The 57433-nt window shown below is 64.8% G+C and carries 50 protein-coding genes, 1 pseudogene and 1 riboswitch (2 of these 52 running past the window's edge); of the genes and pseudogenes, 25 read left to right on the top strand and 26 right to left on the bottom strand.

Annotation, left to right across the window (positions count from 1 at the left end):
* Positions 1 to 58: riboswitch (glycine riboswitch) on the bottom strand; it reaches 40 nt to the left of the window's first position.
* Between the two features lie 144 nt (positions 59 to 202).
* Complete coding sequence (locus BLS42_RS10180) at positions 203 to 334, bottom strand: hypothetical protein (protein WP_371129551.1); 132 nt, start codon at positions 332 to 334, stop codon at positions 203 to 205.
* Between the two features lie 122 nt (positions 335 to 456).
* Between BLS42_RS10180 and BLS42_RS10175 the strand changes: the two genes are divergently transcribed.
* Positions 457 to 1548 (top strand): type I restriction endonuclease, encoded by a 1092-nt coding sequence (locus BLS42_RS10175; protein ID WP_090580356.1) that lies wholly within the window; start codon positions 457 to 459, stop codon positions 1546 to 1548.
* 221 nt (positions 1549 to 1769) lie between these two features.
* Here the strand turns inward: BLS42_RS10175 and BLS42_RS10170 are convergent, their stop codons facing one another.
* From BLS42_RS10170 to BLS42_RS10135, 8 genes are all read right to left on the bottom strand, one after another.
* Entirely contained in the window at positions 1770 to 2690 is a 921-nt protein-coding gene (locus tag BLS42_RS10170; protein WP_218122093.1) for a hypothetical protein, read from the bottom strand.
* A gap of 138 nt (positions 2691 to 2828) precedes the next feature.
* Positions 2829 to 3419: a P-loop nucleotide/nucleoside kinase family protein gene (locus BLS42_RS10165; RefSeq protein WP_176803340.1), complete on the bottom strand. Its 591-nt coding sequence runs from the start codon at positions 3417 to 3419 to the stop codon at positions 2829 to 2831.
* Between the two features lie 55 nt (positions 3420 to 3474).
* Positions 3475 to 4248, bottom strand: coding sequence for an SDR family oxidoreductase (locus tag BLS42_RS10160; protein WP_090580350.1), 774 nt, complete (start codon positions 4246 to 4248; stop codon positions 3475 to 3477).
* Positions 4245 to 5744, bottom strand: coding sequence for a mannitol dehydrogenase family protein (locus tag BLS42_RS10155; protein ID WP_090580348.1), 1500 nt, complete (start codon positions 5742 to 5744; stop codon positions 4245 to 4247). The genes BLS42_RS10160 and BLS42_RS10155 overlap by 4 nt, the downstream gene beginning before the upstream one ends.
* 83 nt (positions 5745 to 5827) lie before the next feature.
* Complete coding sequence (locus tag BLS42_RS10150) at positions 5828 to 6808, bottom strand: ABC transporter substrate-binding protein (RefSeq protein WP_090580345.1); 981 nt, start codon at positions 6806 to 6808, stop codon at positions 5828 to 5830.
* 42 nt (positions 6809 to 6850) lie between these two features.
* Positions 6851 to 7936: an ABC transporter permease gene (locus BLS42_RS10145; RefSeq protein ID WP_090580341.1), complete on the bottom strand. Its 1086-nt coding sequence runs from the start codon at positions 7934 to 7936 to the stop codon at positions 6851 to 6853.
* Positions 7933 to 8697: an ATP-binding cassette domain-containing protein gene (locus BLS42_RS10140; RefSeq protein WP_090580338.1), complete on the bottom strand. Its 765-nt coding sequence runs from the start codon at positions 8695 to 8697 to the stop codon at positions 7933 to 7935. Before BLS42_RS10140 ends, BLS42_RS10145 begins: the two co-directional genes overlap by 4 nt.
* Positions 8698 to 8795: 98 nt before the next feature.
* Positions 8796 to 9497, bottom strand: coding sequence for a nucleoside/nucleotide kinase family protein (locus BLS42_RS10135; RefSeq protein WP_090580335.1), 702 nt, complete (start codon positions 9495 to 9497; stop codon positions 8796 to 8798).
* 359 nt (positions 9498 to 9856) lie between these two features.
* Between BLS42_RS10135 and BLS42_RS10130 the strand changes: the two genes are divergently transcribed.
* Positions 9857 to 10882 (top strand): LacI family DNA-binding transcriptional regulator, encoded by a 1026-nt coding sequence (locus BLS42_RS10130; protein WP_256336393.1) that lies wholly within the window; start codon positions 9857 to 9859, stop codon positions 10880 to 10882.
* Between the two features lie 73 nt (positions 10883 to 10955).
* Here the strand turns inward: BLS42_RS10130 and BLS42_RS10125 are convergent, their stop codons facing one another.
* From BLS42_RS10125 to BLS42_RS10110, 4 genes and pseudogenes are all read right to left on the bottom strand, one after another.
* Positions 10956 to 11702, bottom strand: a complete 747-nt coding sequence (locus BLS42_RS10125) for a GOLPH3/VPS74 family protein (protein ID WP_090580331.1) — start codon at positions 11700 to 11702, stop codon at positions 10956 to 10958.
* Positions 11703 to 11766: 64 nt separating this feature from the next.
* On the bottom strand, positions 11767 to 12810 hold the full coding sequence (locus BLS42_RS10120; protein ID WP_090580328.1) for an agmatine deiminase family protein: 1044 nt from the start codon (positions 12808 to 12810) through the stop codon (positions 11767 to 11769).
* Positions 12807 to 13292 (bottom strand): annotated as a pseudogene (locus tag BLS42_RS10115) (nitrilase-related carbon-nitrogen hydrolase); the annotation flags it as partial. The pseudogene BLS42_RS10115 and the gene BLS42_RS10120, both read right to left, overlap by 4 nt.
* A gap of 110 nt (positions 13293 to 13402) precedes the next feature.
* Positions 13403 to 17260, bottom strand: a complete 3858-nt coding sequence (locus BLS42_RS10110) for an NPCBM/NEW2 domain-containing protein (protein ID WP_090580324.1) — start codon at positions 17258 to 17260, stop codon at positions 13403 to 13405.
* A gap of 605 nt (positions 17261 to 17865) precedes the next feature.
* Here BLS42_RS10110 and BLS42_RS10100 point away from each other — a divergent pair.
* The 5 genes from BLS42_RS10100 (at position 17866) to BLS42_RS10080 (ending at position 23471) form a co-directional block, all read left to right on the top strand.
* Positions 17866 to 18870 (top strand): LacI family DNA-binding transcriptional regulator, encoded by a 1005-nt coding sequence (locus tag BLS42_RS10100; protein ID WP_090580318.1) that lies wholly within the window; start codon positions 17866 to 17868, stop codon positions 18868 to 18870.
* 240 nt (positions 18871 to 19110) lie between these two features.
* Positions 19111 to 20427, top strand: a complete 1317-nt coding sequence (locus BLS42_RS10095; RefSeq protein ID WP_176803338.1) for an ABC transporter substrate-binding protein — start codon at positions 19111 to 19113, stop codon at positions 20425 to 20427.
* Positions 20424 to 21380 carry a carbohydrate ABC transporter permease gene (locus BLS42_RS10090; RefSeq protein WP_090580311.1) on the top strand — a complete coding sequence of 319 codons (957 nt, stop codon included), beginning with the start codon at positions 20424 to 20426 and terminating at the stop codon, positions 21378 to 21380. The genes BLS42_RS10095 and BLS42_RS10090 overlap by 4 nt, the downstream gene beginning before the upstream one ends.
* On the top strand, positions 21373 to 22221 hold the full coding sequence (locus BLS42_RS10085) for a carbohydrate ABC transporter permease (RefSeq protein ID WP_090580308.1): 849 nt from the start codon (positions 21373 to 21375) through the stop codon (positions 22219 to 22221). The genes BLS42_RS10090 and BLS42_RS10085 overlap by 8 nt, the downstream gene beginning before the upstream one ends.
* A gap of 68 nt (positions 22222 to 22289) precedes the next feature.
* Positions 22290 to 23471 carry a Gfo/Idh/MocA family protein gene (locus BLS42_RS10080; RefSeq protein ID WP_090580305.1) on the top strand — a complete coding sequence of 394 codons (1182 nt, stop codon included), beginning with the start codon at positions 22290 to 22292 and terminating at the stop codon, positions 23469 to 23471.
* On the opposite strand, the gene nagA is transcribed toward BLS42_RS10080, so the two are convergent.
* The 5 genes from nagA to BLS42_RS10055 all read right to left on the bottom strand — a co-directional run bounded on the left by nagA (position 23412) and on the right by BLS42_RS10055 (position 28727).
* Positions 23412 to 24644, bottom strand: a complete 1233-nt coding sequence (nagA, locus tag BLS42_RS10075) for an N-acetylglucosamine-6-phosphate deacetylase (RefSeq protein WP_090580303.1) — start codon at positions 24642 to 24644, stop codon at positions 23412 to 23414. The two genes, BLS42_RS10080 and nagA, sit on opposite strands and share 60 nt — an antisense overlap.
* Before the next feature lie 65 nt (positions 24645 to 24709).
* Positions 24710 to 25432 (bottom strand): glucosamine-6-phosphate deaminase, encoded by a 723-nt coding sequence (locus BLS42_RS10070; RefSeq protein ID WP_090580300.1) that lies wholly within the window; start codon positions 25430 to 25432, stop codon positions 24710 to 24712.
* Positions 25433 to 25511: 79 nt separating this feature from the next.
* Positions 25512 to 26438: a carbohydrate ABC transporter permease gene (locus BLS42_RS10065; protein WP_256336378.1), complete on the bottom strand. Its 927-nt coding sequence runs from the start codon at positions 26436 to 26438 to the stop codon at positions 25512 to 25514.
* Positions 26438 to 27397 carry a carbohydrate ABC transporter permease gene (locus BLS42_RS10060; protein WP_090580299.1) on the bottom strand — a complete coding sequence of 320 codons (960 nt, stop codon included), beginning with the start codon at positions 27395 to 27397 and terminating at the stop codon, positions 26438 to 26440. The genes BLS42_RS10065 and BLS42_RS10060 overlap by 1 nt, the downstream gene beginning before the upstream one ends.
* An 88-nt stretch (positions 27398 to 27485) precedes the next feature.
* A complete protein-coding gene (locus BLS42_RS10055) occupies positions 27486 to 28727 on the bottom strand; it encodes an extracellular solute-binding protein (RefSeq protein WP_090580296.1) in 1242 nt (413 codons plus the stop codon).
* A 441-nt stretch (positions 28728 to 29168) separates the two neighbouring features.
* On the opposite strand from BLS42_RS10055, the gene BLS42_RS10050 reads away from it, so the two are divergent.
* From BLS42_RS10050 to BLS42_RS10030, 5 genes are read left to right on the top strand one after another with little or no spacing between them, the layout of a single operon-like run.
* Positions 29169 to 30086, top strand: coding sequence for an SIS domain-containing protein (locus BLS42_RS10050; RefSeq protein WP_090580291.1), 918 nt, complete (start codon positions 29169 to 29171; stop codon positions 30084 to 30086).
* A gap of 3 nt (positions 30087 to 30089) precedes the next feature.
* Positions 30090 to 31052, top strand: a complete 963-nt coding sequence (locus BLS42_RS10045) for an ROK family protein (protein WP_090580288.1) — start codon at positions 30090 to 30092, stop codon at positions 31050 to 31052.
* Positions 31049 to 32047 (top strand): 1-phosphofructokinase family hexose kinase, encoded by a 999-nt coding sequence (locus tag BLS42_RS10040; protein WP_090580285.1) that lies wholly within the window; start codon positions 31049 to 31051, stop codon positions 32045 to 32047. Before BLS42_RS10045 ends, BLS42_RS10040 begins: the two co-directional genes overlap by 4 nt.
* Positions 32044 to 32892: a class II fructose-bisphosphate aldolase gene (locus BLS42_RS10035; protein WP_090580282.1), complete on the top strand. Its 849-nt coding sequence runs from the start codon at positions 32044 to 32046 to the stop codon at positions 32890 to 32892. The genes BLS42_RS10040 and BLS42_RS10035 overlap by 4 nt, the downstream gene beginning before the upstream one ends.
* Positions 32889 to 33674: a DeoR/GlpR family DNA-binding transcription regulator gene (locus BLS42_RS10030; protein ID WP_090580279.1), complete on the top strand. Its 786-nt coding sequence runs from the start codon at positions 32889 to 32891 to the stop codon at positions 33672 to 33674. Before BLS42_RS10035 ends, BLS42_RS10030 begins: the two co-directional genes overlap by 4 nt.
* Positions 33675 to 34152: 478 nt before the next feature.
* On the opposite strand, the gene BLS42_RS10025 is transcribed toward BLS42_RS10030, so the two are convergent.
* Positions 34153 to 34425 (bottom strand): Rossmann-fold NAD(P)-binding domain-containing protein, encoded by a 273-nt coding sequence (locus BLS42_RS10025; protein ID WP_371129548.1) that lies wholly within the window; start codon positions 34423 to 34425, stop codon positions 34153 to 34155.
* Between the two features lie 196 nt (positions 34426 to 34621).
* Between BLS42_RS10025 and BLS42_RS10020 the strand changes: the two genes are divergently transcribed.
* Entirely contained in the window at positions 34622 to 35440 is an 819-nt protein-coding gene (locus BLS42_RS10020; protein WP_090580277.1) for a hypothetical protein, read from the top strand.
* 78 nt (positions 35441 to 35518) lie between these two features.
* Here BLS42_RS10020 and BLS42_RS10015 read toward each other — a convergent pair whose 3' ends face one another.
* The 4 genes from BLS42_RS10015 to BLS42_RS10005 all read right to left on the bottom strand — a co-directional run bounded on the left by BLS42_RS10015 (position 35519) and on the right by BLS42_RS10005 (position 37766).
* On the bottom strand, positions 35519 to 35824 hold the full coding sequence (locus BLS42_RS10015) for a hypothetical protein (protein ID WP_090580274.1): 306 nt from the start codon (positions 35822 to 35824) through the stop codon (positions 35519 to 35521).
* A 183-nt stretch (positions 35825 to 36007) separates the two neighbouring features.
* Positions 36008 to 36151 carry a hypothetical protein gene (locus BLS42_RS20215; RefSeq protein ID WP_176803337.1) on the bottom strand — a complete coding sequence of 48 codons (144 nt, stop codon included), beginning with the start codon at positions 36149 to 36151 and terminating at the stop codon, positions 36008 to 36010.
* Between the two features lie 43 nt (positions 36152 to 36194).
* Positions 36195 to 36632, bottom strand: coding sequence for a hypothetical protein (locus BLS42_RS10010; protein WP_143019173.1), 438 nt, complete (start codon positions 36630 to 36632; stop codon positions 36195 to 36197).
* Between the two features lie 354 nt (positions 36633 to 36986).
* Entirely contained in the window at positions 36987 to 37766 is a 780-nt protein-coding gene (locus BLS42_RS10005; RefSeq protein ID WP_090580453.1) for an SDR family NAD(P)-dependent oxidoreductase, read from the bottom strand.
* Between the two features lie 83 nt (positions 37767 to 37849).
* Here BLS42_RS10005 and BLS42_RS20730 point away from each other — a divergent pair, with 83 nt between their 5' ends.
* From BLS42_RS20730 to BLS42_RS09985, 4 genes are all read left to right on the top strand, one after another.
* Positions 37850 to 38452: a TetR family transcriptional regulator gene (locus BLS42_RS20730; protein WP_090580266.1), complete on the top strand. Its 603-nt coding sequence runs from the start codon at positions 37850 to 37852 to the stop codon at positions 38450 to 38452.
* A gap of 413 nt (positions 38453 to 38865) precedes the next feature.
* Positions 38866 to 40116, top strand: coding sequence for an SIR2 family protein (locus BLS42_RS09995; RefSeq protein WP_143019172.1), 1251 nt, complete (start codon positions 38866 to 38868; stop codon positions 40114 to 40116).
* 62 nt (positions 40117 to 40178) lie between these two features.
* On the top strand, positions 40179 to 41957 hold the full coding sequence (locus BLS42_RS09990; protein WP_176803335.1) for an ATP-binding protein: 1779 nt from the start codon (positions 40179 to 40181) through the stop codon (positions 41955 to 41957).
* A 570-nt stretch (positions 41958 to 42527) separates the two neighbouring features.
* Entirely contained in the window at positions 42528 to 43448 is a 921-nt protein-coding gene (locus tag BLS42_RS09985; RefSeq protein WP_176803333.1) for an Abi family protein, read from the top strand.
* Positions 43449 to 43614: 166 nt separating this feature from the next.
* Here BLS42_RS09985 and BLS42_RS09980 read toward each other — a convergent pair whose 3' ends face one another.
* Together BLS42_RS09980 and BLS42_RS09975 are read right to left on the bottom strand one after the other, a co-directional pair.
* Positions 43615 to 45654, bottom strand: a complete 2040-nt coding sequence (locus tag BLS42_RS09980; protein WP_090580255.1) for an ABC transporter ATP-binding protein — start codon at positions 45652 to 45654, stop codon at positions 43615 to 43617.
* Entirely contained in the window at positions 45651 to 47393 is a 1743-nt protein-coding gene (locus tag BLS42_RS09975) for an ABC transporter ATP-binding protein (RefSeq protein WP_090580252.1), read from the bottom strand. The genes BLS42_RS09980 and BLS42_RS09975 overlap by 4 nt, the downstream gene beginning before the upstream one ends.
* Positions 47394 to 47554: 161 nt before the next feature.
* On the opposite strand from BLS42_RS09975, the gene BLS42_RS09970 reads away from it, so the two are divergent.
* Positions 47555 to 48736 carry an MFS transporter gene (locus BLS42_RS09970; protein ID WP_256336376.1) on the top strand — a complete coding sequence of 394 codons (1182 nt, stop codon included), beginning with the start codon at positions 47555 to 47557 and terminating at the stop codon, positions 48734 to 48736.
* A gap of 64 nt (positions 48737 to 48800) precedes the next feature.
* Positions 48801 to 49181: a VOC family protein gene (locus BLS42_RS09965; RefSeq protein ID WP_090580249.1), complete on the top strand. Its 381-nt coding sequence runs from the start codon at positions 48801 to 48803 to the stop codon at positions 49179 to 49181.
* Between the two features lie 50 nt (positions 49182 to 49231).
* Here the strand turns inward: BLS42_RS09965 and BLS42_RS09960 are convergent, their stop codons facing one another.
* Positions 49232 to 50152 carry a 2-hydroxyacid dehydrogenase gene (locus BLS42_RS09960; RefSeq protein ID WP_090580246.1) on the bottom strand — a complete coding sequence of 307 codons (921 nt, stop codon included), beginning with the start codon at positions 50150 to 50152 and terminating at the stop codon, positions 49232 to 49234.
* A 135-nt stretch (positions 50153 to 50287) separates the two neighbouring features.
* Here BLS42_RS09960 and BLS42_RS09955 point away from each other — a divergent pair, with 135 nt between their 5' ends.
* The 6 genes from BLS42_RS09955 to BLS42_RS09930 form a co-directional block, all read left to right on the top strand.
* Positions 50288 to 51205 carry a serine hydrolase gene (locus BLS42_RS09955; protein ID WP_090580243.1) on the top strand — a complete coding sequence of 306 codons (918 nt, stop codon included), beginning with the start codon at positions 50288 to 50290 and terminating at the stop codon, positions 51203 to 51205.
* A 486-nt stretch (positions 51206 to 51691) separates the two neighbouring features.
* Positions 51692 to 52357, top strand: coding sequence for a response regulator transcription factor (locus tag BLS42_RS09950; RefSeq protein ID WP_090580238.1), 666 nt, complete (start codon positions 51692 to 51694; stop codon positions 52355 to 52357).
* Between the two features lie 54 nt (positions 52358 to 52411).
* On the top strand, positions 52412 to 53953 hold the full coding sequence (locus BLS42_RS09945) for a sensor histidine kinase (RefSeq protein WP_090580235.1): 1542 nt from the start codon (positions 52412 to 52414) through the stop codon (positions 53951 to 53953).
* A 220-nt stretch (positions 53954 to 54173) separates the two neighbouring features.
* Positions 54174 to 55436: a glycosyltransferase family protein gene (locus BLS42_RS09940; RefSeq protein ID WP_090580230.1), complete on the top strand. Its 1263-nt coding sequence runs from the start codon at positions 54174 to 54176 to the stop codon at positions 55434 to 55436.
* Complete coding sequence (locus tag BLS42_RS09935) at positions 55423 to 56643, top strand: glycosyltransferase (RefSeq protein ID WP_090580227.1); 1221 nt, start codon at positions 55423 to 55425, stop codon at positions 56641 to 56643. The genes BLS42_RS09940 and BLS42_RS09935 overlap by 14 nt, the downstream gene beginning before the upstream one ends.
* Positions 56640 to 57433: the 5' portion of a glycosyltransferase family 4 protein gene (locus BLS42_RS09930; protein WP_090580224.1), read on the top strand. 382 nt of this gene lie beyond the right edge of the window; 794 of the gene's 1176 nt are visible here — the first part of the coding sequence; its start codon is at positions 56640 to 56642; the stop codon falls past the right edge of the window. Before BLS42_RS09935 ends, BLS42_RS09930 begins: the two co-directional genes overlap by 4 nt.

Below are 57433 nucleotides of genomic sequence, written 5' to 3'. Positions count from 1 at the left end.
GGATTTGCTCCTACGGCGCCTGCTGAACGTACCGGCAGGACTCTCCCGCCGCAGATCATAAGCTGTGCCACTGGTGGGTGACACAGCTCACAATTTATCTGGTTCCCGGGCAGGATGCAAAATTTATTTCAATTGAGTCGCTGTTCCCGCGGACGACGGCGGGACTCCCCGCCGTCGTCCGCTGGCGTTTAGTGCCGCTCCCCTACAGTGCGGACCAGCCGCCGTCGGAGGCGAGGATGGCGCCGTTGACCTTGGTTCCGTCGTCGCTGAGCAGGAAGGTGATGGAGGCGGCGAGCTGCGCCGCGGCGGCGGGCGTGGGGACGGTGGCCTGCATCAGCGGGCCGAGGCGTTCGGCCGCGAGCTGGGATCCCAGCCCTCACCCTCTAGGGCTACTTTCATCAAATTGGCACAGGGCTGCGCTACGGTTGGCAGCACCATCAATTCTCAGGGGGACAAATGGAGTTTGTAGAAAAACTTTCAGCTTTGGCAGCAAAGGTGCGCCAACAGCGAGGTGTGATCCAAACGGAGGAGGCCACGAAGAATGCCTTTGTCATGCCCTTCATTTCCACAATTCTTGGCTATGACGTCTTTAACCCCATGGAAGTCGTTCCGGAGTTCATCGCGGATGTAGGGCTCAAGAAGGGCGAGAAGATCGACTACGCGATCGTCAAAGACGGCGAGGTCCAGATCCTGATCGAGTGCAAGAAGTCCACGGAACCAGTGAAAATCGAGCACGCATCCCAGCTTTTCCGGTACTTTGCCGTGACCAACGCCAGGATCGCCATCCTGACCAACGGCGAGGTGTACCAATTCTTCACGGACCTCGATGCACCGAACCGCATGGACGCCAAGCCGTTCCTCGTGCTGGATTTGAACGACATCGATGAATCCCTCATTCCGGAGCTGCAAAAACTGTCCAAAGACGTGTTTGATCTCGATTCGATCATCAGTGCGGCCGGCGAACTGAAATACATCGGTGAACTCAAGAGGACACTGGCGGCACAATTCAAGGAGCCGGAGGACGAGTGGATCAAGTTCCTGACGGGTCGTGTCTATCCGAGTCCCTATACCCAGAAGGTGCGTGAGCAGTTCACCGCGTTGGTAACCAAAGCGTCCAAGCAGTTCCTGAATGACCAGGTGAACGAGCGGCTGAAGAAGGCCCTCGGCGCCCCGGCCTTCCCCCAAAATGACGACGCGACAGTGGCGGCCAGTGTCACGAGCGCACCTGTGGCCGAAGCCGATCTGGCCGAGGCTGACGGCCTGGAAACAACGCTGGAGGAAATCGAGGGATACCAGATAGTGCGCGCCATCGTCTGCAGCGAAGTCAAGCCCGCTCGCGTAGTGCAGAGGGACGCCAAGTCCTATTTCGCGGTGCTGCTGGACGACAACAACCGCAAACCGATCGCGCGCCTGCACTTCAACCGCACCCAGAAGTACATCGGCATCTTCGACGACAACAAGGAAGAGACGCGGGTGCCCATTGGCTCACTGGAAGAGATCTACGAGCACACGGAAGCACTCCGCGCGAGCGTAAAGAGCTACCTGTGAGTGCGCGTGCAACTGACCTCGACCTGCTTCTGGTTGCCATCACGGCCATCCCGACGCCAAGCAGCTCGGCGTAAGGAACAAAACCTCGACCACTCCACTTGGAGCTACGCCAGCGCTACTGTCCGGAAGGGCATGCTGGTAATACCCTGAGCCGCCGTGCAGGTGGTGCGGACGACGGCGGAACTTCCCGCCGTCGTCCGCTTGCGTTTGGTTCCGCTCCCCTAGGGCGCTGACCAGCCGCCGTTGGAAGCCACAAGCGTGCCGTCGACGACGGCTTCGAGCTCTTGCAGACGCGGGAGGGCCCGTGTCGTCAGCAGGTGCTCGCGGGTTTCGGCCGAGACAGCCATGCTGTCCTTCCACAGCGAGCGGCCCGCCATGGCTCCGCCGGCGCCATTGGCCACGGCTGTCTCGACCTGCTTGATGAATGTCTCGTGGTCAACTCCAGCGGACAGGACAGCCCACGGCACGCCAGCGGACGCCTCGGTTACAGCGGCACTGGCCTCGGCAGACCCCGGGTACTGCAGCTTGAGCACCTTAGCGCCGCACTCGACGGAGAGCCGTGCAGACTCGGCAACGAGGCCGGGGAACGCTGCGGCGTAAGCCTCCTCGCTTTCGCCGTCGAGGCGGTAGACCAGGATCTCGACGATGAGAAGGAGGCCCTCGTCGGTGCATGCCTTGACGAGTTCACGGATCTCGTCCGCGACGCGCGAGCCGTCGTCCTGAAGGTCTGGGCGCATGTACCAGAGCATCTTCGCCACGTCACCGCCGAGTTCGCGTACCCTGCGCGGCGACATCCCCGGGACGAACTTCGTGTAGCGCAGGCCATCGACCGTCTCGAAACCGGAAGCGTCCAGGCCCACCACCAGGGCGGTGTCGCGGGAGAGGACGCCTTCATCCGCGACGCGGGGCAGGGCAACTTCGGGATCGAGCAGGATCGCAGGCGCGGCGTTTCCCAGGTAGCGGACCAGGTCCGCCTTTGCGTCGGAGAGCTGCTGGGCGGTGATGGAGTTCGGCCCGTCGGGTGCGTCGTTCATCACGGCTTTCATGCCGTTGCGCTGGTCGGCGGCGACGATGAGCATCTTGCCGCCGGGGGTCGAGATCGCTGCCATGCCGCGGCGTTCGAGCGTCGTGAGTGTATTCACTGGGTTCTCCTAATTGGGTGGTTTTTGGTCTTGTGGGGTCTGGAATCGGGCACGACGAATCGCGCCCCGTACGGGGTGCCGCCCTGGGAGGTTTAGCCCCTCGGCGGAAGGTTGGCGTGGAAACCGCTTAGCGGCGGCTCAGCGCAGGGCCTCCCGCGCTGCGAAGTCCGCCAGGAAGTGATCGATCTGCTCATACGGCGCCAGCAGGCCGTCAATGCGGATATGCGCGACGCCGGGTGGCTGGGTGACGTCGGGCGAGAGGAAACGCTCCGGTTCCTTGATCTTGTCGAGGTCGCGAGCGGCCCCGCGGAGCTGCATGCGCCTCACCACCTCGCCCGTCGGGGTGTCCATCCAGGCGAGGTGCACCCGCGAGCCGGGAATGGCGAGCCGCTCAACAAGCCGTTCCCATGCGGCCGGGAACGTGCGTTCGGAGGTGAACGGGGCAACAACCACCACGCTGTTGCCGAGTGCGAGGTTCTCCCGGGTGGTGTCGAAGAGGCAGGTGTAGCGGATATCGTTCACGCTCGCCCGCGCCGCTGGTTGTGCGTTGGGGACGTCGACCAGGAACTCGCCGCCCATGTGTTCGAACAACGGGTTGGTGACGGTGTCCAGGTCAAGGATGGTCCAGTGGAGCTGGCGGGCCAGGTCCTGGGCAAACGTTGTTTTGCCACTCGCCGGAACTCCGGAGACGATGATCGCCTCGGATGCGCGTTCTTCGGTCATGTTCATGTCATCCATTTCAAAGTTGAGGTCAGTTCGCGGCGCCCCTGCGCCGGGAAGACGGTCAGCGGCTGGTGAAGCCGCCGTCGATCGGGAGGGACGCGCCGGTGATCATCGCGGCGGCGTCGCTGAGCAGGAAGACGATGGGGCCGGCGACGTCGTCGACCGTGGCCCACCGTCCGAGCGGCATCTGCTCCAGGAAGGGCCCGCCGATTTCCGGCCGTCCCCAGTAGAAGTTGGACATGTCCGTCATGACCACCGTGGGGTTGACGCTGTTGACGCGGATGTTGTGCCTGCCAAGTTCCAGGGCGGATACCCGGGTGATGTTGTCCAGTGCCGCTTTGGAGGATCCGTAGGAGATGTGGCCGTGCAGCGCCACCATGCTGGCTTGGCTGGAGACGTTGACGATGGCGCCGCCGTGACCCTGGCGGATCATGGCGGGCACCGCATATTTGATGACCAGGAGGGCGCCGCGGGCGTTGATGCTGATGACCTTGTCGAAGACGTCGATGTTGGTGTCCTGCGGGGTCGCGATTTCGCCGCCGAAGCCGCCGCAGTTCACCACCCCCCAGAGGGCAAGGCCCTCGAGGGCGTCCCGGATGCTGTCCTCGGAGGTCAGGTCGAAGGCCAAGGGCTGCGCGCCGGTCTCATCGCAGAGCTCTGCCAGCGACTCGAGAGTGCGCGCGCTGGCGATGACTTTTGCCCCGGCGGCAACAAGCTGCCTGACGGTGGCGGCCCCGATTCCGCCGCTCGCGCCGGTGACAAGGATGGTGCGGCCGCTGAAGCCGGCGGCTGCTGGGTTTTCGACGGCGGTGCTGCTTGTGGGGGAATCGGTCATGAGGTGCTCCTGGTGGGTATAGAAGGTTCTGTGAGGTCCTGGACGGCAGTTCGCGCCCCGGACCGTTGCAGGGCTTCCCGGGCTTCCCGGTATGCGGCGGCGAAGCGGGCGTTCCGGCCCAGGTCGCCGAAGACGTTGGTCAGATTGAGGAAGGCGCCAGGTTCCGCGTGGTCCGCCCGGAGGGCGGCGCGCAGGTCGCCAAGGCGCTGGTCGGTGAGGTCGATGGGTTCGAGGTCTTCATCAGTGCCTTCGAGAAAGCGCGCCCAGGCTGCGATCACCAGGGCCGCCCGGTCAATGGGGCCTCCGAGGCGGAGCTGTTCACGGACGACAGGGAGCACGAATTTGGGGATCCGTACGGAGGCGTCGACCATTTGGCGGGCGAGGGTGTCCCTGACGGCGGGGTTGGAGAAGCGGTGGATGAGTTCGTTCCGGTAGGCGTGCAGATCAATGCCGGGCACGGGACGAAGCGTGGGTGTCGCCTCTTGTTCCATGTAGCCGGCGATGAAGTCGGCGAACAGCGGATCCGCGCAGACCTCATGGACATACCGGTGACCCGCGAGGTAGCCGAGATAGCTCATCACCTGGTGGCTCGCGTTCAGGAGCCGGAGTTTCATCAGCTCATAGGGCTCCACGTCGTCCACCATCTGCACGCCGGCGTCTTCCAGGGGCGGCCGGCCGGCAGGGAAATTGTCCTCGAGGACCCATTGTTCAAAGGGCTCGGCAATCACCGGCCACGCATCCGAGAAGCCGTAGGCCGCGGCTACCGCAGCCCGGTCGGCGTCAGTGGTGACGGGCGTGATGCGGTCCACCATGGAGTTCGGAAAGGCTACGGTTTCGCTGATCCAGCCGGCCAGCCCCGGATCTTTGAGCCGTGCGAAGGACACGAGCGCCTTGCGGGCGACGTCGCCGTTCCCCTGAATGTTGTCGCATGACATGACGGTGAACGGGGCCGTGCCCTGCTCACGCCGCTTCGCCAGCGCTGCGGTGATCAGGCCGAACGCGGAGCCGGGAACGGTGTTCGGCCCCAGGTCATGGAGGATGTCCGGCGTACGGGCATCGAATTCCCCGGTGCTGCCGTTGATGCTGTAGCCGCCCTCGGTAATGGACAGGGAGACTATACGGGTGGCCGGATCCGCGAGTTTGCGGATGACCGCTGCCGGGTCGTGGGGCGCGAAGAGGTATTCGGTGATGGAACCGATGATTCTGGCGTCTTCGGTGCCTTCGAAGCCCTTCAACACCAGGGTGTACAGGCCGTCCTGGCTGGCGAGGACACCGTGCATGCTGGCGTCCGAGGGCAGGACGCCGACGCCGCAGATTCCCCAGTCCTGCGAGCTCCCCAGGTTCAGCAGGCGGTCGATGAACATGGCTTCGTGCGAGCGGTGGAACCCGCCGACGCCGAAGTGGACAATGCCTGTCCGGACGGCGCGCCGGTCATACGAGGGGATGGGGAGCCGGCCTTCCAATTCCGGGAGGGCCACTTCATTCAGGGACGTCATGTCATTCTTCTCTTCGGTCGGGAGAGGTGGGGGCGGTGCCGTTGCCCGCTGGTGAGGTGCGGGCAACGGCGCCGGCAGGCCGGTTAGCAGGAGGACTTGTAGACGTATTGGGCGCCGTCACCGCTGATGTTGTCTGCGGTGATCTGCTTGAATCCGGTCTGGATCTCCTTCTGGGTGGACTCGCCCTTGATGGCCTTGATGGCCTGGGCCACGCCCTGCGTGCCGATGGATGCAGGTTCCTGGGCGATCAGGGCCTGGACGACGCCGTCCTTGAGCTGCTTGACCTGGGCGGGCCCGGCGTCGAAGCCGACGATCTTGACCTGGTCCTGCTTGCCGGCCTGGCGGATGCCTGTTGCCGTGCCCTCTGCCGCGAAGGTGTTGGCTGCGAACACACCGACGATGTCCGGGTCCTTGGCCAGGGCGGCGGAGACGAGCTTGGCCGCTTCAGCCGGGTCGTTGTGGCTGTACTGCACACCCAAGTACTCGAAGGACGAGTCAGCCTTAGCGCCCTCTTCGAATCCCGCGACACGGGCATCGGCCGTCGAGACGCCGGGGTCGGTGGAAATTACCAGGACTTTGCCCCCGCCGGGGCTGAGGTTCTTGATGGCTTTGAAGGCCTCCAGGCCGCCGCCCTTGTTGTCCGAGGCGATCGCCGACGCGGCGAACGAGGGGTCCCCCACGGTGGTGTCAACGAGGACCACCTTGATGCCAGCGGCCGCAGCCGCCTTCAACGGCGCCTGCATCGCGGCCACATCGGTGGGTGCGATGAGGATGGCGTCCGGTCGGGATGCCACAACGGAATCGACGATGGGCTTTTGCAGCGTCGGGTCGAACTTGGCCGGCCCCTGCGTGTTGACCGTGGCGCCGGCCGCCTTGGCGGCCGCGTCGATGCCACACTGCATGCTGACGTAAAACTCGTCCCCGGCGACGCCCTGGATGAACGTGAGCTTGGGCTGCGTTCCGGCCGCGCTCCCTGCCGAGGCGGTGCCGCCAGCACAGGCGCTGAGGGATGTTGCGGCGAGGACACCTGCGGCGAGCAGGGTGATTTTAGGGGTTAACTTCATTGTCGCGCTCCTGTGTGTTTGATGGGGGTAATTCGGGAAAAATCAGCTGGATCGTAGGCCAAAGACCTTCTTCTTGCCGTCGGCCTTGGCGGCATGCCCCCTGGCGGCCGCGGCCCGGCGTCGTTGGTCGACGTAGACGGCTAGGACCAGGACGGCACCGACTGCTACCTGCTGCCAGAACGGCTGGATGCCGACGATGACGAAGCCGTTCTGCAGCACTGCGGGGATGAAGAGTCCGACGACGGTTCCAAAGATGGTGCCGACGCCGCCGAAGAGTGAGGTTCCGCCGATCACCACTGCGGCGATGACGTTGAGGTTAGTCGCCGACTGGCCGGCGATGGCCGTGGTGCCGTACTGCGACAGTGACAGGATGCCTGCCACGCCGGCGAGGCCGCCGGAGAGGACGTAGATGGAGATCAGCTGGCGGTCGACCTTCACGCCGACCCGTCGGGCGGATTCCTCGTTGGAGCCGACGGCGAAGGTGTAGAGGCCGAAGCGTGTCCGATGGAGCACGGTGCCGAAGATCAGGATGAGGACCATGGCGATGAGGGAGATCGTCGGCAGGGTCGTTCCCGGGACGTTGCCGTAGCCGATGGAGTCCTGGAGCACTGCCGGGACTTCCCGGATGTCCACGCCGCCGGTGATGACCTGCGCCAGTCCCAGGGCGCCGCCGAGTGTTCCGAGGGTGACGATCAGGGGCGGCACCTTGGCCTTCGCGATGAGGACCCCGTTGAGCAGGCCCCAGCCGACCCCGCATCCGACGGCGACGAGGATCCCCACGATGGCCGTCCCCCACCCGGAACCGTCCATGGCCTGCATGACCTTGGCTGCCACTACCCCGGAGAAGACAAGGTTGGATCCGATAGACAGGTCGATGCCCGAGGTGACGATGACAAAGGTCATGCCGATGCCCAGGACCCCGAGGATGGAGACGTTCTGGATGATCTGGCGGACATTGCCCCACGTCGGGAACACTTCCGGCGCCAAGGCGGAGAAGGCCAGGAAGATGACCAGCAGAACTAGCAGGATCTGGAACGACTGAACCTGGAGCACCTGCTTGAGCGTGTGTGCGCGTGAGATTTCCGGTGCGGTGCCGGCGGTGCGGGGTACGGCTTCGGTGGTGGTCATGAGTGTGCTCCATCAAGTGCGCCGGTCATTGCGCCGACTAGTTCTTCCACAGATGTTTTCTTTGCCTCGTAGGTGGCCACCCGGCGTCCGAGCCGGAGGACCTGGACGCGGTCGGCGACGTCGATGACGTGGGGCATCGAGTGGCTAATGAACACGACGCCGACGCCCTTGTCTCGGACCCGGCGGATGGTCTCGAGCACGTTTCTGGTCTGCACCACGCCAAGGGCGGCTGTCGGTTCGTCCAGGAAGATGACGCCCTTGGCCCAGGCAACGGCCCGGGCAATGGCGATTGCCTGCTTCTGGCCGCCCGACATGCTGCCGACGGGGTCGGAGAGGCTCCGGACCGTGGCGCCAAGTTCGTCGAAGGCTTCCTGTGACTTGGCGCGCATCGCCTTGTTGTCCATGAAGCCGAGGCGGCCTTGAAAGCCGGGCTTGGAGATTTCGCGGCCCAGGAACATGTTTTGGGCCGCGTTGAGATGGGGCGCCAGGGCCAGGTCCTGGTACACGGTTTCGATGCCCAGGCGGCTGGCCTCGCTCGGGGAACCAAGTTCCACCTCACCGCCGGCGAACAGGATCTTGCCGGAGTCCAAGGCCAGGTTTCCCGACAGCGCCTTCACCAGGGTCGATTTTCCGGCGCCGTTGTCGCCGATGAGCGCAACCACCTCGCCGGCGTTGACGTCGAAGTCGACGCCGTCCAGGGCGCGTACGTTGCCGAAGCTGCGGGTCAGGCCGCGGGCTTCCAGAACCGGGATTGTTGTCATGGTGTAACACCTGTCAGCTGGTACGGGACGATTGCGGAGGCTCCGGCCGAACAGCCGGAGACACTTCGTTGTGTTGTCACTTCTGTCTTCCTCTTCGTTCAGGCCTGGGCCGCGGTCTCGCCGGGGGCATGCCTCAGGTCGATGATCAGATCGGCCCGCTCCCGGGTGGAGGCAACAACATCGGCATTGCGCTGGTCGCTGCCCAGCGCCCATGCCTCAGCTTCTTCGGGCAATTTGCCGAAAGCTTCGTGCCGCCTCAGCAACCGGAGCTGCCGTTCGCCGTCGCCGATGTCCAGGAACCAGACCTCGTCGATCTGCTCCCTGCTTTCCCGCCAGCCTTCGGCGTCGAGCAGGAGGTAATTTCCCTCGGTGATGACCAGCGGGACGTCGTGGGCCACCGGAACTGCGCTGCCGATGGATTCCTCCAGGCTGCGATCGAAGACCGGGGCATAGACCACCGGTTCATTGTTCGTCTTGAGCCGGCGCAGCAGGTTGGCATATCCCCACGGATCAAAGGTGTCTGGAGCGCCTTTGCGGTCCCGGGAGCCGTGGGCCGCAAGGACCGAGTTGGCCAGGTGGAAGGCGTCCATGCCCACCCGGGCAGCCTGGCCACCCAAGGCATCGGCGATGGCCTGCGCCACGGTTGACTTTCCGGCACCTGGCGCACCGGCTATTCCGAGGATGCGCCGGCTTCCAGCGACAGCAAGGGCGCCGGCCCGTGCCACCAGCTCGTCCAGTGAGCAAGTCAGCCGTTCAGCTCCCCCGGCTGGTGCCGGGGCCCGGTCTTCAGCGGTGTTCATCACTGTCTCCTCCGTTGGTCATGCCACGGTGAAGAAGCTCTGCTGCTACACCCTTGAAGCGCTGCCTGAAACGAACCGGTAGGTCCTGATCGCGGGGCTCGAACTTGTGTTTCGAGGATTCGCCGTGACCTGCCTGACAAAAAATCTAAGGGCCCCATGTCATCGATGTCAAGGAAATTTCAGAAACTCATGTCATCGATGACATGAGTTTCTTGAAGTTGCCGTGATCATGGGGCAGGATGGGGTGGGCGGCCGATTGTCACCGATGACATGCTCAGCGCTGGTGTCGTCCCCGCTTTTGAACAGCACCGCTGTAGGGTGTGCCCAGCGAACAACGAAGGAGCCGAACCGTGACGACCATGCAGGATGTGGCCACGCGTGCCGGGGTGAGCGCCAAGACAGTGTCCCGGGTCTTCAATGATGACCCGCACGTCACGGAAGACACGCGGGAGCGCGTTCAGTCGGCCATGCGCGAGCTCAAGTACGTGCCGAACATGCTCGCGCGGACGTTCCGTGAGGGCAAGTCAGCCGTCATCGGCATCGCCGTGCCCGACGTCGCGGATCCCTTCTTCGCGGCCGTCACGAAGGGGATCGAGCTGGCGGCGCGTGAACACGACATGGCCATCGTCGTCACCAGCCTCGGAGACAACCCGGCCCTGGAGCAGAGCATCATTGAAACGACGGTCCGCCGCCAGATCGGCGGCCTCATCATCGCCCCGATCGCCGCCGACCAGTCCTACCTGGCGCGCTGGCAGGACAGCTTCCCCATCGTGTTCATTGACCGCATCCCCACCAAGCTTCACGCGGACTACTTCGTCGAGGACGACTTCGGCGGAGCATTTGAAGCGACGAAGCACCTCATCGCCCACGGGCACCGCCGCATCGCCATCGTCGGAGACTCAACTGAGGTCCCCACCACGAAGCTTCGGTTGGAGGGGTATCTCGCCGCCCTTGCCGACGCCGGCTTGAAAAGCGAACACGAGCTGATTGCGCTCGGTTCGCGCGACGCGGATGCTGCCGCCCATGTCTGCAAGACCCTACTGGCACTGCCTGATGCGCCCACCGCCATCTTTTCGTCCAACGCGCGGTTCTCAACCGGCGTTTTCCCGGCACTGCAGGCCTTGAACAGAACCGACATTGCGCTGATCAGCTTCGGCGACTTCCCCATGGCAGATGTCCTCCAGCCCTCGGTCTCGGTCATCGATCAGAACCCGCGTCATGTTGGACGAGTGGCTGCCGAACGCATCCTCGCCCGAATTGCAGCACCCACCAAGAAATTCAGGCGGAAGAACGTCATTCCCGTCAAGCTGATCGAACGCCAATCGTGCCAGGGCGCTGCCGTCAGTCCCTCACAGAGCTCGACGACGCCGAGAAGCTCGCGCTGAAGCGCTGGGCCGGCGGCGGGCCCTGGAGTCCACGCAGACCGTCGACTTCCGTGCCTAGCGATTTCAGGCAGCCTCATATGCCTGGTTCTTCTTCCTCCGCCAGTCTGATCATGCGCAGTTCGTCCTCCACCGCGCGGGAGGGCCAGTAGTCCTTCGCCAGCTCACGTGCCCGGATTTTGTCTGCTGCCGGTACCAGCTTGCCGAGCAGCCCGGCCGCCTGAAGCAGGGCGATCAGCGCCGTGGTTCTGGCATCGGGTGCCGTGGCATCAGGCTTCGCGGGAGCGGGGGTCCCCGCATCGCGTGCCCCGACATCGGTTGGCGTGGCATCAGACGCCGTAGCATCCGAAGCCCCGGCATCGGACGGCGCACCGCTGAGTGCGGCCTGGATCTTTTTCAGGAGCGCCGCCTCCGGAGCGTGGTCCTTCTCCGGGTACAGCACGGTCCGGAACACACCCAGATGTTTTTCGCCGACATGTTCCACGATGCCCAGTGCCGCCATCCCCTCGTAGACACGCTGCACTTCGGCGCGGCCCTCCAGCATGGCGACCCACCGCTTGGGAGTGTGGGGCCGGGACTTGCCACGGATGAGCTCCAGCTCGTGCTGGAAATCCGTTTGCGGGGCGGTGCCGGTAGCCCTCACGTGCTTCCCCTGCAGCCCGATCGCACCGATCAGCTCCAGCTCGGCCAGTATTGCCCCTGCCAAAGTGGTCCTGAGTGCGTACACCGGCACCTCAGGTGTGCCGTCTTGGTCGTTCGTCGCCAGAAGGAGGAAGGCCTGGGGCAGGTTCAGCTCCGCCACCTTCGGCGTTTGAGCGTTCATACGAACATCGTGGCGCAGTCGGGCAGCCGCCACAATGAGGATTTACAAGCGTCCACGTCGGCGTCTACATTGCCCTGCCGCCGGCCGCCCGCTTCCAAACACGTCGCCTTTCTTCAAACAGCCCGCCATGTCTGCGGCCGAAGATGGGGCGGGCATCGACCATCACTACTTCGCGGCCCGGATACGCCTGCTCCAGGATCCGGCGGGCTCCCGTGTCCGCGGGGTCGTCGAAACTGCAGGCGATGACGCCGCCGTTCACCACCAGGTGGTTGATGTAGCTGTAGTCGACCCAGTCGAGCTCGTCGCGCAGCGTGTCCGGGGCCGGTACCTCCACGATGTCCCAGGCGCGGCCCTGCGCGTCCCGGGTCCCGGCGAGCATCGCGATGATATCGGCGGTGATCTGGAAGTCCGGGTGCAGTGGGTTGCGCTGGGAGTGGACCAGCAGCACTCCCGGCGACGGGATAGCGGCCACGATGTCCACGTGTCCGCGGGTTCCGAGTTCCTGCGAATCACGGGTCAGCCCACACGGCAGCCAGATGACATGCGTGGCGCCGATGGTGCGGGCCAGCTCGGCTTCGACGTCAGCCTTGCTCAGGTGCGGGTTCCGGAACTTATCCAGCTGCACCGTCTCGGTGACCAGCACGGTGCCCAGACCGTCCACCTGGATCCCGCCGCCTTCATTGACCAGCGGGCTGTCCAGCAGCTCCGCCCCGGCCAGCCTCACCACCTCCGCACCGACCCCGGAATCCTTGCCCCAAGTGGCCCAGTCCTGCTGCCCCCAGCCGTTGAAGACCCAATCCACCCCGCCCAGCCGGCCGTCTTCGCCGGTCACGAAGGTGGGCCCGATGTCCCGCATCCAGGCATCGTCGAGGGGCGCTTCCACCAGCTCCATGCCAGCCGAAAGATAGGTCCGCGCGGTAGCGATGTCCGGCGGGTCCACGACCATGGTGACCGGCTCGAATGCCGCCACAGCATGCGCCACGGCTGCCCACGCAGTGCGGGCCTCATGGGTTTCCTCGGCGGTGTGCCCTATCGAGGAACGCTCCGGCGGAAATGCCATCCAGACCTTTTCCTGGCGGGCCGTCTCGCTCGGCATCATCCAGCTCATGGCTGGGCCGCGGTCTGCTGCGCGGATACCGCACCGTACGGGCGGCCGAAATCGACGTCCCGGGTGAGCTCGGCGTACGTGTCGGGGCGGCGTGTGGTCAGGAACGGGAAGAGGTCCAGCCAGTCCTTGCGCTGGTCCAGGTCGAGGTCGGCTACCAGGACGGCTTCCCGGTCCCGCGGCGCCTGGGCCAGGACTCGGCCGTAGGGATCGGAAATGAACGAGGAACCGTAGAAGATGATGTCGCCTTCGTCGCCCGTCCGGTTGGGGACCACCATGAACGTGCCGTTCGTGATGCCGTGGCCGGTGATCACGTGCTGCCACAGCGGCTGGTGGTCGAACTCCGGGAAGGTCGGCTCCGAGCCGATGGCCGTGGGGTAGACCAGAATTTCCGCGCCCGCCAGCGAATACAGCCGGGCGACCTCCGGGAACCATTCGTCCCAGCAGGTGGGGAGCCCGACGGCGGCCCCGTCCAGTTCCGCGGGGCGGGCGTCGACGGCAACCCAGGGGTCGGCTGGATTGTGCCCTCCGGACGCCGGCGGCCGCCAGCCTCCCGTGCGGAAGGCTGGCGGCCGCCGTCGTACTTCTGCTCAGGCTACGGTGCGCACGTGAACTTGGCATCACCCCAGACGCCGTGTGCGCCGTTGATGGAACCGGACGGATCCACCACCAGCTCGACGTATGCCGCACCCGTCAGATCCACGGACACCGCCTCGGGCGCGAAGCCGGGGGTGTACGTGCGGGACTGGTATTTGTTCACGCCGTCGGCATTGACCTTGAAGATGATGTTGCCGCCGAAGCCGCTCTCAAGGCCCACTTGGGAGGTGAACGAGCTGCACTTGCCGCCCAGGTAATACGTGATCTTGGACGCCGCGTGAACGCCCAGGCCCTTGGCAAACGTGGGCTGCTGCCCCGTGGCCGGATCGGTGTAGTTGATGGCCAACGGCCTGTCCGGTGAGGAGGCGGCGTCCTTGTTGGCCACGTTCTTGCCGATCACGCCGTGGCCGTTTAGAGCTTGGACCCACGGAGTCTCGGACGCGTAGACCGTGCCGTGCGGTACGTCCGGAAGCGCCTGCGAGGTCACCTTCCAGTCGAAGAACTTCACCCGGGTATCAGTCGGCAACGTGACCGAGGCGAGTTCCTTGGTGGGGTTGAGCCGCACCGTGTTGGAGAACGCTTGGTACTTGTACTGCGTGTACTCGGGGGACGGGCCGTTGGCGTTGTTGCGGCCCTGTTCAGACACCGCCACAACCGCACCGTTCAGCACCGGCGGCTGCAGCCAGTTGGGGAAGAAGATGGACTGCTTCTCCGAGGTTCCGTCGGCGTAGCTGAGTGTCAGCGTTGGGCTGGTTCCGTTGCCCACAGCGGCCGATCCAAGGACGGCCAAGTGCGTTCCCTGGCCCTTGACGGCGATCGTCTGCGCGGAGAGTGCTACCGAGTTCGGAACATCGGGCCCCCCGGCCGGCCAAGTGTAGTCCACCTGCTTCGGCGTGCCGGCGTCGACCGTCACCGTGCTGCCGGGCCGGACACCGCCTGCCGGAATTGCAGCGGCAGCCAACTGCTCGGCCGAGAAGGTGGCCCCTCCGCCGTCGAAGTTTCCAAGCGCCTTGCCCGCCACGGTGGTGACCGAGACGGTGTTGTAAGCGGCAGCCAATGATCCGTAGGCGACGTAGATCTGGCTCGCGCCAGTCACCGACAGCTCGCTCGAGTCGGAGCCAGCGTACGACGCCGAGACTCGCACGGTCTGTTGGCCCGCCTTCGCGCTGGAGCCGGGTGAGACGACGAACGTGGCGGTGGCCGTCTGGCCTCCCTCGACCTTCGCCGCGGTGGTGCCGGAGGAGCTGCGGACGGTCCAGCCTTCCGGAAGGACCGGCGTCAGGACTACGTTGGTCTTGGCCTTGGTTCCGGTGTTGACGAATGCTGCCGTGACGGTGGTTTCCTGGTCCTGGAAAACCTGCTGTCCCGTGGTGACCCGCACTTCAGCAGCCGTGTCTTCCTGGCTCTTGCCGCCCAGCGGACCGGCTTGCTGAAGCTGCACGGTGGCCGACTGGTTGGAAGCAATGGATCCCGTCTTCACCAAGATGCTGCCGTTGATGGCCTCATCGAAGTACCATCCGGTTGTTGCTGCATCGTAGGCGGCCTTGGTGTTGTGCTGGGCCAACTTTGTGCCTCCGATCTTGACGTCCTTGGGCGCGGCGCCGGCGTGGACCTTGAGCTGATACGGACGCGCTGCGGCTTTGCCGGTGTACTCACCCTTCCGCTCGTTGATGGTCACCTTGACGCTGCTGTTGCCCTTGCCCGGAGCGTCAACTTCGAAGAGCTGGGTGGAGGACTTGCCGTCCTTGTACTCGCGGGTGACTTTGTCGTCCTCGTAGAGCGTGAAGCTGTTCTTGCCCTGCGCGTAGACGTCCAAGGTGATCAAGGAATCTTCCGGGACCAAGGAGGCGTTGCGGGCCACGATGCCTTGCGGGATTACGGCTCCGGCGCGGACGAACACCGGCAGCTTGTCCAGCGGCGCGTTGTAACCGTTCAGGATCTGGCCGCCCTGGTAGAGCTTCCCCGTCCAGTAATCCACCCATTGCTGGCCTGCCGGGAGGAAGATGCCGTTGCGGACGTCCGTCTGGGTGAAGACCGGGGCCACCAGGAAATCGGAGCCAAGCATGAACTGGTTGTTGGCCTCCGCGCCGTAGGACCATTGCTGATCCGGGAATTCGACGGCCATGGAGCGCATCATGGATACACCCGTGGCGGAGGAATCCTGGGCCAGTGTGTAGATGAAGGGCATGAGCTGTTGACGGAGCTGCAGATACTGGCGGTTGATCGCCGTGGCCTCGTCACCGTAGAGCCAAGGACGCTTGTCCGTCCCAGCCCAGCCGGACATCGAGTAGAGCGCCGGTGCGAAGGCTTTCCACTGCAGGTCGCGCACGTAGGACTCCGGCGATCCGCCGAAGATGCCGTCGACGTCGCCGGTACTGAAGGCAAAACCTGAGTTTCCGGCTCCGCTGAGGGCCGAGACCTGCCAGCGGACGGCGTCGAGGTTTCCCGAATGGTCGCCGGTCCACTGCATCCCGCAGCGCTGGGCGCCGGCCCAACCTTCAACCATCAGCGAGGTGCCACGGGCGTTCGAATACTGTTCAATGCCGTCGTGGGCTGCCTGGCATCCGGTGAGCGCTTGACGGTAGCCCTGGCCCACCCAGGCGACGTCGAGCTTGCGCAGGCGGACGCCAGCGTCGCCAACCTCGTAAGCCTGGTTGGTGAGGGAACGCTGCGTCCACAGGCCAACCTTGAGGCCCGTTTCGTCTTCGATGTTGCTGACGGTCGCCGGGAGCTGCTGGTATTCGCAGCCGTAGCCGTCATTGACGAGCATCCAGCCGGCGGGCATATCGTTCTCAACGAACTTCCGCGCCGTCTTGATGGCGTCGGGGGTGCGCTGCTTGGCGCCGTCGGGATCGCCAAAGCCGGACGACGAATAGCCGGGGTTGGAGCGGTTGTAGCAATCGGCGTCGCCGTATTCCAAGGCGTAGACCGGCGGCATGATGGGCTTGCCCGTCAGCGTCGTATAGGCGTTGAGGGACTGCTTGTAGTCGCCAACGAAGTAGTAGGCGTCGAAGCGCTTTTCCTCGTGCGTGGTAGTGGGCTGCCCGCCGAAATTGTAGGAACCCCGGGCAAAGGTGTCCCTCAGGACGCCGTAGCCCTTGGAGGACATGTAGTACGGCACGGCGTTGGGGTAGCCGTCGTCGTCCCAGTCGAAGTTCCGGGCGATGTTGATGAGGGCGCCGGTGTGGACGGAACGGCCGTTCTGCATGCCGCCGCCGATGAACTGCTCGCCATCCTGCTGCGCAAGGTGCTGCGTGGCCGAATTCTCGCCGAACGTGATGGGCGCCGAGTCAGCGAAGACCAGCGATCCGTCAGCCCGGAGCACGCGGAGCTGCGTGGTGGACTTGTTGATCTGGAGGCTGACCTTGGCCGTGGCGAGGACGAGCCAGTCGCCGTCGGTGACTGTTGGCGTGGTGCCGGGGAACTTGTCCTTGCCCACCACGATGTTTGCCGTCCGGGCCGGGTCTCCTTGGTCGGTGTTGGCCGGATCTGTGAACGTGCCGCTCGGGTCGGCTTCGAGGCGGAAGTTGACATCGTCCAGGAAGGTCACGCGGATGGCGCCGTTTTCCGCGTGGAGGTCGACGACGTTGCCGGACTGGGTGAATCCGGTGACGGCGCCCAGGGGTACTCCGGTGGAGTCGACGGGGACTTCCGGCGTGACGGTCTTGATGGTGACCGGGTCGCCGGGCGCCGCGCTGGCAGCCGTGAACGCCAGTGCGGGGATGGTTCCAGCGAGGAGGAGCGAGGCCAGGCCGAGGGTTGCGGCTTTCCTGGCGAGTGTTCTCGTTGTGCTGTTCCGGGCTCTGCCGGCGCTGTTTCGGGCAGCGCCGGAGAAGCCCTGGGAGGGTGCTGTCATGTGGGGCTCACTTTCGAAGAGTGACAATTCATGATCTAACTCATAGTGAAACGTGCACTAATCGTCACTGCCTCTCGACGAAAGGTCAAGCGATTCACAAAAATGGATCAGGATAGTTTCGCCGCACATGCCCGGCGCTTGCCAGCGCCCATCCGACTCGCAGTTGTTGTCGTTTTGGAGGAGTGACGCCAGGCCGAGGATTGCGGCCTTCCCGGTGAGGGTTCTCGCTGTGCTGCTCCGGGCTCTGCCGGCGCTGTTTCGGGCAGCGTCGGAGAAGCCCTGGGAGGATGCGGCCATGGGAAGGGCTCACTCAAAGAGTGACGATTCGTGATCTAACTTATGGTAAAACGTGCACTAATCGTCGCTGCTTCTCGGCGAAGGGTGAATCGATTCATCGAAATGGATCAGGATAGTTTCGCCGCACATGCCCCGCCCTTGCCAGCACCCACCTGACTCGCGGGCGGGATGCGGACGGCACGCGGGGACAACACGAACCGCCGGATGGGGGACTGGTTCTCCCTGGACAACTCCGCAGGCGGCAGCGGGTGCGGACCGACGGTATGATGCGGGTGTTGCACCCGCCCCTCCCCACGGAAAGCCGACCCATGACGGAACGCGTCCCTCGACGTCCCACGATCAAGTCCGTCGCGCAGGCTGCGGGTGTCTCCACGGCCACGGTGTCCTACGTGCTCTCCGGCCGCAACGGCAACGCCGGCGGCCCTGGGGTGTCCGCTGCAACGGCACTGCGGGTGCAGGAAGCCGCCCGGGCGCTGGGATACCGGCCCAACCAGGCGGCCCGGGCCATCCGCACTGGCAAAACCGACCTGATGATGCTCTCCCTGACCATGATTTCCGATCCCTGGTCGCTGGATGTGAGCCGGGCGGTGGGATCGGCCGCCGCAGCGAAGGGCATTACGCCAATGATCCTGGCAGACACTGACTGGCGCGTGGCCCTGAGGCGGCAAAACGCGGACGTGACGTTCATTGACGCTGCGGACCGCGAGGGCGACGCCGAGCTGCTGGCCCTGGCGGCGCAGCGTCAACGCCTGGTGGTTTTCAGTGAAACGCTGGAGCCGGTCGGGTTCGACGTCGTCCGTTCCCTGGCCGGCGATTCCTGCCAGCAGGCCGTGGACCACCTGTGCGCCAAGCACAGCAGGGTGGCCGCGCTGACCTCGAGCGAGCATTCGCCCACCACGAGGTCCATCCGATTCGATGCCTACACCGCAGGGCTGGAGCGCGCCGGGCTGCCCTTCCGGGCGGACTACGTGGCGACCTACCGGAAGGACTCGCTCAGTGCAGTGGAGGCGGCCACCGCACTGCTGCTGAATCCGGAGCGCCCCACCGCCATCTACGCCACCACGGACTATGCCGCCATCGGGGCCATCCACGCCGCCCAGCGGCTGCAGCTGCGCGTCCCCGAGGACGTCGAGGTGGTGGGCATCGGCAACACGACTGAGGGTGAAAACATGACGCCGTCGCTGACCACCGTGGGTCCGCTGGGCTTTTTTGATGGGCTCGCCGCGTTCCTGGTGACGAGGGCGGCAAGCCCCGCAGCACCGGCCACCGTGCTGGAGTTTCCCTGGCAGCTGATTGTGCGCCAATCCGCCTGACCTCGGCTTTTCGGGCGCGTTGCCCTGCATCGCCGGGTCCTTCCAAGCGCCCTGGCTGCGCGCGCCGCGGCGCGGAACAGGAACGGGTCAATACGGAATATTTTTCAAGAAGGATCAGCCCCAACCTTGTACTTAATCGATTAACATGATGTGATCTCCTTCACCGCAAACAGCTGAATGGGCGCCGCTTGGCTTCACCGGCACCCCCAGCGGCCCGAGAAACTCCATGGAGGATTCCCCATGACCCACCTGACTCGACGTTCGATACTTTCACTGGCTGCCCTGGGCGCCGCAACGGCAACGCTGGCAGCATGCAGCGGTGGCGCAGCAACCGGCGGCGCGGCCGCTGCCGCCTACACAGCCCCGGCCAAGGACATCAGCGCCACGTTGACCTACGCCATCTGGGACGCTGCGCAGAAGCCGGCCATGCAGAAGATCGTTGACCTGTTCAACGTCCAGTACCCCAATATCAAGGTCAACATCGACGTGACCCCCTCCAAGGGCTCGGCCTACTGGACCAAGATCCAGACCCTGGCCTCCAGCGACTCCCTGCCGGACGTCTTCTGGATGAACGGGCCCAAGATCAAGCTCTACGCCGAGAACAACCAGCTGCTCCCGCTGGACGGACTGGCCGAGGCCAAGGCCGTGGACACGTCCAACTACCCCAAGGCCTTGGTGGACCTGTACACCGTGGGTGGCAAGCTCTACGGTGTCCCGAAGGACTTTGACACCATCGCCCTGTTCTACAACAAGGCCCTGCTCCGGGAGGCCGGCGTGACCGAGCCCACGGCGGCGTGGACCTGGGATGACCTGAAGACGAGCGGCGACAAGATCTCCAAGTTCTACGCCGGCAAGGGCGTCTACGGCTTCTCCGGCGATCTGACCGGCGGCCAGACCAGCTACTACAACACCATTCTGGGTGCCGGTGGATCGATCATCTCCGCCGACGGCAAGAAGAGCGGCTTCGACGAGGCCGGTTCCATCGCGGGCCTGCAGTTCTGGCGCGACATCATCGACTCCGGTGTCTCCCCGAACATGCAGCAGCTGACGGACACCCTCGCCACCGACATGTTCACCTCGCGGAAGCTGGCCCTGCTCATGGACGCCTCCTACATCGTGGGCCCCACCCACGCGGCCCTGGGTGACGACATGGGAGTTGTAGCGCTGCCCAAGGGACCCACCAGCAACCAGGGTGTCATCCACGGTCTGGCCAACGTGATCCCGGCCAACGCCAAGAACCCCGATGCCGCCCGCGCCTTTGTCGCCTTCCTGGGCACCAAAGTCGCCGCCGAGGTCCAGGCCGAGACCGCCACCGTGATCCCCGCCTTCAACGACACCCAGCAGGCCTGGGTCGACGCCGTTCCGGGTGCTGGCCTGCAGGTCTTCCTGGACGCCGCCCGGACCGCATCGCCATACCCGATTTCCAAGAACACCGGGGCCTGGAACAGCCTGGAAGGCCAGCTGCTCCCGCAGGCGTTCGCAGGCACCAAGCCGGCGGCGGACATTGCCAAGGACCTGGCAACCAAGATGAACGAAGCGCTGTCACAAGAAGCATGAGCAATCCAACAACTGAGCTAAGAGCGGCCCCTGAGGCCGGCCCGGAGGAGAAGCCGGCGCCCCTGCGGCGCCGGCTGGTGGCCAGGGGCGACGGAGCGTGGCCGTGGCTTTTCATCCTGCCCACCGTTTTCGGCATCACAGTGTTCTATCTGTGGCCCATCATCCAGACGTTCTACTACAGCTTCACGAAGTGGGGCGTGTTCGGCGGTGCGAAGTTCATCGGCCTGGACAACTATGTCCGGTTGTTCAGCGATTCCTCCATCCCGCAGTCGCTGCTCAACACGATCATCTACACGCTGATCGTCCTGATGGGCATTCCGATCGCCGTCGTGCTGTCGGCGCTGATGGAAAGCCCCGGGCTGAAGTTTGCCGGCTTCTACCGAACGCTCTACTTCATCCCGTACATCACCATGCCGGCCGCCGTCGGCATTGTCTGGCGGTTGGTCTTCAACGGCGACTTCGGACCCATCAACTGGTTCCTGAGCCTGTTAGGCATCGAGGGTCCGTACTGGACCTCGACACCGGGATTCGCCCTGGCGGCCGTGGCCACGGTGGGCCTGTGGATGTCGCTTGGCTTCAACCTGATCATCATCGGTGCCGGCCTGCGCGAGATTCCGCAGGAGATCTACGAGGCTGCCGAGATGGACGGGGCATCACGCCTGCGCCAGTTCTTCTCCATCACCGTGCCGCTGCTGACCCCGAGCATCTTCTTTGTCTCGGTGGTGACGGTGATCAGCGGCTTCCAGCTGTTCGACTTACTCTACGTGATGATGGGCAAGGCCAATCTGGCCATGCCGCAGACGCAGAGCCTGGTGTACATCTTCTACAACCACGCCTTCCTGGAGAACGACAAGGGCTACGCTGCCGCCGTCGGCATCCTGATCCTGCTCATCATTGCCGCACTGACGGCCGTTCAATTCCGTGTCCAGAGGAAGTGGGTCAACTATGTCTGACTCAGCCATTCGAGCCGGTCGCCGGGTGAAGCGCGGGCGCAACGCGATCGCCCACGTGGTGCTCGGCGGCGGTGGTCTTTTGATGATCGCGCCGCTGATCTACCAGGTCATCATGTCCATCTCCACCAACGCGGAAGTTCAGAGCATTCCTCCCACCTTCTGGCCGTCCGAGGTCCAGTGGCACAACTTTGCCGATGTCTTCACCGTCATGAACTTCGGTTCCTCGCTGCGTGTGTCGGTGCTGATCACGATGCTGCGGGTCGTGGGCCAGGTGATCCTGTGCTCGCTGGCAGGATACGCCTTTGCCCGCATGCGTTTCCGCGGTCGGGGTGCGATCCTCGCTGTGATCCTGTCCATCCTGATGGTGCCCGGGCAGCTGTTCCTGATTCCGCAGTTCCAGATTGTGCAGAACCTCGGTTGGCTGAACACCATCGCCGGAATCGTGGCCCCCGGCCTCTTCAGCGCCTTCGGTGTGTTCCTGATGCGCCAGTTCTTCATGGGGCTGCCGGATGAGCTCGAAGACGCCGCACGCCTGGACGGGGCCAATCCGTTCCAGATCTTCTCCAAGATCATGATGCCGCTGGCGGCCAATGGCCTGTGGGCCCTGGCCATCATCACGGTCCTCTGGTCCTGGAACGATCTGCTCTGGCCGTTGGTCATTGCCTCCACGCAAGACGCCGCTCCGCTCAGCGTTGGCCTGGCGAACCTGCAGGGGGAGCACGCCAACAACTACCCGATCCTGATGGCCGCATCGCTGATGGCGATGGCCCCCATCCTGATCCTGTTCATTGCCATGCAGAAGAAGGTCATGGCCGGGATCGGGCGGTCCGGCCTGAAATAGGCCGCACCGCCCGGCCCCGGGCCCGACACGCTGCTCCACAAGCCTCATTTACCCCAGAAAGTTTTTTCATGGATCTCAAAGTTGGAATCGTCGGGTTTGGCATGCGTGCCGGCCTGTGGGAACACGCCCACCGCCCCGGTGAGGGTTCCGCCATCGTGATTGTGTGCGACACCAGCGCCCGTGGCCGGGCGGATGCGGGTGAGAGGATCCCCGGCGCGGTGGTGACCGACTCCCTGGACGAGCTGCTGGCCGCGGACCTGGACGCCGTCCTGGTGCTGACCCCGGACAACAAGCACGCCCTCGTGGCGGTGCAGACGCTGCGCGCGGGCATCCCCACGTTCTGCGAAAAGCCCCTCGACGTGACGCTGGAGGCGGCGGACAAGATCCTGAGCACCGCCTTCGAGACAGGCACCCGGCTGTACGTGGGGCACAACATGCGCCACATGCCCGTCGTCGTCCAGATGCGCGAGCTCATCCAGGCCGGCACCATTGGCGAGGTCAAGGCGGTCTGGTGCCGCCATTTCGTGGGCAACGGCGGGGACTACTACTTCAAGGACTGGCACTCCCAGCGAGCCAACACCACCTCGCTGCTGCTGCAAAAGGGCGCCCACGACATCGACGTGATTCACTGGCTGGCCGGCGGCTACACCCGCCGCGTCTCCGCCATCGGCGACCTGGCCGTGTACGGGGACGTCCCCAGCCGCCGGGACAACACGAACCGCCGGATGATGGACTGGTTCTCCCTGGACAACTGGCCGCCCACGCAGCAGACGGACCTGGCGGAGGTCATCGACGTCGAGGACATTTCCATGATGCAGATGGTGCTGGACAACGGCGTGCTGGCCTCCTATCAGCAGTGCCACTTCACGCCCGACTACTGGCGCAACTACACCGTCATCGGCACCAAGGGGCGGATCGAGAACTTCGGCGACGGACCGGGCGATTCCATCAAGGTCTGGACCACGCGGACCTCGCACGGCTTTGCCCAGCCGGACCAGGACATCGAAATCAAGGACGGCGACGGCGGCCACGGCGGCGCCGATCCGCTGCTGATCGCGGAGTTCCTGCGTTTTGCCCGCGAGGGTGGGGAGACCGCGACTTCCCCCATTGCCGCCCGCGAGTCCGTGGCCGCCGGCGTGCTGGCCACCCAGTCACTGCGCGGCGACGGCGGATCGGTCGAGGTCCCGGCCCTACCGGAGGCCTGGCTGGAGTACTTCAAAGCCGGCCAGCCCGCCCGCGTCATCCGGTAGGGACTGCCGCGTTGCGCCGTATGAATCCTGCGGCTCCGATGAGCCGCCCGGTGATGGTTGGGAGACCCACCGTCCGGCGCGCATGACCGCTCGGACGGTGAGGTTGGAGTCCAGTACGAGGACGTCGGCGCGTTTCCCGGGTTCCAGCACGCCCACTTCAGTGAGCCCCAGCATGGCGGCGGGATGCTGGGTGAGTGCTGTTAGTGCGTCGATGAGGGGCACTCCGGCCGTCTGCACCGCGTACCGGAGCGCGGCGTCCAGGGTGAGCGTGCTGCCGGCGATGCTGCCGTTGCTCGCAAGGCGGGCTTGTCCGTCGTGGACGTACACATCCAGGCCGCCGAGCTTGTAGTTGCCTTCGGGGGCTGCAGCGGCCGCCATGGCGTCGGTCACGAGAACTGGATTCGCCGGGCCGTTGAAGATTGTGCGGATCATCGCGGGGTGGAGGTGGACGCCGTCGGCTATCAGTTCGACGAACGTTTCCTGGTCTTCCAGCAACGCTGTGGCCGGTCCGGGTTGCCGGTGGTGGATGGGCCGCATGCCGTTGAAGATATGGGTTCCCGCGGTGGCTCCTGCACGGATGGCTTCCCGGGTCTGCTCGTAGGTGGCGTCCGTGTGTCCGATGGCAACGACAGCTCCGCGGTCCACTATCTGGCGCAGGGCTTCGAGGCCCCCTTCCAGCTCGGGAGCGAGGGTCACCATGCGTACGGTTCCGGCGCCCGCCTGCAGGAGCTGCTTGATTTCGCGCGGGTCCGGGGCGCGCAGGAGGTCCGCCGCGTGCGCCCCTTTGTGTGACGGGCTGAGCCAGGGGCCTTCGAGATGGATTCCGGCCAGCATGCCGCCTCGGACTTTTGGTGCGAGGGTCCGGACGCGTTCTTCGAGCTGTTCCAACGGTGCTGTGACCAGGCTTGCCATGATCGAGGTTGTTCCGTGGCGCAGGTGGATTTCAGCGATCCGGCGTGCAGCGGCCGGGTCGGCGTCGTTGAAGCTGTACCCTCCCCCGCCGTGCACGTGGGCGTCGATGAATCCCGGAACGAGGGCCGCGTCCAGGCGGATGTCGGGTTCGCTCGGCGGTTCCCCCCGGCCGATGGCTTGGATGAGTGTCCCGGATATTTCGATCCACCCCGGTTCCATCCACTGGCCGGCACTGAATATGCGTGCTGCTTCGATGATCATGACGGGATGCTTTCGTTCGTGAGCCCGGGTGCGGACGGGAGACTGTGAGAGATGGCTACGGCTTGTCAGACGCGTTGCAGTCTACTTGCGGCGGCCTCGTCGAGGATGACGGTGACCTTCGGGTGGAGTTGGATCATGGATGCCGGGAACTGCTCGGTGACGGGCCCTTCGATGGCCAGCGCGGCGGCCTCGGCTTTGCGGTGGCCGTGGGCGATCAGCAGCAGGTGCCGGGCTTCGGAGATCGTGCCCAGGCCTTGGGTGATGGCGTGGGTGGGAACGTCCTCCAGCGAGTCGAAGAACCGGGCGTTGTCTGTTCGGGTGCTGTCGGCCAGTTCAACCACTCGGGTCCGGGAAGTGAATGCGGACGGGGGCTCGTTGAAGGCCAGATGTCCGTTGGAACCGATGCCGAGGATCTGGATATCGACGCCCCCGGCAGCGCGGATGCGGGCTTCAAATTCTGAAGCCTCGAGAGCGGCATCCGCGGTCTGTCCGTCCGGGCTGTGGATGCGGGCGGGGGTCAGACCCAGCCGGTGGATGACTTCGCGGCGGATGACCTGGGCGTAGCTGTGTTTGTGTGTGGAGCCCAGTCCGAGGTACTCGTCGAGGGAGAATCCGCGCATTTCACTCAGATCGAGAGGCTCCCCGCCGAGTGCCTCGTACAGGGGCAGTGGTGATGAGCCGGTGGCCAGCCCCAGGACCGCATCCGGTTTCTCCCTTATCAGGGCGGCCACGATCCGGGCGCCGCGGATACCGGCTTGGGCGGAGGTGCCAGTTTGGATGATTTTCACGTGGGTTTCGTTGTTCCTGTCGTGCAACCGGGTTTCCCGGCGCCGGATGGCTTGGAATGTGGCGGCATTCAGCCGTGGTTCACTTCACGCTGCCGGCGGTCAGTCCGCCGATCAATCGCTTTTCGATCAGCATGAAGAGGATCACCACCGGTACGACGGCGACGATGGAGACACCGAAGACGTACTGCCATGCGGAGTCATACTGGCCGACGAATTTGGTCAGCGCGACGGAGAGCGGCTGGTTTCCTGCGGTCTGCAGGATCACGAGGCTGGCCGCGAACTCGTTCCAGCAGGAGACGAAGGTGAAGATGATGGCGGTGACGATGCCCGGCCAGACCAGGGGGAGGTTGATTTTGAACAGGACACTGAATCTTCCGGCCCCGTCAATCTGGGCCGCCTCATCGACTTCCTTGGGCACGCCGGCGAAGAAGCTGTGCATGATCCACACCGCGAAAGAGAGGTTGAAGGCGGCGTTGACCAGGATCATGGCGAGCCATGTGTCGATAATGTTCAGGGCGAGCATCTCCCGGAACAGGCCCGCAGTCAGTACCGCCGGCTGCAGCATCTGCGTCACGATCACCAGGAACATGAAGACCATTTTTCCGGGGAACTTGAACCTGGCCGTGTAGTATGCGGCGGGGGTGGCGACCAGCAGGACCAGGATGGTGGCGCAGGAGGCGATGATGATGGTTGAGATCAGGTTTTGCGGCAGTGGCGTCTCCGGCGTTGACCACATGGTGGCGTAGTTGTCGAAGCGGGGCGTGGCCGGGAGGTATTTCGGGGGGACGCCAAGGATCTCCGGGCGGCTCTTCAGCGACCCGATGGCCATGATCACGTAGGGGGAAATGAAGATCAGCGCGATGATCAGGCCCGCCGCCATGCGCAGGGCGACGCGAGGGCCGCTGGCCTGGTCGCTGCCGTAGCGCGTCTTGCGCCGTGCGGTGCTGACGACGGCGGGACCGGCCGGTGTTGTCTCGGCCACCGGCGAGAGCGTCGAATGTGCCACTAGTCCACTTCCTTCATGGGTTTGACGATTTTTATGTAGGCGGCCACGATCACCAGGACAATGGCGAAGTTGACAACGCTCATGGCGCTGGCAACATCCACCCGCTGGTCGACCTGGATCCACTTGAACATGCGTGTGATGAGGGTGTCGGCGTCGTATCCGGGAAGGGAGCCGGTGATGATTTTCAGGATCGCGAGGTTATTGAAGACGTTGATGATATTGATCAGCACTGCCACGGCGAGGCTGTCGCGAAGCTGAGGCAGGATCACACTGAAATACGTGCGGGCAGGGCTGGCGCCGTCCATTTTTGCGGCCTCAAGTACCTCTCCGGGTACGCCCTGCAGGCCGGCGAGGATCGTGTAGGAGGTGAATGGCATGGAGACAAAGACTGCGGTCAGGATGGCGACAATGAACGCGGAGGGCATGCTCTTGGTGAAACCGAAGGGGGCATCGATCAGGTGCAGGTCCACCATGAATTTGTTGATGATGCCGTAGAAGGGGTCCAGGCCGTAAACGAAGACGGTAGTGGTCATGACCACGCTGGCCGCCCAGGGCACAATCACAGCCATCCGGACCAGGGTCCGCCCGGGGAAGGGCTTGTTGAGGAACTGTGCCAGCGCCAGGGACAGCACCACTGTGATGATGACGACGGCAGCAACCCACACCACGGTGTTGGCCAGGACGCGGGGCAGGGCCGGGTCGGCAAAGACCAGCGTAAAATTCGTCAGCCCCGCGGAGCCGGTGTCCGTCCCGTAACTGCTGATCGAGCGGAACGCGTTGTAGATCATGTAGCCGGCGGGGAACAGGACGATGCCGACAACCAGCACCAGGCAGGGGGCGATCCAGGGCAGCGCCTTCCAGATGCTGTCCCGGCCACGGCCGGTCTTGGGACGCCGGGGCGCAACCGGCCTGGCCGCGGGGGTGTCTTGGGTATCGCCCTTGGCGACTGTTGTGCTCATGGGAGATTCTCCGGGGTTTCAGAGGGTGGATCTGTCAGGGGATGGCCGGCGGGTGACATTTCCGTCAATCACCGGCCATCCCTGGGGCCTAGGAAGCGGCGTCGGCCTTGGTCTGGATGTCCTTCAGCACTGATGCCGGGTCTGTTCCCTGCGCGATCTGGCCTATCAGCGACTTCACCGCGCCCTGCGTTGCGGTCCAGGCCTTGTTGGTGGACGGGTAGAACCTGGCGTTGGGCAGGAGGTCAAGGAACAGTTTCGTATCCGGGTTGGATGAGAGTTTTTCGGAGCCTGACTTGGTGGTGGGCAGGAACCCTTCCGCTGAGACCCACTCGGTGTAAACGCCGGTCGAGTAGAAATTGTCCAGGAACTTCCTGATCGCGTCCTGCTTTTTGCCGTCGTTCTTGAAGGCCATCAGGTGGTCAGCGACGCCGAGGGTGAAAGGCGATCCGTCTTTGGTGGGGATCGGGGCGACACCGTATTTCAGTGCCGGGTTCTTGTCCTTGATCTGGCCCACGGTCGGTGGCAGGGCCTCGATCATGCCCAGCTGGCCCTGGATGAAGACGTTGATCAGCGGAGTGCGGTTGGTGGCGCCGGCGTCGGCCTGCGTGACTTTGCCGTCCACCAGTTTCTTCATGAAATTGGCGCCTTCGAGGTTCTGCGGAGTGTCCACGCTGATCTTCTCGGCATCGCCGTAGCCGCCGCCCGCACCATAGAACCAGAGGCCGGTTTCGCCCTGAGCCTCCTCGGAACCGAGCGGGAGTCCGTATCCGGGAACGCCGGCCGCGGTGATCTTCTGGGCATCCGCTTCCAGCTCATCCCAGGTCTTCGGGGGAGCGGAGATTCCGGCTTTCTCGAAGAGGTCCTTGTTGTAGAAGAGAGCCCGAGCGGAGGCGATGAGCGGCATGCCGTACTGGGTGCCGGATACGGAGGCGTTTTTCACGAACGTGTCCTGGAAGTCCTTCGCCGTGGAGTCCGAGAGAACGTCCTTCGCCGGGTACAGCAGCTGGTCCTTGGCGAAGCCCGCGAAAGAATCAATGTTGAGGATGTCCGGGGCCTGATTTCCCTGGATCTTGGTTTTCACGACATCGTTGATATTGTCCCAGGACTGGACTTCAAGGTTCACCTTGATGCCCGGGTTGCCGGCCTCGAAGTCCTTGATGATGCTTTCCCAGCGGCCCTTGGTGCCGTCGGAATAGCTCGGGACCAGAAGGTTGATGGTGTTTTCGGCGGTGCCGGCGGTGCCGCCAGATCCACCGAACCCGCAGGCGGAGAGCAGCATGCTCGCTGCCGCGATCGAGGCGAGTGCGCCGGTGTGCAAGGACTTCTTCATAGTCTTCCTTTACTTTCAAGGGACGTCATCCGCCTCCGCCGCGGGCCTGAAGCACGAAAGCCTACGCAAGCGTGAGAAGAACGAGTTTTTGACGATTTATGATGTAAGCATCAATAAAACAATCACTTGTAATCATGACGCTCGTTGATTCTCCCGTGATGCAGCTCTCAGGTCAACCCCTTTGTGCTGCTACTGCTGCGGAAGCCGTCACGTCTGATGGACGCCGGGACCAACACGCCGCCCGGCGGGGTTCGCTATTCGGTCATTTCCCTTACGGGCTGGAGTCCAAGGACCTCATTCGCGTGTTGATGATGTTTACATGCGCCAAACAATCAGTAATAATCATTCAGTCGGGTGATTTTGAAACGTCGCCGCCTGTTGCGCGCCTTCACGGTCCCTGATGGTCTGATATCTGATCCCTCTCCAGAAGGAGCCTGTCCCATGACTGTGCCGCATACCGTCCGTTCCCTGCCTGGCGCCCACATGGAAACCGAACTGTCTTCCCAGCCCGAGGTCTGGGCGAGGGCTTCCGAGCAGGCCCGGGCCGAAGCCCGGAGCCTGCTGCCCGCCGACGGGCAGAAAATCGCGGTCCTCGGGTGCGGCACGTCGTGGTTCATGGCCCAGTCCTATGCGGCCCTCAGGGAATCAGCAGGCCGTGGGGTGACGGACGCATTCGCGGCGTCCGAGGCCTTTGTCGACCGCGGCTATGACGCGGTCGTTGCCATCACCCGCTCCGGGACTACCACCGAGGTCCTTGAAGTCCTGGGCCGGCTGCAGAGTACCGTCCCCACGGTGGTACTCGTCGGTGACACCGACTCGCCCATCACGGGAGTCGCCGGCTCCGTTATCGGCCTGCCGTACGCTGATGAAACGTCCGTCGTCCAGACCCGGTTCGCCACCACGGCGCTGGTTTACCTGCAGACCGCGCTGGGTTACTCGGTGGATTCGGCGATCACCGATGCTGGCGCCGCCGTGACGGAGCCGGTGGCCCGGGAGCTTATCGACGCTGAACAGTTCACCTTCCTGGGGCGCGGCTGGACAGTCGGTCTGGCCCACGAGGCGGCCCTGAAGATGCGCGAAGCCTCCCAGTCCTGGACCGAATCGTACCCCGCCATGGAATACCGGCACGGGCCCATTTCCATTGCGGCCCCCAACCGTGTCACCTGGCTCTTCGGTGGGGAACCGCAGGGACTGGCCGCGGACATGGCAAGCACCGGGGGGCTGTATATCCACCGCGGCACTGCACCGCTCGCCGAGCTGGTGCGCGCCCAGAAAGTTGCCCTGGAACGTGCCCGATCCCGTGGACTGGATCCCGATCAGCCGCGGAACCTGAGCCGATCCGTCATTCTGGACGCCTGAGCAATGAATGATGACGGCGGACGCTTCGGCACCGACACCGTGCCGGCGGTGCTGGCGTTCGACGTCGGCGGAACGGACATGAAGGCAGGCATTGTCCTGCCCTCCGGGCGGATCATCGGCCTGCAGCGGCTGGCCACCCCCCGTCACCCTGAAGGCACGGGAGAAGCGGTGATTCTCCAGATGGCAGAACTCGCGGCGGACTTCCGGGACCGGTACACGGACTATCCCTGTAGCGCTGCCGGGCTCATCGTCCCCGGCCTCGTCGATGAAGCCACGGGCACAGGCATCCTCTCAGCGAACCTGGGATGGAAGGACTTCCCCTTTGCCGCGCGCGCACGGGCCGAACTCGGACTCCCTGTTGCCTTTGGGCATGACGTCGCGGCTGCGGGGGAAGCCGAGTTCCGGTACGGGGCTGCCAAAGGTACGGCCGACGCGGTCGTCATCGTCATCGGAACCGGCATCGCAGGGGCGGTATTCAGCGACGGCAGGCGCCTGACCGGCGGCGGATACGCCGGCGAGCTGGGTCACGCCCCAGTACCGGACCCCGATCATCCCGGATCAACGACCATCCTCGAAGCCGTCGGCTCGGCCGGAGCCATAGCCGTCCGCTACGCCGCCGCCACCGGCCGCAGCGTGGACGGCGCGCAACAGGTCCTGGCCCTCGCCTCAGACGGAGACCAAGACGCTATCCGGGCCTGGGATGAGGCCATCGACGCGCTTGCACTCAGCATCGCCCACTGCATTTCGATCCTGGGGTCCCAGACGATCGTCATCGGGGGCGGTCTGTCCCAGGCCGGCGACTCGCTGCTGGTTCCCCTGCGGACCCGCGTGGACGATCTCCTGACCATACACCGGCGCCCCCTGATCGTTCCCGCCGAGCTGGGCCAAAACGCCGGACTGATCGGCTCCGCGCTCAAAGCCCGTGACCTCCTGGACACCATCAGATCGGACAGCGAGGCCTCATGAACTCCCCGTCAGCACACCAAGCGCTCATCGTCACCGTCACACCCAACCCCGCCGTGGACGTGACCTACCACGTCAACGGCCTCCGCCTTGGCCAGACCCACCGCGTCTCCCCACCCCTGGAACGGGCCGGAGGCAAAGGACTGAATGTCGCACGCGTTGCGCACCAGATGGGCCACCGCGTCCTGGCCGTGGCGCCGGCGGGCGGAGCTTCGGCAACGGTCTTCCGCACGGAGCTCGAGGCCAGCGGAGTGCCCCACAGGCTCATCCCGGTCACCGCAAACACCCGTCGAAGTATCGCGTTCGTGGACACCGCCCAGGACATGACCAGCATATTCAACGAACACGGACACCCCCTGCTGGCTTCCGAGTGGCAGTCGCTGGCCGCCGCCGTCGCCGAGACCCTCGCCGAGACCGACGACGGGAGCCCGGACCGCACTGCACCGCGCTGCGCGGTACTGGTCGGGTCGGGAAGTCTCCCCGCGCACGCCCCCGAAGACTTCTATCCGGAACTGGTCAGGCTCGCCCACAGGCACGGAACTCCCGCGGTCATTGACACCTCCGGCAGGGGAATCCTGGACGCCGCACGCGCGGGAGCAGACCTCCTAAAGCCCAACCACCAGGAACTGATGGAAGCCACAGGGGAGAGCGACCTGCACCGGGCGGCGCGCCAACTCCTGGACCTGGGCGCCCGGACGGTTCTCGTGAGCGCTGGCGCCGAGGGCATGTATGCCTTCACGGCCGAAGCCCCGGACATTCATTGGAGAGCCCGGCTGCCTCAGCCTCTGACCGGCAACGCCACAGGTGCCGGCGATGCGGCCGTCGCCGCCGCCGCGGTGGCCCTTGCCGCGGGCGAGAGCCACCCCGAGGCCATCCTTCGTGCGGCCACCGCCTGGTCGGCAGCCGCCGTGCTCATGACGGCCGCCGGCGAAATTTCACCGCGCCATACCGAACTGGCACGGCAACTCATCGTCACAAGGGAGGGGCACCGGTCATGACTCTGACACCCACTGCGGAACTCATGGGCAACGCTGTTGCCCGCGGCATCGGACAGGGAGCCTTCAACGTCATACACCTGGAGACAGTTGAAGGCCTGATCGCAGGCGCAGAGAGGGCCGGTCTGCCACTGATACTGCAGATCTCCGAAAACTGTGCAAAATATCATGGCGGACTCGAGCCGCTGGCTCTCGCATCGCTGGCGCTGGCACGAAGGGCGAGCGTGCCCGTCGCCCTTCACCTCGACCACGCCGAAGATGAGCAACTGGCAATGCAGGCCGTGGATCTGGGCTTCGGATCCGTCATGTATGACGGGGCCCACCTCGATTACGAGGCCAACGTCGCGGCAACGGCGCGCGTCACCGAATATGCTCATGCCATGGGCGTATACGTGGAAGCGGAACTGGGCAAGGTCGGCGGCAAGGACGGTGCCCACGCCCCCGGCGTGCGCACCGACCCGACGGAAGCCGCCGACTTCGTGGCCGCAACCGGAGTAGACGCACTCGCCGTCGCCGTCGGATCCTCCCATGCGATGACCCAACGCAGCGCCATGCTCGACCTGCAACTGATCGACCGCCTGCACCGGAGGCTGGATGTCCCGCTGGTGCTGCACGGGTCCTCGGGTGTCGCCGACAATGACATCGCAGCCGCGATCGCCGCCGGAATGACCAAGATCAACGTCTCCACCCACCTGAACGGATTCTTCACCCGCGCCGTGCGCCGCTGCCTCGACACCGATCCGGCCCTGGTCGACTCACGCAGGTACTTCCGGGCAGGCCATGACGCGCTCGTGCCCGAGGCCGCCAGACTGCTGACCCTCTTCACCACTCTGGAGAAAGACTCATGAACCGCACCGAACGCCTGAACGCCATCCTGAACCTGCTGGCCGAAAGCGGACAGGTCGAAGTGGACGAAATCATTGAAAAGCTAGCCGTGTCACCTGCCACGGCCCGGCGTGATCTGGACAGCCTGGCATCCCAAAGGCTGCTGTCCCGCACACGAGGCGGGGCGGTCAAGGGCTCCGTGGCCTACGATCTACCCGGCCGCTACAACCGCGATGACCATTCTCAGCAGAAACAGCTCATTGCCCAAGCAGCCAGCAGCCTCATTCCCCGCGGCGCCGTCGTCGGCCTCACCGGCGGCACAACCAGCACCGCTATCGCACAGGTCCTCTCGACGAGAGCGGACCTGAACGTGCCATCGAACCGGCCGGCCCTGACTGTGGTGACCAACGCGATCAACATCGCCGCCCAGCTCGCTGTGCGTCCCAACATCAAAATCATGGTGACCGGCGGAATCGTGAACGCCCGCTCTTACGAACTGGTGGGACCCTTCGCGGATGCGACCCTGCAGAAGGTGGCCCTGGACCTCGCCTTCATCGGCGTCAACGGCGTGGACCCTGTACTAGGGCCGACGGTGAACGACGAAGGCGAAGCCACCGTCAACTCACTTATGGCCCGGCGCGCGTCCGAGGCATACATGGTCGCGGACTCGTCCAAAATCGGCCAGAGAACCTTCGCCACCATGAGCGGATTCGACTTCCGCAACCTCATCACCGATGCCGGCATCACCCCCGCCGACCAGGCCGCCTTCGAATCCAGCGGCGTCAAAGTCATCATCGCCCGCTGACAAACCCAGGGAAGAGCGGCCGCCTGCTGATTGAGCTTCAGCCTAGCTCCCGACCAATCGGAATTCAGCCCAGAGCGGGTAGTGGGGACGTGTTCAGCTCGGGCGGCGGCCAGAGGCCGGTGGGGACAAAGGCCTCGTAGAGCGGGTCGCCGATGCGGTCCAGGTTGGAGTCACCCAGGACCGCCGCACCCAGAAGTACATGGGCATCTTCGACGACAACAAGGAAGAGACGCGCGTGCCCACAAGCTCCTGGAAGAGATCTACGAGCACACGGAAGCACTCCGCGCGAGCGTAAAGAGCTACCTGTGAGTCCGGCGACTCCTTAATGAGCGCGCCTGCACGCTCCGGCGGCACACGCCGCCGGAGGGCGCTACAGGGCTGAAGGGCATGCCGGAAATACCCTGACCCACCGGGGCAGGAAAAGCGGACGACGGCGGGTCCTCCCCGCCGTCGTCCGCTTGCATTGGGTGCCGCTCCCCTACAGGGCCGACCAGCCGCCGTCGGAGGCGAGGATGGCGCCGTTGATATTGGTGCCGTCGTCGCTGAGCAGGAACGTGATGGACGCGGCGAGCTGCGCCGCGGTGGCGGGCGTGGGGACGGCGGCCTGCATCAGCGGGCCGAGGCGTTCGGCCGCGAGCTGGGATCCCCAGTTGGCCACGATGTTGGTGATGGTGGGGCGGCCGGGGGCCACGGCGTTGAAGCGCAGGGAGGCCTTTCGCTCCCGTTGCAACCCGGACCAGGCGTCCGCCATGCGACAGCACCTCGGTCCCGACGTCCCTAGATCATCGATACTTCTCGACCTCCGCCGGAGGCCGCGGTGGCACGAACCATGACGCTCCTCTTGTCTGTGACATGCGTCTCAAATAAACACGGTCGCAGGCGGGAACCGCCCATAGGCAGGTAATGTTATCTATTCGTAATATTGCCTGACCGAAATGTGTTTGAATATGCCTGCAGACTCCACTAAAGAAGACAAGCCGAAACAGCTCCTCGGGCTGAGTGGCACCCAGACTATTGGCTCGGCGTTGGCCGCGGTGACCTCTGCCTTGGTGGGGTCCTTTCTAGGCGTCGCCGGGACGCTTATCGGCGCCGCACTCGGCTCTATCGTTGCCACAGTGGGTGCCGCTCTGTATGCCCGAACACTCAGCTCGGCAGCCACCGTGGCATTGACGAAAATCCCAAAGCGACGCGGGGGCGGACTGCCCGCTGACGACGGCGACGTGCTGGCCGCCAGCGCTCCGGCCGAGAGCGACGGACCTCGAGCCAAACGGCTGAAGAGGCAGTTCACCCCCAAGACCTGGATCAAGGTCGGGGCGGTCAGTGCTGCCGCATTCGCCATCGCGATGGTCGGCGTCACTGCAGTCGAATTCGGAACCAATCGGCCCATCTCCAGCCTCGTCTCGTCGACGTCGAGCATCGAGGGCGGTGCGACCGGGCCCACGACGACGCTGGGCAAAGCATTGGGCGGCAATCCGGCTGTCCCGGACGGGACGGACGCATCGACTAAGGACGTGGCGGAAGTGCCTGGGAAAGTCGAGGAAGGCGCCAACAAAGAAGGTGGCCTGACTACGGACGGCAGCCCCAGTGGCGGAGTCACCGGCTCGGCCGGAACCGCAAAGCCGGGAGCCGGCGAATCAAGCGACACCCCGCCGGCGGACGTCGCCCCCGAAACAGTTCAGAGCCCGGAGCCTGCCCCCGCAACCGAACAGCCCACGGCGCCTGCGGTGTCCTCGGATTCGGGATCGGCCGAGCAACCCGCGCCGTGATGGGGCAGTGATGGTGGGCCGGGGCGACTGTGTTGTGGCGGCTGACTCATCGGACGAGGACCCCCGGATTCTCAGCAGTCAGCCCGCGCCCTGGCCTTCGCGGGCCACTTCTTCCAGAATCCTGGCTGTCGGCGCTGCCGTCATCAGCTGCCCTATCACCTCGGGCTTGTCCCACACCTGGCTGCGCAACTTTTCCAGAAAGCCGGTCGCCGCGTCCCTGGTGTCGAAGTCAAGGAGCACGGCCACGCTGTTCTGGTCCTCGGTATCCCGGAACAAGCGGACAGACCGGGCGCCCGAGGCGGCACGGCCTGCGGGATCCGTGTCGAACACTTTCTTGAAAGCCTCGTAGTCCCGGACCGGATAGCTAATCTGCAGGGTGAACATCGTCGTTCCTTTCCCTCGGGCTGTGGCAGGGACCACGATAGGCCGTCCAGCATCATCCCGGTAGGGCCGGAGGGTGGACTTGACCGGGTGTTGCGCTGCCCTCCTGAAACAGGGGAACGGGCGACACAAGCGGACGACGGCGGGCGGTCCCGCCGTCGTCCGCTTGCGTTGGGTGCCGGTTCCCTACAGCGCGGACCAGCCGCCGTCGGAGGCGAGGATGGCGCCGTTGACGTTGGTGCCGTCGTCGCTGAGCAGGAAGGCGACGTTGACCACGGAGCCGGTGCCGGCGTCCAGCATCAGCGGCACCACGGCGCGGGTGAGGCGCATCAGGGCGGTGACGTTGGCCCAACGAGAAGTTGCCCCGCTCGCGTTACCGCCTGTTTTTAACGCTGCTGAGGCTGAACTGTATGATCCTGTCCTGGCTGTCCTCGCTGAGTTTCAGGACTCGAACCTCCACGTCATAGCCGTCAACGACAGCAGAGACAGAACACGCTTCATACATGCCCGTGACGTTTGACGGCAGCGGAGAAGTCTCGCAGTCGCCCTTCACTTTCGCACCGTTCAAAGCTTCGTCACTGATGCGCTGCACGTCAGCGGGTGCTACTTTCTGTTCCGTCCGGTAGCTGCGCCACATGCTGTCACAGTCCACGTCGTAGCGGATGCAGAACGGTCCGCCCGTAATGTTCTCCCCCTCCGCGTTCCATCCCGGATCAGGGTGCATCCGGTCTGCGATCGCAACCATCGGTGCCGTCGCAATATCGTGGGTCACCTGAAGGATTGCAGGGATGCCAAAGATGACTGCGAGCACGATGAGGACTATTTTCAGCCACATCGGAAGCCATCGCCTCTTAGGCTGCGGTGAGCTGTCAGAACGAGTCTGCATGCCTTATTGTCGCCTCTGTTCGTGTTTCGCAGGATCTTCCATTCCCGTCTCCGTTACAGCGAGAAACTCCGAATCATCCGGGAACGGACTGCGAATCCCGACAGTTGGGAAAGCGACACGATCATGGCCGGCTATCTCTGACCGCCATCGCTCAGTCCCGAGTTTACGGTCAGGAACTATTGGCGTGGATGACTAAGTAAGACGCAACTTTCGCGCTCCACACCAGCGGAGGACGGCGGGGCTCCCCGCCGTCGTCCGTATGTGTTTGATGCCGCTCCGCTACAGCGCGGACCAGCCGCCGTCGGAGGCGAGGATGGCGCCGTTGACGTTGGTGCCGTCGTCGCTGAGCAGGAAGCTGATGGACGCGGCGAGCTGCGCCGCGGTGGCGGGCGTGGGGACGGTGGCCTGCATCAGCGGGCCGAGGCGTTCGGCCGCGAGCTGGGATCCCCAGTTGGCCACGATGTTGGTGATGGTGGGGCCGGGGGCCACGGCGTTGAAGCGCAGGCCCTTGGGCCCGTACATCACGGCCGAGTTCTTGGTCAGGCCGACGACGGCGTGCTTGGACGCGGTGTAGGCGGCCCCGGCGGCGGACCCGCGCAGGCCGGCCTCGGAGGCGACGTTGACCACGGAGCCGGCTCCGGCGTCCAGCATCAGCGGCACCACGGCGCGGGTGAGGCGCATGAGGGCGGTGACGTTGATCCGGAACACGCGGTCCCAGAGCTCGTCGTCCACCTCGTGGATCGGGGCGAAGTTGTCCATGATGCCGGCGACGTTCGCCAGGGCATCGACGCGTCCGCCGGCCGCAGCGACGACGGCGGCCACGGTCTCCTCGGTGGAGATATCGCCGGCCACGGGGACCAGGTCCAGCCCGGCGTTCTCGGCCACGAGATCGTCCAGGCGTTCCTTGCTGATGTCGGCGGCGATGACGCGGCCGCCTTCTTTGGCGATGCGCAGGGCGGTGGCCTGGCCGATGCCCGAGGCTGCGCCGGTGACGATGACGGTCTTGCCGGCGAATCGGCCGATGGTGGTGGCTTCCTGCCATGAAGCTTCGTTGCCCATGATGTCCTTCCAGACGTTGCTGACGGTGATGCAGCCCACTTTATGACACTCCGTGTCATTATGGAAGAGTGAATACTGGTGGGATGCCTTCGGATGCTTTGACGACCGCCGTTCCGCGCCCCGCCGGGCGCCCGGTGACGATTGATCCCGACGCCGTGGCCGCCATCGCGCTGCAGCTGTTCGCCGAGCGCGGCTATGAGCAGACCTCCATGGAGGACATCGCGCGCGAGGCGGGGATCGGGCGCAAGAGCCTGTACCGCTACTTCTCCAGCAAGGCCGAGCTCGTCTGGGGCGGCATGGAGCCGGTGGTCGAGACCTCCGGCCGGGTGCTGGATTCAGCGCGCGGTGGTGCTTCCGACGGCGACGTCCTGGCGGGGCTGCGCGAGGCGGCCGTCGCCGGGGTTGCCGTTTTGCCCGACCTCGCGGTCACGCGCGGCCGGCTGCGGCTGATCGCCGAACACCCCGAGCTCGCCAGCCGGAGCTATGAGTCCCTGACGCCGCAGCGGGAGCGGACCCGGGCCTACCTAGTTGCGGCCGGGGTCAGCGAGGACGTCGCGAGGTACCTGTGTGCCGCGCTGATCGGCGCGACGTTCGAGGCCTGGATGCAGTGGGCCGCGGGAACGGACCCGGACCCGACGCCGTACTTGGTGGCGGCGGTGGGGGTGCTGCGGGTGCCGGAGGCTTAGGTCGTCGGACCACACAACCCAACTGGCTCCAGGTCCCGAAAGACGACTGCAGAATTGAGTAGCCTCGGGACGTGCGGTGTGTTTTGCTGGAGCCGGACCGCTATTCACGATGAGCCGTATGCGGATCCTCATCACCGGCAGGGTGATTGCCATTGGCAAGTACGAACGATGTGTTCTCTACTGCTGCAGCCATGCCTGGTGGAGCTGACTTAGGGCGTGCACTTGGCCGCGCGAACTCCGTAGCCGTCGCGCGCTCAGGTAGATTTTGAGCGAACAGTAATCGAGTGGATCCTTATGGCTGTTACGAGGCCATAACGACCAACACTCTCGACTGAATTAGGCCCGATTTGAGGAGAAAGCCGTGGAATTGCTGGTTGAGCAGGTCAAGCCGCTTGTCGCAGAGGTGGCAATCCGTGCCTAGCCAGGGTGAACACCCGAGCAGCGCCACCGAAGTGCCGCTGAACGCGGACGTGGCGGCTGATACGAAAGATGCCGGATCGGGTCCGGGTGCAGCATTGCGAGGTAAAAGCCGAGATTGGGTTGAACTGACTATGTCGGACGAAGGCGAAGAAGTTGCCATCGCTGCAGCCGCCGAACGCCAGGAGCTCCAAATTGAATTGCTCCGTGCCATCAACAGCGACTCGTTGGTTGTCCTAACTGGACTGGGAACATCACTCGGAATCCCTAAAATTGGGGATCGGAAAGCACCTACGATGTGGAACCTTTGGCAAAAGGTTCAGTCTCTTCCGACATTTGCGGCCGCAACAAAAGATCTATCTCGTGACCTCATCGAGTCAGAAAACATTGAGCATCTTTTGTCACACATTCAGGCTCGCTTGAGTGTATATGAAGCCAATATAAACCTCGGCTCATTTCTAAACGAAGCCGAAAGTGTCATTCTCGAGGCATGCAGTTTTGTTGACGATGCTACTTCCCTCGACATGCACCAGATGTTTCTCCGAAAGATCGGCCGCAGGTCGTCTCGATTGCAGCGCACGAAGCTTTTCACCACCAACTACGACCTGGCATTCGAAGTGGCGGCCGCGCGCTCCCGCTTTCACCTGATCGATGGTTTTGGGCTCGCAGCCCACCGCGAGTTTGATGGTACGGCTTTCGATATCGATTTTGTTCGTCGTGGCCCCAACGACAGACTCGTTTTGGAAGAAAATGTCTTGCATCTCCTCAAGCTGCACGGATCGGTGGACTGGGAGAGGAACGGTGCCGCAGCAAAAAGGATTGAGGGGCGCCCCAATGACCCCGTGCTCATCTACCCCGCGGCCAACAAGTACCAGATGAGCTTTCGCCAGCCCTACCTCGAGATGATGTCCCGGTTCCAGATGGCCCTTCGCTTGCCGAACGTTGCCCTCCTCGTCGTTGGATTCGGATTCAATGACGAACATATCGCCGCCCCCATCGAGGCTGCCGTCAGAAGCAACGTCGGGTTGCGGTTGCTAGTCGTCGATCCTGCAATCAGAAATGAAGCCAAACGAAGTCAGTCAATCGCGTGGCTTGAGAAGCTTGCTATGGACGGTGACCATCGGTTGACCCTGATTGATGGGACCTTTAATGATCTTGTGCGACTAATGCCGGACGCGTCGGAGTTCGACGAGCGACAGGCGCATGCTGAACGCATTTCACGCGTGGACGAAACTGGAGCCATGTAATGCTCCACATGTTCTCCCAAGACCGACTCGCAGGGACTGTATCGAGGGTCGAAGGTTCTTTTGTGCACGTCACCCTCCCCTTGGCAAGTGATCTTCCTGGCATTCATTTTGGCCAAAGGCTTGGTTTCGGCGAGGTCGGAGAATTCCTCGTCGTGGAGGTCGCTGGACTCGGGATTTTTGGCCGGCTCGTTGAGGTCATAGGATCTGGCGGCGAACGCTCGAGTCGAGGGCAGATAGAGGGTTCCGCGCCACGCAACGAGGGTCGACTTCAACTTCTGTCGTCTGTGGATCACTCTGGGAATGCGAAGCGCGGCATAGCCGCATATCCGCGCCTTGGCGATCGTGTCTTTGTAGCGAGCGAGGACACAGTGTCGGCCGTAATCGCCGGCGACTCGACCGGAGTGCCGGATTACGGCATCGATATGGGGACGCTGGCAGTCGGCAACGGAATTAATGTAAGTATCTCAACCCAGAAACTCTTCGGCCGACACACGGCGGTCGTGGGAGCCACAGGTTCTGGCAAGAGCTGGACGCTTGCCCACCTCGCGTCCAGCATCCTGGATCAGGGCGGGCGCATGATCTTGATTGACGCTACTGGCGAATTTGGAAGTCTAGGTAAGTCGGCCGTGCACGTTGCTCTGGGCGGCAACGCAAATGAACCGAACGCAACATCCGTATCTCTGCCGCATTGGCACATGCGGGAAACGGATCGAAATGCATTCATTGCACCTTCTGGAGGATCGCAGTTACCCAAACTGCGGGCGGCCGTACGATCACTTCGGATGCATCGCATCCTCGCTGCTACTGACCCGGCCCGGATTGCGGCCAACGGACTTCACGGGCACATGGCCGTCCCGGGGAGGCTTTCAAAAGCCAGCCAGAACCGCCTAGCATTTGAAACGGTGGCTCGTGAGCTCATTACTCACATTGAAAACCCATTCGGGGAATTTGACTTGAGAGCACTGTCGAACCAAGTGATGGAAGAATGTGTTTGGCCCACCGATAAGAACTCACCAGAGAAGTTTGGCGGTGTCGACAACAACTCGCAGGGCTACATCAGCAGTCTTGTAGGCCGGATTGACGACTTGATCCAGACTCCGGAAATTATGTCCGTCATCGGCGATGACCTTCAGAGCCCCAGCTTACTAAAGGTCCTGTCGGAATGGATACACAGTAACAAACCGGGTATTTTTCGAATTTCGCTTCGTAACTTAACCTTTAGCCACAGCCTCAGGGAGATTCTTGTCAATGTTATTGGGCATACTCTTCTATTGATGGCGAGACGCGGCGACTTCAGGGAAAATCCTATTGTCGTCGGACTAGATGAAGCCCATCAATTCTTCAATGTGACCGTGGGGGATGAAGTAACAGCTCATTTAGACGCGTTTGATCTGATAGCAAAGGAAGGTCGGAAATATGGCCTGACTGTTTGCTTAGCGACGCAGAGACCCGGCGACCTTCCTACTGCCGTCCTCAGTCAGGTAGGCATGCTTATCGTTCATAGACTCGCCGACGGACGGGATCGACAACGCGTCGAAGAAGCAGCGGCCGAGTTGGATATGTCGGCCATGAAGCTCTTGCCCGGTCTCGTGCCCGGAGAGGCCATATTCATGGGCGTAGATTTCCCTGTGCCCGTGAGCGTCAGGGTCACTAGGCCTGTCTTCCCTCCCGAATCCGAAGGACCCAAGTATGAAACGGGGTGGGTCCGCAGGAGGACTAGAGCGGATGACGGAGGCGAAAGCATCCATGACAAGGGCACGACAGCAGCGCCTCTCGAGGGAGAAGGATCGAACAATGTAGCCTCTTCTGACGGCGGCCAGATGCTAACGGCCGATTTGTAACCTTGCCTATTGCGCATCAGACGCACGGCGGCCTCAGAAACGGCCAGCAAGTCAGTCGATAGGATCTGACCAGGCTCGCTATCCGCCAGCAGGTCAGGCGGCCAGCCAGCCAGTCCCGCGTGGGCGGACGACGATCACAGGGCATATGTAAACGTTCACGGTGAGGCTACCGTCCTATCTCACCATGGATCGTCCACTTGCGGGTCCCATCTCGCAGTCGAGAAGTTTAACGTTAAATCCCTGCCAGCGGAGCCGCGAACTTCGCTGCATGCAGCGCCGATCACACTCCGCCGCAGCCAGTGGCTCCGCATGCGTCCCTGCCCCACAATCTGCCCGGCGTTCACCGATGGCAGTGTGAACAATGACAAGACCTTGCCGCGATGTGCACCAAATGCGAGGAGACCGCATTTGCTCCCTCGCGGAAACATGCGTAGATTTGGGGAACAAATCCCCGCCAGGGCTAGTCTCCGGAATCACAAGTCGACCACAACGAACTGGTCAATTGGCATTCGAAGATCCTCAACATCGGCGGGTTTTTTCTTTAACCTGGGTCCACATAGGCTTCTCCCTATGAAGCCAGGTCCGCCTCCGTCGCCACCCTCTCCACCGTCGTCCAAGCCGTTCCTCACATTAGAGGAGCAGTGCGACACGCTGCTGGCTCGCGGCCTAGAGATCGACGATCGCACGCAGGCGGCTGCCTTTCTACACAGGACAAACTATTTCCGTCTCTCCGGGTACCTCCGCCCATTTCAGGTGGACCCTGCTGCTGGCGACAACAGCTTCAAGGCAGGAACATCTTTGATACAGGTGCGCCGCATCTACGAGTTTGACCAGCACTTACGCCTACTCGTCGGCACTGCCATAGCAGAGTTCGAAGTCGAGTTTCGAGCTGCTCTAGCCTATAAGCTGGCTGAGAAGCTCTCGCCTACGGGCTACGCATTGGAGCGCCACTTCAGACGGTTCGGCGATTACCAGGATTGCATGCAGCGGTTGGATGAGGAACGCCAACGGTCCAAAGAGCCCTTCATGAAGCATCACAACGACAAATACAGCGCCATGGAGCCACCTATTTGGGTCGTCGTTGAGTGCGCGAGCTTTGGACTTCTCTCGAAAATGATGTCCAATCTCAAGGAGCAATCGTATGTCAAGCAGATCGCCGGCACCTTCGGCCTCCCGCAGGACTACTTCAACACAGCTGTTCGGCATCTGAGCTACACACGCAATATCTGCGCCCATCACGGCCGACTCTGGAATCGCCAAGTAGTTGAGAAGCTGGCCACGATGAAGAGTCCGACGCATGAGATTTCCATTCGTGTCGGGGAAACTGACACCTACAGGATTTTTCAGACCTTGGTGTTGCTGAGCTACTTGACCCGGCGTGCCGGTTCAAAATCGGACTTTGAAGAACGCTGCCTGCAGTTGCTCTCTCAACACAAGGATTTGCTGAAACACATGGGTTTCCCTGAGCACCACGCCCTCGATCGCCTGTGATCCGCTAAGTCGGTGCAGTTGTAGGCGTTCGGCTTTCCAGACGCACTGCCCGGCGCGCCGCAATCAGCCTGAAGGGCATAAGCGGTCATCGAATGGCAGACACAAGACGGCCGACACGCCGTCCGTTGCCTCGGTCGAGGCGGCCCCCCCCGCCGTCGCCCAACGTCTAAACCTCCGCCACCGGGGCCGCGAACTGCGCCGCGTACAGCGCCGCGTAAGCCCCGCCGGCGGCCAGCAGCTGGGCATGCGTGCCCTGCTCCACGATCTGCCCGGATTCCATCACCAGGATGAGGTCGGCGTCGCGGATGGTGGACAGGCGGTGCGCGATCACGAAGCTCGTCCGGTCGGACCGCAGGGCGCTCATCGCCTTCTGCACCAGCACCTCGGTACGGGTGTCCACCGAACTCGTCGCCTCGTCCAGGATCAGCACCGACGGCCGGGCCAGGAACGCCCGGGCGATAGTCAGCAGCTGCTTCTCGCCCGCCGACACATTGCCGCCCTCGTCCTCGAGCACGGTGTCGTAGCCCTCCGGCAGGGACCGGACAAACCGGTCAACGTACGTAGCCCGTGCGGCCTCCAGGATCTCGTCCTCCGTGGCCGAGGGGCGGCCGTAGGCGATGTTGTCCCGGATGGTGCCGCCGAACAGCCACGTGTCCTGCAGCACCATGCCCATCCGCGAGCGCAGCTCGTTGCGGGTCATCGCGGTGACGTCCACGCCGTCGAGCGTGATCCGCCCGGCGTCGAGTTCGTAGAAGCGCATCATCAGGTTCACCAGGGTGGTCTTGCCCGCGCCGGTGTGCCCCACAATGGCGACGGTCTGGCCCGGCTCGGCCACGAGGCTCAGGTCCGTGATCAGCGGCTTGTCCGGGGAGTAGGAGAAGGAAACGTCCTCGAACACGAGCCGCCCCCGGCCCCCGTTAGGCGCGACAGCCGGGACCGGATCCGGGCCCTGTTCCTCGGTGTCCAGGAGCTCAAATACCCGCTCGGCCGAGGCCACGCCGGACTGCAGCAGGTTGGCCATGGAGCCCAGCTGCGCCAGCGGCTGGGTGAACTGCCGGGAATACTGGATGAACGCCTGCACGTCACCCAGCTGCATCGCCCCGGAGGCCACCTGCAGCCCGCCCACCACGGCGATCCCCACATAGACCAGATTCCCGATGAACGTCATGGCCGGCATGATCAGCCCGGAAATGAACTGCGCGCCGAAGCTGGCCTGGTACAGCTCCACGTTCTTCTGCCGGAACCGCTCCTCCACCTCGCGCTGCCGGCCGAACACCTTCACGAGCGCGTGCCCGGTGTACGTCTCCTCGATCTGCCCGTTCAGCTCGCCGGTGTGCTTCCACTGCGCGACGAACAGCTTCTGGGAGCGCTTGGCGATCATCGCCGTCGTCACCAGGGTCAGCGGAATGGTCACGAGGGCAATCAGCGCCAGCGTGGGCGAGAGCAGGAGCATCATCACCAGCACCCCCACCACGGTCAGCAGCGAGGTCACGGCCTGGCTGATGGACTGCTGCAGGCTCGTGGAGATGTTGTCGACGTCGTTGGTCACCCGGCTGAGTAGCTCGCCGCGCTGCACGGAGTCGAAGTAGCGCAGCGGCAGCCTGTTGATCTTCGCCTCGATCCGTTCGCGCAGCCGGAAGACCGTGCGCTGCACGACGCCGTTGAGGATATAGGCCTGCATCCAGCCGAACACCGAGGCCAGCACGTACAGGGCAACCGCCCACAGCAGCACGGTGGCCAGCGCGGTGAAGTCGATCCCGGTGCCGGGTGTGAGCGTCATGGCGCTGAGCATGTCCGCCTGCTGGGTCTGCCCGGCGGCGCGCAGCTGGGCGATCACCTGGGCCTGGGTCTCACCGGCGGGCAGCTGCTTGGACACGACGCCGGCGAAGATCAGGTTGGTGCCCTCGCCCAGGAGCCGGGGCCCGATCACCGAGAACGTCACGCTCACGACGGCGAGCATCAGCACCAGCACCAGCCACAGCCGTTCGGGCCGCAGCTCCCCCAGCAGCCGCCGTGCGGACGGGCCGAAGTTCATGGGCTTCTCCGCCGGGATGTTCATCCCGGCAAACGGTCCGCCGCGGCCGGGCCCGCCCGCGGGACGCGGAATCCGCAGCGGCGCCTGCGCCACGGGCGCGGCGGCAGGAGCGGTTGCGGAGGGTGCCCCGGCGGCGGGGGCCGGCGGCGGCGCCTTGTCGGTGCGGCTCATGCTGCCTCCTCCGCTGCGAGCTGGGAGTTCACAATCTCCTGGTACGTCTCCGACGTCGCCAGCAGTTCCTCGTGCGTGCCGTGGGCGACGATCCTGCCGCGCTCGAGCACCAGGATCCGGTCCGCGTCCACAATACTGGAGACCCGCTGGGCAATGATCACCATGGTGGCCCCGGCGGTGTGCTGCTTGAGTGCCTGCCGCAGGCGGGCGTCCGTGGCGGTGTCCAGCGAGGAGAAGGAGTCGTCAAAGATATACAGCTCGGGCTGTTTCACGAGCGCCCGGGCGATCGCCAGCCGTTGCCGCTGGCCGCCGGAGACGTTGGTGCCGCCCTGCGAAATCGGTGCATCCAGTCCGCCTTCCAGCTCCTCCACAAAGTCCTGCGCCTGGGCAATCCTCAGGGCCCGCCAGAGCTCGTCCTCGGTGGCGTCGGGCTTGCCGTAGAGCAGGTTGCTGCGCACCGTGCCGGAGAACAGGTAGGGCTTTTGCGGGACCAGGCCGATGTGCCCCCACAGCAGGTCCGGGTGGAGCTCCCGGACGTCCACGCCGTCAATCCGGACGGCCCCGGAGGTCGCGTCGAAGAGCCGCGGCATCAGGTTCACCAAGGTGGTCTTGCCGGAGCCGGTGCTGCCGATGATCGCCGTCGTCTGCCCCGCGCGGGCGGTGAAGCTCACGTCCGAGAGCACCGGCTGCTCGGCACCCGGGTAGGCGAACCCGACGTCGCGCATCTCCAGCTCGCCACGGGCTGCCCGGCCGGCCGCGCGCGAAACCGGACGCAGCGGCGGCCGGACGCTGGATTCGGTCCCGAGCACCTCGCCGATCCGGTCCCCCGAGACCGCAGCGCGCGGGATCATGATCGCCATGAACGTGGCCATCATGACGGACATCAGGATCTGCATGAGGTAGCTCAGGAACGCGATCATGGTGCCCACCTGCATGGACCCGTCCTCGATCCGGAACGCGCCGAACCAGATCACGGCCGCGCTGGAGACGTTGAGCACCAGCATCACGGTGGGAAACGCGAGCGCCATGAGCCGGCCGGCGCGCAGCGCGGTGTCCGTGACGTCCTCGTTGGCGTGGGCAAAACGTGCGGTCTCCACGTCCTCCCGGACGAAGGCCCGCACCACGCGGATGCCGGTGAGCTGTTCGCGCAGCACCCGGTTGACGGTGTCGATCCGGGCCTGCATTAGCCGGAACAGCGGCACCATCCGGATAATGATCGAGCCCACCGCGGCCAGCAGCACAGGCACGCTGACCGCGATCAGCCAGGACAGCTGCAGATCCTGCCGCATGGCCATGATCACCCCGCCGATGCAGAGCATGGGCGCCGTGACCATGAGCGTGGCGGACATCAGGACCAGCTGCTGGACCTGCTGGACATCGTTGGTGGAGCGGGTGATCAGGCTGGGCGGGCCAAACCGGGTGACTTCCTGCTCGGAAAACTCGGCCACGCGGGTGAATATGGCCCCGCGGACGTCCCGGCCCAGCGCCATCGCGGCCTTCGCGCCGAAATAGACGGCGGCGATGGTGCAGGCGACCTGCAGCAGGGTGACCATGAGCATCAGCCCGCCGATGTGCAGGATGTAGTCGGTGTCCCCGCGCGCGACGCCCTGGTCGATGATGTCGGCATTCAGGGTGGGCAGATAGAGCGAGGCGATGGACGCCGCCAGCTGGAAGACGACGACGGCGAGCAGCAGCCTCCGCTGCGGCCGCAGGTATTCGACGAGCAGTTTCCAGAGCATCCGGTCTCCACTTCACGCGTCACGGGCACTAATGAAGGTCAGTCTACGTCCGGCGGCCGGGAGCTGGCTGGGTTCCTCTCAGTTATTCCATTCGCCGTTGCGACGTGCCCGACGGATGGAAACGCGCGGGTGATTCGCCAATCTTCACATAGGATCCGGGCATGGGGACTCAGCCGGATCGAAGGCAAGCAGCTGGCACTGCCGCGACGCTGATCGGAGGGTCGGCGGAATTGCTGGACTTCCTTATCCCGCTCTGGGGCGGCACCGAGCTGGGTATCGCACCAAGCGCGATCGGCGCCCTCGTCGCCGTCGAGCTCGTCGTCTCGGTGATCGCACGTCCGATTTCCGGCTGGCTGGTCGACACTCGGGTGCGAACGAACGTGGCTGCGGCCGGAGCCGCGCTTTACGCGGTCAGCTGCATCGGCTACGCCCTCGCGACGTCGCTCCCCCTTGCCTTCGCCGCTGCGGTCGTGAGCGGCGTGGGCGGCGCATTCTTTTGGATCGCGGTCCGGGCGATCGCGGCCGAGTCCCTTGATCGCGACTCCGGCTCCTTGGCCGGGCTGTTGTCGTCCGAAGCACTCGGATCGTGGTTCTTCTGGATTCCAGCGATGGTGCTCCTGCCGCTGATCGGCTTCAGCGGGGTCTTCGGGACCCTCGCCGTTGCCTGCATCGCCGCGGCGGTCCTGCTGTTCCGGGTGCCAAGATTCCTGGAGCCACCGCAGGAGCAGCCGCCGGGTGGGATCCGTGGCGATGGAAAGCGCCTCGCCCCGCTGCTGCTGATCGCAATGGTGACCGCAGTCGCCGAGGCGGGCGTGTCGCTGCTTCTGCTGCTGCACCTGCAGAAGGCGCTCGAGCTCGAGGTCTACCAGATTGCACTCATCTACCTGCCCGGAGGCATCGCGCTCACGACTCTGCCCCGCGTGCTGCACCGGTTCGTCGAACGGCGGGGCCGGCGCACGGGATACATCATCGCGTCCGTCGCGTCGGCACTGACGGCGACCGGTCTCGCGTTCTCGCCCAGTCCGCTCGTGATCGCCTCGCTGTGGGTGCTGACGAGTGCCTCTTGGGCAATCTTGCTGCCGATCCAACGGGCGGTCGTGGCCGAGGTGAACGGGCACCGGGTTGGCCGCGGCCTGAGCCTGCTGACCAACTCCGAGATGCTCGGTGCAGCAGCGGGGTCGTTGCTGGCGGGTCTGCTGTACGACGGCGGATCGTGGCAGCTGTCGTGCTTGATCTTCGCGGGCATCATCCTCAGCGGAACCGTCCTTGGCCCGCTCGCGCTCACGAAGCTGGGCGTTCGCGACCGCCCGGCCCCCGACCTGGCGGTCGTAAACAGCGACTAGCGAGTCTTGCTTGCCGGGCAGAGCTTGCTTGCCGGAGAGTTCACCGAGGTGTAGCTTGAGGCGGATGCTGAGCATTGGCTCGATCGTGATCCGGGTGGACAACCTCGAACGCCAGATGAGTTTCTGGCAGGCCGCCCTGGGCTACGAGCCGCGGTACGCGCCCGACGGCGACTTTGTCATCCTGCAGCCGCCGGGCGGTAAAGGTACGTGCATCTCCCTGGACCGCGTCCCCGCGGCCGTCCAGATCCCCCCGCGCCTACATCTGGACCTGTACACAGACCAGCAGGACGCCGAGGTGCAGCGGCTCCTGGCCCTGGGCGCCACTCGGGTGGAATGGAGCAAACAGCCGGCCGACGCCGACTACGTGATCCTCGCCGATCCGGAAGGCAACAGGTTCTGCGTGGTGGACACCGCCGGGACGGGCGACTCACCCGCGCCCTCGTAGCCGGCCGCGCTGCCAACCGGCCGGCCGTTCAACTTCCCGGCCGTTCAGCCTCAGCCGTTCAGCACCACGTTGGCCGGCGGCTCGCCTGCCAACATGAGCTCGATCTGCCGCTGCAGCAGGCGGCCCATCCGGGGGCGCATCGCCGAGCTCGCCCCGCCCACATGCGGGCTGATGATGACGCCCCGGGTCCGCCACAGCGGGTGATCCTGCGGCAGGGGCTCGGGATCGGTGACGTCAAGCGCGGCGCGGATGCGTCCGGAGCCAGTGTGCCGGACCAGGGCGTCGGTGTCCGCTACCGGGCCGCGGGACACGTTCACCAGCAGAGCGCCGTCGGGCATTGCCGCGAGGAAGGCGTCATCAATCAGGTGCCGGGTGGAGTCGCTGAGCGGAACTCCCACCACCACAATGTCGTGCCCGGGCAGCAGCGCAGGGAGTTCCGCAATGCCGTGGATACGGCCGCGCTCATCCGTGCGTTCCCTGCTGGCCACCCGGGTCACGCTGATCTCGAACGGCTGGAGCCGGTCCTCGATCGCCTTGCCCACCCCGCCGTAGCCAACAATCAGGACGCGGCGATCGGCCAGGCTGGCGGTGGGCCTGGGATCCCAGCGGCCCTCCTGCTGGTTCTGGATCAGACGGGGCAATTCGCGCTGGCTGGCCAGGATCAGGGCGAGTGCCAGCTCCGCGGTGGAGGTCTCGTGCACGCCGGACGCGTTGGCGAAGACCATTCCGGAAGGCAGGAACTCTGCCACGCCGTCGTATCCGATCGACTGGCTCTGCACCAGGGCTGTGTCCACCTGTGCCAGGCCCTGCAGGACCTGCGGGCCACCCATGTAGGGCGGCACCACGATGTCGATCCGCGGCAGGGGCGGCGCACCGGCCAGGTCCCACTCCAGGATGGTGACGTCCGGGTGCGGCTGAACGTATTTTCGCAACGAGGCGTCCGGCAGGCTGACGGTAATTTTCCGGCTCATGAGTGCCAGCGTAGTTGACCAGCATGCGGGATTATTGCCCGACTTTGGGCGCGCCCCGCGCGCTCCGTGGATTTTGCCCGTGGCCCGGCCTAACGTCGGAGGCACCACCCAGTCGAGTCCGGAAGGCCCACGTATATGACGAATCCGGGCCCCCGGCCGGCCGCTCCCACCCACCGCAGGAACCTGGCCTTGGTCTGGGCCGCCGCCGCGCTGGTGCTGGCCGCCGTCGTGGTCCTCGGCGCCATCCGCACCGTCCCGTCAGCGGGCGGTGGCCGGACCAGCGACTTCCTGACCAATAGCTTCCTGACCGTCGCGCACCAGCAGGCGCAGCGCGAGTCTGCCCCGGCGGCCCCGCCGCCCGCCGCCGTCGACCTCCCCGCCGAGATCCAGGGGATCATCGGCGAACACCCCGGCCACAGGATCGGCGTCGCCGTGATGGACACCCGCGACGGTCAGCTGCAGAGCTACGGCGACGTGAAACCGTACACGGCGGCGAGTACCGCGAAGGTCCTGACCGCCGCCGCGTACTACCACCTCGTGGAAATCGGCGATAAGTCGCTCGACACTCCCCTGGGCGCGTTCAACGCCGCGTTCCAGCTCAAGGCCATGATCAACGCCAGCAACAACGACGCGTGGCTCCTGCTGATGCAGGACATCGGCTACCCCAACCTCACCGCCTACGCCGCCACGCTCGGCATCACGTACGACCCCGAGAAAAACCTCATCGCGCCGCCGGACATGGCGCGGCTCCTGACGCAACTCGCCACGGGCAAGCTGCTCAACCCCGGTCACACCGCGGAGCTGCTGGGCTACATGCAGCACACCAATGACGAGGCCCTCATCCCGGCGGCGCTCGCCCCCGGCATCACGGTCCACCACAAGTACGGCGTGGTGCAGGGCTACGTGCACGACGCCGCGCTGCTCAGCGCCGGCGACCGCTCCTACGCGGTGGTCATCTACACGTGGGGCCCGGACGACGCCGACAGCGCGGACCGCCTGGACCTCATCCACGACCTGACTCACCAGCTCACCGGGGCCCTGTTCGGGCGGTAACACGGGCCGTAACTGAGGCAGTAATAGTGTGCCGTTGTTTGCCAGCTGTTAATAGTCTGAAAATCAACCGATCAAAGGTAGCGCCCGCTCCATTACGGGGGCAGGATGAAAGAAGCGGGAATAGTCTCAGCCGCAGCTGCCCGATGGTACCCCACGCTGACGGGCGGTCCTCTGGAGGAGCACAAGATGTCCATTCCTTCTGAATCACGAACCTGCCGTCCCGCTGAAGCCGGGACCTCCGGTCCCGCACGGCCCGCCGCGCCGCCCTGACCGGAACGCGCCGCCCAAACCGCGGGCCCCACACGGGGGGCCCGGAACCCGCCCGCACTCCGGGCAGATCGAGGCAGCTGGGCCTCGGATTTCCTCCCGGCTCGTATGCAGGAGACGCCGCAGTATTGGGGCAAGCCAGGATCCCGCGAATAAGGCCCGCGCCGACGCGCGGCCCACGGGGAACTCCCGGATCCGGGCTTTTTCCAGGGAGTCACCTTGATCCGCATCCTCATCGCAGAAGACGAAGAACGCATCTCCCGCTTCATCGAAAAGGGCCTGCGTGCCGCCGGCTTCGCGCCCACCGTGGTCGGCGACGGCGTCACAGCCGTGGACTACGCATCAAGCGGCGAGTTCGATCTCCTGCTTCTCGATATCGGCCTCCCCCGCCTGGACGGCTACGCCGTCCTGGCGGCATTGCGCCGCAGCCAGGTGGGCATCCCTGTCATTGTCCTCACGGCCCGTGGTTCGTCCACCGACACCGTCGCAGCGCTGGAGGGCGGCGCCGACGACTACATCGTCAAGCCGTTCCACTTTGAGGAACTCGTGGCCCGCATCCGGGCCCGGATACGCAAGGGGGACACCGGCGATGTTTTGGCGGGAAGCGTGATGCGCTACGGGCAACTGGAGCTGAACCTGCTCACCCACACGGTCAGCGTCGACGGCCGGATGGTGGAGCTCTCCGCCCGCGAATTCGCCTTGGTGGAAATGTTCCTGCTCCACCCCGGGCAGGTCCTGAGCCGGCAGCAACTGCTCAGCCACGTCTGGGGCTATGACTTCGACGGCACGTCCAACGTGGTGGACGTGTACGTGCGCCAATTGCGGATGAAACTCGGCGCCGACCGCATCCTCACCACCCGAGGCGCCGGGTACCGCCTCAGCTAGGCAAACTCTGCGAAACACTGCACGGCCAGTTGATCGTCAAAGGAAAGGAATCGAGTGGCCACCTTGGATGAACATCCCAGCGGGGACGGCCAAGCCGCAGCCGAGGCTGCCTCCCCTGCGGCGGACACCCAGGACCCGTCCGGCTGGGGCGCTAAGATCCACTCGGTGCGTTTCCGGGTGGTGGCCGCCATGCTGGGCATGATGCTCGCCGGAGTGGTCACCGCGGGGATGGTCACGTTCGCGGTCCAGTTCCAGGAATCCGATGCCAGGATCGACCAGACGCTGCTGGACAGGGCCAACGCCGTGGTTAAGCTCGTCCAGACCAAGAAGAAAACGTCCGGTGACTATGCCAACAGGACGTACATCAGTGCACTTCACGAGGCCGCGGAGGATATCGAGCCGCGCAACAACGAGGTCATGGCCGGGATCGTGGACGGGCGCGTGGCATGGACCGTTGAGGGCAACGGTGATGCCCACCTCCTGGACAACAGCATGTTCGCCGATGCCGCCCAGCTCAGGAATCCGGCGGGCGCGTCCTTCGGCGAGCTGAACTCGAACGGCCGCCCGCTCAGGACTGTGGTGCTGCCGATGAGGGGCGTCCCCGGAACATTTTTCCTGGTGGGCCGGGACGCCGGCGACCAGCGCGAGCACAACACCAGTTCGGTCCGGACGTATGCGCTGGTGGCCCTCGGCATGCTCCTGGCGGCCGCGGTGATCGGCAGTGTGGTTGCCGGCCGGTTGCTCGATCCGCTCCGGCGTATGCGCGAGACTTCCCGGGCGGTAGGCCCGGAGGACCTCACGCAGCGGGTGGAGGTGCGCAAGGGTGAGGACGACGTCACCCTGCTTGCCAAGACCTTCAACACCATGCTGGAAAGGCTCGATGAGGGCGCCCAGCAGCAGCAGCAGTTCCTGGACGACGCCGGCCATGAACTGCGGACCCCGCTGACGATTCTCCGCGGTCACCTCGAACTCGTAACGGTCGATGATCCGGACGATGTCATTGCCACCAGGGACGTGCTGCTGGACGAGGTGGACCGGATGCAGCGTCTGGTGGACGACCTCCTGCTGCTCGCCAACTCCGGCGACCCCGGCTTCATCCGGCGGGAACCCGTCCGGATCCCGGAGCTCCTGGATCAGGTCATGGAGAAAGTGCACGTCCTGGCCGACCGCCACTGGCAGATCGATGAGCGGGCCGACTACGTGGTCGAGGCGGATCCGCAGCGCCTCACCCAGGCCCTGGTCCAGCTCGCCGCGAACGCCGTCAAATACACCGGGGAGTCCTCCACGATCGCGCTCGGTTCCCGGATTGAGCGCCCGACGGCGGACGACAGCACCCCGCTGCCCACGCAGGACACCCTCGTGCTGTGGGTGCGCGATGACGGGATAGGCATCGCTGCCCAAGACCAGCAACGGATCTTCGAACGGTTCGGCCGGGCGCACACGGGCCGCGGCATGCAAGGCTCGGGACTGGGCCTCGCAATCGTTTCCGCAATCGCCCAGGCCCACGGGGGCGTGGCCACCGTGGAATCCGAATACGGACACGGGGCCACGTTCCTGATCCGGATCCCGCTGCAGTCCACCAGCGTCCGCGTCTGAACTGGGCCGCCGGCTGGCATTACCTTGCCTGCCCTTTATTAACGGCCGATCCGCAAATGCGGGCCTTGGCTGAGAAATCCTTCATCTTCTCCTCATCCCGCCCTCACTCTTGGGGAGCAGGCTGATGACTATCATCAGACAGCGCCGGCCCCGGCCACTGTTGCTATCGCAGCCGTGTCCGGGAACACCGGGGGCCGGGGGAGGATTTACCGTGGAGCCAATGCGGATCGTGCTGTACTCACATGATTCAGTGGGCCTGGGACATGTACGCCGGAACTTGGCGCTGGCCCATGCGCTGAACAATCAGCTTCCCGGGCTGATCGGCCGCCCTGTCACCGGAATCCTCATCACCGGCACAGCCTTGGCCCCGGCGTTCAGGCTGCCCGAGGGGTGGGACTGGGTGCTCCTTCCCGGCGTGGCGAAGGGGTCGGCGGGCTACCTGGCCCGGAATCTGGCGTTGCCTATGAATGAGCTCGTGCCGTTGCGGGCGAGGCTGCTGCAGGCAACGCTGGCCGGGTTCTCCCCCCATCTGGTGGTGGTGGACCGGCACGCCACGGGCGTTCATGGCGAACTCGAAACAGCCTTGCGCCGCGCCCGCACCGCCGGGCCCGTGCGCGTGGTGCTGGGCCTCCGCGAGGTCCTTGATTCGCCCGCCGCGGCCCTCAGCGAATGGGCCAAGGTGGGCGGCCCCCGCGTGGTCAAGGCCCTGTTCGATGCCATCTGGGTCTACGGCGATCCCGCCATCCACGATCCCGTGGCCGCCGGCGAAATACCGTTCGCCCTCCGAAAGCTCATCCGGTACACGGGCTACCTCGCCGACGGGCGCCCTTCGGTTTCCGGCACCAGCTGCATGCCAGGCCCGTACTGCATGACGACGGTCGGCGGAGGCTCGGACGGCTATGCCCTGGCCAGTATCGCCGTCGCCGCGCCGGTCCCGGACGGGCTGGGACACCTGGTGGTCGCCGGACCGCAGATGCCCGCCGAGCAGTTCAACGACCTCCGGCAGCAGGCCCGCCCCAACGTCAAAGTGGTCTCCGCAGTGGAGGACACCGTGTTCCACATCCGGCACGCCGGCGCCGTCGTCGCCATGGGCGGCTACAACACGGTGTGCGAGATCTTGAGCACCTCCGTCCCCGCGCTGATTGTGCCCCGCGTTCAGTCGCGCGCCGAGCAGCGGATCCGGGCGGAGTCCCTGGCCGATGCGGGTTACCTGGAGCAACACGCCATCGGCACGCTGACCCCCGAGATCCTGGCCGGATGGCTGGCCGCCCGCCTCGGCACCACCGTGGACCGCCGTCGCGCCGTCCTCGACGGGCTGGTCCGGGTTCCGCAGCTTGCCGCCGAGCTGCTGCAGCCACAGGCCGATTCCGATCAGATCAGTCCCGAACAGGCCAATTCCGATCTGATCAGTGCAGATCAGTTCCGGTCCAACGGACGCGGAGCCGCCCGTGCGAAGGGAGGGGCCAGCCGTGTCGCCGTCTGAACCGGGGACCGCCTACGTCCTCAAGATGTATCCGCGATTCTCCGAAACGTTCATCGTTGCGGAAATCCTGGCCCGCGAAAGGGCGGGGGACCGGATCGAGATCTTCTCGCTCCTGCCCACCAACGACGCCCGGTTCCACCCCGAGCTCGCCCGGGTCCAGGCACCGGTGACCTACATTGACCGCCCCATCAAGACGGTGGCCCTGTGGGAGTCCCTCCAGCTGGCCGAGGAGGCGGGGCTCACGGCCGCCCTTGGCCTGAATTTCGCCGAACTCGCCGCCGCCACGGCGGACGAAGCCGTCCAGGCCATCAACCTGGCCACCGCCTTGCAGGGCCGGAACATCCGGCACATGCACGTCCACTTCGCCTCGGGCGCCACGACGGTCGCCCGGCTGGCGTCCTTCATTACCGGCATCCCCTTCTCGTTTACGGCCCACGCGGTGGATATCTTCCATGAATCGGTCCGCGACGACGATCTGCGGCTCAAGCTCGAGCAGGCCCACCACGCCGTCACCATCAGCCAGTACAACATGCGCTACCTGCGCCGCCGCTTCCCGGGCTCGACGTCCCGGCTCCACCTGGTGCGCAACGGCCTGGAGCTGGAGCGCTTCCCTTACCGGGAGCCCCGCCCGCTCGGACCTACCCTGCGGATCGCCGGCATCGGTCGCCTGGTGGAGAAGAAAGGCTTCCAACATCTGCTGCCCGCGGCCGCCGAACTGCTGGACCAAGGGATCAAAATGGACCTCCGGATCGCCGGGACCGGGATCATGGCGGAGGAGCTGGAGGCCAGCATCGATCAGCTCCGGCTCGGCGGGTACGTCCGCCTCCTCGGCCCCCAGACCCAGGACCAGGTCCACGAACTGCTCCAATCCGCCGACATCTTCGTGGCGCCCTGCGTGATCGGCGCCGACGGCAACGCGGACGGCATGCCCACGGTCCTGCTTGAGGCCATGGCCACCGGCGTCCCCTGCGTCAGCACGTCCGTCACCGGGATCCCCGAGGTGGTCCGGAACGGCTCCACCGGGATCCTGGTCCGGCCGGGTAACCCGCACGCCCTGGCCCGCGGCATCCGTTCGCTCGTCTCCCCCGTCACAGACCGGCTTGCCATATCCCGCAATGCCCGCGCCGTGATCGAGGAGGACTACGACGTCCACCGCCAGGCCGAGCTCCTGAGGTCCCTCTCCCGTTCGGAAAGGAGAGTCGCATGACACGCGTGGCCTACCTCTGCGCCGACCCCGGCGTGCCTGTTTTCGGCACCAAGGGCTCCTCGGTGCACGTCCAGGAAATCGTCCGGGCGTGGCGCGGGACCGGCGCCGCCGTCACGGTTTACTGCACCCGGCTCGGCACCGAGCGGCCCAGCGATCTTGCCGATCTCGACGTCGTCGAAGTCAAGCCGGAATCCGTCCCCGCTCCCGCGCGGGAGCGGGCGGTCCAGGACGCCGCGCTGGGCTTGGCGGACGAGGTCCTGCGCAACGGCTGCGGGCTGTTCTACGAGCGCTATTCGCTGTTCAGCCCGGCACTGTCCGTGGTGGCCCGCATCCTGGACGTGCCGTCGGTGCTTGAGGTCAATGCTCCGCTCATCGAGGAGCAGCAGCGGTACCGTCAGTTGCTGGATGTGAAGAAGGCTGAGACGGTGTTCCGTCGCAACGCCGCAACGGCCGACGTCGTGGCCTGCGTCTCGGATCCCGTGGTGCGCTGGGTGCGGGGCCGGGTGCCGACCGCCAGGACCGTGCTGGCACCGAACGGCGTGAACGTCGAGCGGATCCCTGCCCGCCGGCCCGGCCGCCGGAATCCGGACCACCTCACGGTCGGGTTTGTCGGAACCTTGAAGCCCTGGCACGGTGTCCCCGCTCTGCTGCACGGTGTGGCCCTTGCCAACCAACAGACCGTTGACCCGAGCCTGCGCTGGCAGGTCCAGGTGGTGGGTGACGGCCCCGGCCGGGAGGATCTCGAACGCCTCGCCGAGTCTCTCGGCGTGCCGACGGTGTTCACCGGCGC

It is taken from the genome of Arthrobacter sp. ov407, assembly GCF_900102895.1.
Taxonomy (GTDB): domain Bacteria; phylum Actinomycetota; class Actinomycetes; order Actinomycetales; family Micrococcaceae; genus Arthrobacter.
The sequence above is the reverse complement of the archived record's forward strand: the minus strand, read 5'-3'. Positions and strand labels throughout refer to the sequence as shown.

Coding starts and splice junctions, on each gene's coding strand:
- BLS42_RS10180 (WP_371129551.1), bottom strand. CDS start 334: ATGCAGGCCACCGTCCCCACGCCCGCCGCCGCGGCGCAGCTCGCCGCC.
- BLS42_RS10175 (WP_090580356.1), top strand. CDS start 457: ATGGAGTTTGTAGAAAAACTTTCAGCTTTGGCAGCAAAGGTGCGCCAA.
- BLS42_RS10165 (WP_176803340.1), bottom strand. CDS start 3,419: ATGAACATGACCGAAGAACGCGCATCCGAGGCGATCATCGTCTCCGGA.
- BLS42_RS10160 (WP_090580350.1), bottom strand. CDS start 4,248: ATGACCGATTCCCCCACAAGCAGCACCGCCGTCGAAAACCCAGCAGCC.
- BLS42_RS10155 (WP_090580348.1), bottom strand. CDS start 5,744: ATGACGTCCCTGAATGAAGTGGCCCTCCCGGAATTGGAAGGCCGGCTC.
- BLS42_RS10150 (WP_090580345.1), bottom strand. CDS start 6,808: ATGAAGTTAACCCCTAAAATCACCCTGCTCGCCGCAGGTGTCCTCGCC.
- BLS42_RS10145 (WP_090580341.1), bottom strand. CDS start 7,936: ATGACCACCACCGAAGCCGTACCCCGCACCGCCGGCACCGCACCGGAA.
- BLS42_RS10140 (WP_090580338.1), bottom strand. CDS start 8,697: ATGACAACAATCCCGGTTCTGGAAGCCCGCGGCCTGACCCGCAGCTTC.
- BLS42_RS10135 (WP_090580335.1), bottom strand. CDS start 9,497: ATGAACACCGCTGAAGACCGGGCCCCGGCACCAGCCGGGGGAGCTGAA.
- BLS42_RS10130 (WP_256336393.1), top strand. CDS start 9,857: ATGCAGGATGTGGCCACGCGTGCCGGGGTGAGCGCCAAGACAGTGTCC.
- BLS42_RS10125 (WP_090580331.1), bottom strand. CDS start 11,702: ATGAACGCTCAAACGCCGAAGGTGGCGGAGCTGAACCTGCCCCAGGCC.
- BLS42_RS10120 (WP_090580328.1), bottom strand. CDS start 12,810: ATGAGCTGGATGATGCCGAGCGAGACGGCCCGCCAGGAAAAGGTCTGG.
- BLS42_RS10110 (WP_090580324.1), bottom strand. CDS start 17,260: ATGACAGCACCCTCCCAGGGCTTCTCCGGCGCTGCCCGAAACAGCGCC.
- BLS42_RS10100 (WP_090580318.1), top strand. CDS start 17,866: ATGACGGAACGCGTCCCTCGACGTCCCACGATCAAGTCCGTCGCGCAG.
- BLS42_RS10095 (WP_176803338.1), top strand. CDS start 19,111: ATGACCCACCTGACTCGACGTTCGATACTTTCACTGGCTGCCCTGGGC.
- BLS42_RS10090 (WP_090580311.1), top strand. CDS start 20,424: ATGAGCAATCCAACAACTGAGCTAAGAGCGGCCCCTGAGGCCGGCCCG.
- BLS42_RS10085 (WP_090580308.1), top strand. CDS start 21,373: ATGTCTGACTCAGCCATTCGAGCCGGTCGCCGGGTGAAGCGCGGGCGC.
- BLS42_RS10080 (WP_090580305.1), top strand. CDS start 22,290: ATGGATCTCAAAGTTGGAATCGTCGGGTTTGGCATGCGTGCCGGCCTG.
- nagA (WP_090580303.1), bottom strand. CDS start 24,644: ATGATCATCGAAGCAGCACGCATATTCAGTGCCGGCCAGTGGATGGAA.
- BLS42_RS10060 (WP_090580299.1), bottom strand. CDS start 27,397: ATGAGCACAACAGTCGCCAAGGGCGATACCCAAGACACCCCCGCGGCC.
- BLS42_RS10055 (WP_090580296.1), bottom strand. CDS start 28,727: ATGAAGAAGTCCTTGCACACCGGCGCACTCGCCTCGATCGCGGCAGCG.
- BLS42_RS10050 (WP_090580291.1), top strand. CDS start 29,169: ATGACTGTGCCGCATACCGTCCGTTCCCTGCCTGGCGCCCACATGGAA.
- BLS42_RS10045 (WP_090580288.1), top strand. CDS start 30,090: ATGAATGATGACGGCGGACGCTTCGGCACCGACACCGTGCCGGCGGTG.
- BLS42_RS10040 (WP_090580285.1), top strand. CDS start 31,049: ATGAACTCCCCGTCAGCACACCAAGCGCTCATCGTCACCGTCACACCC.
- BLS42_RS10035 (WP_090580282.1), top strand. CDS start 32,044: ATGACTCTGACACCCACTGCGGAACTCATGGGCAACGCTGTTGCCCGC.
- BLS42_RS10030 (WP_090580279.1), top strand. CDS start 32,889: ATGAACCGCACCGAACGCCTGAACGCCATCCTGAACCTGCTGGCCGAA.
- BLS42_RS10025 (WP_371129548.1), bottom strand. CDS start 34,425: ATGGCGGACGCCTGGTCCGGGTTGCAACGGGAGCGAAAGGCCTCCCTG.
- BLS42_RS10020 (WP_090580277.1), top strand. CDS start 34,622: ATGCCTGCAGACTCCACTAAAGAAGACAAGCCGAAACAGCTCCTCGGG.
- BLS42_RS10015 (WP_090580274.1), bottom strand. CDS start 35,824: ATGTTCACCCTGCAGATTAGCTATCCGGTCCGGGACTACGAGGCTTTC.
- BLS42_RS20215 (WP_176803337.1), bottom strand. CDS start 36,151: ATGCGCCTCACCCGCGCCGTGGTGCCGCTGATGCTGGACGCCGGCACC.
- BLS42_RS10005 (WP_090580453.1), bottom strand. CDS start 37,766: ATGGGCAACGAAGCTTCATGGCAGGAAGCCACCACCATCGGCCGATTC.
- BLS42_RS20730 (WP_090580266.1), top strand. CDS start 37,850: ATGCCTTCGGATGCTTTGACGACCGCCGTTCCGCGCCCCGCCGGGCGC.
- BLS42_RS09985 (WP_176803333.1), top strand. CDS start 42,528: ATGAAGCCAGGTCCGCCTCCGTCGCCACCCTCTCCACCGTCGTCCAAG.
- BLS42_RS09980 (WP_090580255.1), bottom strand. CDS start 45,654: ATGAGCCGCACCGACAAGGCGCCGCCGCCGGCCCCCGCCGCCGGGGCA.
- BLS42_RS09975 (WP_090580252.1), bottom strand. CDS start 47,393: ATGCTCTGGAAACTGCTCGTCGAATACCTGCGGCCGCAGCGGAGGCTG.
- BLS42_RS09970 (WP_256336376.1), top strand. CDS start 47,555: ATGGGGACTCAGCCGGATCGAAGGCAAGCAGCTGGCACTGCCGCGACG.
- BLS42_RS09965 (WP_090580249.1), top strand. CDS start 48,801: ATGCTGAGCATTGGCTCGATCGTGATCCGGGTGGACAACCTCGAACGC.
- BLS42_RS09960 (WP_090580246.1), bottom strand. CDS start 50,152: ATGAGCCGGAAAATTACCGTCAGCCTGCCGGACGCCTCGTTGCGAAAA.
- BLS42_RS09955 (WP_090580243.1), top strand. CDS start 50,288: ATGACGAATCCGGGCCCCCGGCCGGCCGCTCCCACCCACCGCAGGAAC.
- BLS42_RS09940 (WP_090580230.1), top strand. CDS start 54,174: ATGCGGATCGTGCTGTACTCACATGATTCAGTGGGCCTGGGACATGTA.